The 56,235-nt window shown below is 65.3% G+C and carries 55 protein-coding genes and 2 tRNA genes (1 of these 57 only partly in view); 31 read left to right on the top strand and 26 right to left on the bottom strand.

All coding sequences use genetic code 11. The annotated features are described in order from the left end of the window. The 8 genes from CN97_RS14260 to CN97_RS14225 form a co-directional block, all read left to right on the top strand. Window positions 1-3,056, top strand: partial view of a YhdP family protein gene (locus CN97_RS14260; protein ID WP_035712795.1) — the 3' portion only. 247 nt of this gene lie to the left of the window's left edge; 3,056 of the gene's 3,303 nt are visible here — the last part of the coding sequence; its start codon lies off the left edge, out of view; it ends in the stop codon at window positions 3,054-3,056. Further along, a complete protein-coding gene (gene queA, locus CN97_RS14255) occupies window positions 3,053-4,096 on the top strand; it encodes a tRNA preQ1(34) S-adenosylmethionine ribosyltransferase-isomerase QueA (protein ID WP_035712793.1) in 1,044 nt (347 codons plus the stop codon). The genes CN97_RS14260 and queA overlap by 4 nt, the downstream gene beginning before the upstream one ends. Window positions 4,097-4,366: 270 nt before the next feature. Beyond that, window positions 4,367-5,689: an MFS transporter gene (locus CN97_RS14250; protein WP_084684184.1), complete on the top strand. Its 1,323-nt coding sequence runs from the start codon at window positions 4,367-4,369 to the stop codon at window positions 5,687-5,689. Window positions 5,690-5,749: 60 nt separating this feature from the next. Further along, complete coding sequence (locus CN97_RS14245) at window positions 5,750-6,331, top strand: DUF924 family protein (RefSeq protein WP_035712791.1); 582 nt, start codon at window positions 5,750-5,752, stop codon at window positions 6,329-6,331. Window positions 6,332-6,381: 50 nt separating this feature from the next. Continuing rightward, window positions 6,382-7,776, top strand: a complete 1,395-nt coding sequence (gene lpdA / locus CN97_RS14240; RefSeq protein WP_035712789.1) for a dihydrolipoyl dehydrogenase — start codon at window positions 6,382-6,384, stop codon at window positions 7,774-7,776. 81 nt (window positions 7,777-7,857) lie between these two features. After that, window positions 7,858-8,112, top strand: coding sequence for a hypothetical protein (locus tag CN97_RS14235; RefSeq protein WP_035712787.1), 255 nt, complete (start codon window positions 7,858-7,860; stop codon window positions 8,110-8,112). A 111-nt stretch (window positions 8,113-8,223) separates the two neighbouring features. Then, complete coding sequence (gene uvrA / locus CN97_RS14230) at window positions 8,224-11,076, top strand: excinuclease ABC subunit UvrA (protein WP_035712785.1); 2,853 nt, start codon at window positions 8,224-8,226, stop codon at window positions 11,074-11,076. After that, window positions 11,073-11,786, top strand: a complete 714-nt coding sequence (locus CN97_RS14225; RefSeq protein WP_035712783.1) for a 3-keto-5-aminohexanoate cleavage protein — start codon at window positions 11,073-11,075, stop codon at window positions 11,784-11,786. Before uvrA ends, CN97_RS14225 begins: the two co-directional genes overlap by 4 nt. Here the strand turns inward: CN97_RS14225 and CN97_RS14220 are convergent. From CN97_RS14220 to CN97_RS14200, 5 genes are all read right to left on the bottom strand, one after another. Next, window positions 11,783-12,076, bottom strand: a complete 294-nt coding sequence (locus CN97_RS14220) for a hypothetical protein (protein ID WP_035712780.1) — start codon at window positions 12,074-12,076, stop codon at window positions 11,783-11,785. The genes CN97_RS14225 and CN97_RS14220 overlap by 4 nt on opposite strands. Beyond that, window positions 12,076-12,351, bottom strand: a complete 276-nt coding sequence (locus CN97_RS14215; protein WP_131389448.1) for an RcnB family protein — start codon at window positions 12,349-12,351, stop codon at window positions 12,076-12,078. Before CN97_RS14215 ends, CN97_RS14220 begins: the two co-directional genes overlap by 1 nt. A gap of 647 nt (window positions 12,352-12,998) precedes the next feature. Then, entirely contained in the window at window positions 12,999-13,877 is an 879-nt protein-coding gene (gene mmsB, locus CN97_RS14210; protein WP_035712777.1) for a 3-hydroxyisobutyrate dehydrogenase, read from the bottom strand. After that, the gene (locus CN97_RS14205; protein ID WP_035712776.1) at window positions 13,874-14,917 is read right to left on the bottom strand and encodes an enoyl-CoA hydratase/isomerase family protein; all 1,044 of its coding nucleotides are present in this window, start codon (window positions 14,915-14,917) and stop codon (window positions 13,874-13,876) included. Before CN97_RS14205 ends, mmsB begins: the two co-directional genes overlap by 4 nt. Beyond that, the gene (locus CN97_RS14200; protein ID WP_035712775.1) at window positions 14,917-16,062 is read right to left on the bottom strand and encodes an acyl-CoA dehydrogenase family protein; all 1,146 of its coding nucleotides are present in this window, start codon (window positions 16,060-16,062) and stop codon (window positions 14,917-14,919) included. Before CN97_RS14200 ends, CN97_RS14205 begins: the two co-directional genes overlap by 1 nt. Before the next feature lie 386 nt (window positions 16,063-16,448). Here CN97_RS14200 and CN97_RS14195 point away from each other — a divergent pair, with 386 nt between their 5' ends. Continuing rightward, window positions 16,449-16,985 (top strand): VPLPA-CTERM sorting domain-containing protein, encoded by a 537-nt coding sequence (locus CN97_RS14195; protein ID WP_084684183.1) that lies wholly within the window; start codon window positions 16,449-16,451, stop codon window positions 16,983-16,985. A gap of 41 nt (window positions 16,986-17,026) precedes the next feature. Here CN97_RS14195 and CN97_RS14190 read toward each other — a convergent pair whose 3' ends face one another. Then, window positions 17,027-18,523, bottom strand: a complete 1,497-nt coding sequence (locus CN97_RS14190) for a CoA-acylating methylmalonate-semialdehyde dehydrogenase (protein WP_035712772.1) — start codon at window positions 18,521-18,523, stop codon at window positions 17,027-17,029. A 100-nt stretch (window positions 18,524-18,623) separates the two neighbouring features. Here CN97_RS14190 and CN97_RS14185 point away from each other — a divergent pair, with 100 nt between their 5' ends. The 14 genes from CN97_RS14185 to CN97_RS21135 all read left to right on the top strand — a co-directional run bounded on the left by CN97_RS14185 (window position 18,624) and on the right by CN97_RS21135 (window position 29,034). Beyond that, window positions 18,624-19,523 (top strand): LysR family transcriptional regulator, encoded by a 900-nt coding sequence (locus tag CN97_RS14185; RefSeq protein ID WP_035712770.1) that lies wholly within the window; start codon window positions 18,624-18,626, stop codon window positions 19,521-19,523. A 58-nt stretch (window positions 19,524-19,581) separates the two neighbouring features. Beyond that, the gene (locus CN97_RS14180; RefSeq protein ID WP_035712768.1) at window positions 19,582-20,016 is read left to right on the top strand and encodes a CBS domain-containing protein; all 435 of its coding nucleotides are present in this window, start codon (window positions 19,582-19,584) and stop codon (window positions 20,014-20,016) included. Window positions 20,017-20,115: 99 nt separating this feature from the next. After that, complete coding sequence (coaD, locus tag CN97_RS14175; protein ID WP_035712766.1) at window positions 20,116-20,607, top strand: pantetheine-phosphate adenylyltransferase; 492 nt, start codon at window positions 20,116-20,118, stop codon at window positions 20,605-20,607. 366 nt (window positions 20,608-20,973) lie between these two features. After that, complete coding sequence (locus CN97_RS20730; protein ID WP_131389450.1) at window positions 20,974-21,156, top strand: hypothetical protein; 183 nt, start codon at window positions 20,974-20,976, stop codon at window positions 21,154-21,156. A gap of 144 nt (window positions 21,157-21,300) precedes the next feature. Next, window positions 21,301-22,497 (top strand): tyrosine-type recombinase/integrase, encoded by a 1,197-nt coding sequence (locus CN97_RS14170; RefSeq protein ID WP_035712765.1) that lies wholly within the window; start codon window positions 21,301-21,303, stop codon window positions 22,495-22,497. Further along, the gene (locus tag CN97_RS20725) at window positions 22,494-23,393 is read left to right on the top strand and encodes a hypothetical protein (protein WP_131389452.1); all 900 of its coding nucleotides are present in this window, start codon (window positions 22,494-22,496) and stop codon (window positions 23,391-23,393) included. The genes CN97_RS14170 and CN97_RS20725 overlap by 4 nt, the downstream gene beginning before the upstream one ends. A 156-nt stretch (window positions 23,394-23,549) precedes the next feature. Further along, on the top strand, window positions 23,550-23,783 hold the full coding sequence (locus tag CN97_RS14160) for a helix-turn-helix transcriptional regulator (protein ID WP_051911268.1): 234 nt from the start codon (window positions 23,550-23,552) through the stop codon (window positions 23,781-23,783). Between the two features lie 40 nt (window positions 23,784-23,823). Then, the gene (locus tag CN97_RS14155) at window positions 23,824-24,165 is read left to right on the top strand and encodes a winged helix domain-containing protein (protein ID WP_211253703.1); all 342 of its coding nucleotides are present in this window, start codon (window positions 23,824-23,826) and stop codon (window positions 24,163-24,165) included. Continuing rightward, complete coding sequence (locus CN97_RS14150) at window positions 24,162-24,377, top strand: transcriptional coactivator p15/PC4 family protein (RefSeq protein ID WP_035712759.1); 216 nt, start codon at window positions 24,162-24,164, stop codon at window positions 24,375-24,377. Before CN97_RS14155 ends, CN97_RS14150 begins: the two co-directional genes overlap by 4 nt. Before the next feature lie 91 nt (window positions 24,378-24,468). Continuing rightward, window positions 24,469-25,350, top strand: coding sequence for a DUF7146 domain-containing protein (locus tag CN97_RS14145; RefSeq protein ID WP_035712758.1), 882 nt, complete (start codon window positions 24,469-24,471; stop codon window positions 25,348-25,350). Next, window positions 25,347-26,843 carry a YfjI family protein gene (locus CN97_RS14140; RefSeq protein ID WP_035712757.1) on the top strand — a complete coding sequence of 499 codons (1,497 nt, stop codon included), beginning with the start codon at window positions 25,347-25,349 and terminating at the stop codon, window positions 26,841-26,843. Before CN97_RS14145 ends, CN97_RS14140 begins: the two co-directional genes overlap by 4 nt. 403 nt (window positions 26,844-27,246) lie before the next feature. Beyond that, complete coding sequence (locus tag CN97_RS14130; protein ID WP_035712753.1) at window positions 27,247-28,176, top strand: helix-turn-helix domain-containing protein; 930 nt, start codon at window positions 27,247-27,249, stop codon at window positions 28,174-28,176. Window positions 28,177-28,255: 79 nt separating this feature from the next. Then, the gene (locus tag CN97_RS14125) at window positions 28,256-28,528 is read left to right on the top strand and encodes a hypothetical protein (protein WP_035712751.1); all 273 of its coding nucleotides are present in this window, start codon (window positions 28,256-28,258) and stop codon (window positions 28,526-28,528) included. Continuing rightward, a complete protein-coding gene (locus CN97_RS21135) occupies window positions 28,525-29,034 on the top strand; it encodes a helix-turn-helix domain-containing protein (protein WP_051911267.1) in 510 nt (169 codons plus the stop codon). The genes CN97_RS14125 and CN97_RS21135 overlap by 4 nt, the downstream gene beginning before the upstream one ends. A 413-nt stretch (window positions 29,035-29,447) precedes the next feature. Here the strand turns inward: CN97_RS21135 and CN97_RS14115 are convergent, their stop codons facing one another. Then, on the bottom strand, window positions 29,448-29,879 hold the full coding sequence (locus CN97_RS14115) for a hypothetical protein (RefSeq protein ID WP_035712749.1): 432 nt from the start codon (window positions 29,877-29,879) through the stop codon (window positions 29,448-29,450). After that, window positions 29,876-30,121: a helix-turn-helix domain-containing protein gene (locus CN97_RS14110; protein WP_035712748.1), complete on the bottom strand. Its 246-nt coding sequence runs from the start codon at window positions 30,119-30,121 to the stop codon at window positions 29,876-29,878. Before CN97_RS14110 ends, CN97_RS14115 begins: the two co-directional genes overlap by 4 nt. Window positions 30,122-30,222: 101 nt before the next feature. On the opposite strand from CN97_RS14110, the gene CN97_RS14105 reads away from it, so the two are divergent. Genes CN97_RS14105 through CN97_RS14085 form a run of 5 tightly spaced genes read left to right on the top strand, consistent with a single transcriptional unit; the run spans window position 30,223 to window position 31,802 of the window. Then, a complete protein-coding gene (locus tag CN97_RS14105; protein WP_035712745.1) occupies window positions 30,223-30,525 on the top strand; it encodes a hypothetical protein in 303 nt (100 codons plus the stop codon). A 53-nt stretch (window positions 30,526-30,578) separates the two neighbouring features. Next, window positions 30,579-30,800, top strand: coding sequence for a hypothetical protein (locus CN97_RS14100; RefSeq protein ID WP_035712743.1), 222 nt, complete (start codon window positions 30,579-30,581; stop codon window positions 30,798-30,800). Next, on the top strand, window positions 30,797-31,252 hold the full coding sequence (locus tag CN97_RS14095) for a hypothetical protein (RefSeq protein WP_035712740.1): 456 nt from the start codon (window positions 30,797-30,799) through the stop codon (window positions 31,250-31,252). Before CN97_RS14100 ends, CN97_RS14095 begins: the two co-directional genes overlap by 4 nt. Continuing rightward, entirely contained in the window at window positions 31,249-31,473 is a 225-nt protein-coding gene (locus CN97_RS14090; RefSeq protein WP_035712738.1) for a hypothetical protein, read from the top strand. The genes CN97_RS14095 and CN97_RS14090 overlap by 4 nt, the downstream gene beginning before the upstream one ends. A 23-nt stretch (window positions 31,474-31,496) precedes the next feature. Continuing rightward, a complete protein-coding gene (locus tag CN97_RS14085; protein ID WP_131389461.1) occupies window positions 31,497-31,802 on the top strand; it encodes a hypothetical protein in 306 nt (101 codons plus the stop codon). A 277-nt stretch (window positions 31,803-32,079) separates the two neighbouring features. Here the strand turns inward: CN97_RS14085 and CN97_RS14080 are convergent, their stop codons facing one another. From CN97_RS14080 to infA, 6 genes are all read right to left on the bottom strand, one after another. Further along, entirely contained in the window at window positions 32,080-32,553 is a 474-nt protein-coding gene (locus CN97_RS14080) for a thermonuclease family protein (RefSeq protein ID WP_035712734.1), read from the bottom strand. Between the two features lie 395 nt (window positions 32,554-32,948). Further along, a tRNA-Phe gene (locus tag CN97_RS14075) sits at window positions 32,949-33,024 on the bottom strand. A 76-nt stretch (window positions 33,025-33,100) separates the two neighbouring features. Beyond that, window positions 33,101-33,292 carry a DNA gyrase inhibitor YacG gene (locus CN97_RS14070; RefSeq protein WP_035712732.1) on the bottom strand — a complete coding sequence of 64 codons (192 nt, stop codon included), beginning with the start codon at window positions 33,290-33,292 and terminating at the stop codon, window positions 33,101-33,103. Window positions 33,293-33,302: 10 nt separating this feature from the next. After that, window positions 33,303-34,349 carry a ribonuclease E/G gene (locus CN97_RS14065; protein ID WP_035712730.1) on the bottom strand — a complete coding sequence of 349 codons (1,047 nt, stop codon included), beginning with the start codon at window positions 34,347-34,349 and terminating at the stop codon, window positions 33,303-33,305. Then, window positions 34,346-34,921, bottom strand: a complete 576-nt coding sequence (locus tag CN97_RS14060) for a Maf family protein (protein ID WP_035712729.1) — start codon at window positions 34,919-34,921, stop codon at window positions 34,346-34,348. Before CN97_RS14060 ends, CN97_RS14065 begins: the two co-directional genes overlap by 4 nt. Then, window positions 34,921-35,139 (bottom strand): translation initiation factor IF-1, encoded by a 219-nt coding sequence (gene infA, locus CN97_RS14055; RefSeq protein ID WP_035712727.1) that lies wholly within the window; start codon window positions 35,137-35,139, stop codon window positions 34,921-34,923. Before infA ends, CN97_RS14060 begins: the two co-directional genes overlap by 1 nt. Window positions 35,140-35,416: 277 nt before the next feature. Between infA and CN97_RS14050 the strand changes: the two genes are divergently transcribed. Together CN97_RS14050 and CN97_RS14045 are read left to right on the top strand one after the other, a co-directional pair. Next, window positions 35,417-37,906, top strand: a complete 2,490-nt coding sequence (locus tag CN97_RS14050) for a GcvT family protein (protein WP_035712725.1) — start codon at window positions 35,417-35,419, stop codon at window positions 37,904-37,906. Window positions 37,907-38,196: 290 nt separating this feature from the next. After that, on the top strand, window positions 38,197-39,405 hold the full coding sequence (locus CN97_RS14045; protein ID WP_242685225.1) for a TCR/Tet family MFS transporter: 1,209 nt from the start codon (window positions 38,197-38,199) through the stop codon (window positions 39,403-39,405). Between the two features lie 165 nt (window positions 39,406-39,570). Here the strand turns inward: CN97_RS14045 and typA are convergent, their stop codons facing one another. The 12 genes from typA to CN97_RS20325 all read right to left on the bottom strand — a co-directional run bounded on the left by typA (window position 39,571) and on the right by CN97_RS20325 (window position 54,808). Further along, window positions 39,571-41,388, bottom strand: a complete 1,818-nt coding sequence (gene typA / locus CN97_RS14040; protein WP_035712724.1) for a translational GTPase TypA — start codon at window positions 41,386-41,388, stop codon at window positions 39,571-39,573. A 124-nt stretch (window positions 41,389-41,512) separates the two neighbouring features. Further along, window positions 41,513-41,608, bottom strand: a tRNA-Sec gene (locus tag CN97_RS14035). A gap of 189 nt (window positions 41,609-41,797) precedes the next feature. After that, complete coding sequence (selB, locus tag CN97_RS14030) at window positions 41,798-43,720, bottom strand: selenocysteine-specific translation elongation factor (RefSeq protein WP_035712722.1); 1,923 nt, start codon at window positions 43,718-43,720, stop codon at window positions 41,798-41,800. Further along, a complete protein-coding gene (gene selA, locus CN97_RS14025) occupies window positions 43,717-45,090 on the bottom strand; it encodes an L-seryl-tRNA(Sec) selenium transferase (protein WP_084684189.1) in 1,374 nt (457 codons plus the stop codon). Before selA ends, selB begins: the two co-directional genes overlap by 4 nt. Window positions 45,091-45,099: 9 nt before the next feature. Continuing rightward, window positions 45,100-46,026 (bottom strand): formate dehydrogenase accessory protein FdhE, encoded by a 927-nt coding sequence (fdhE, locus tag CN97_RS14020; protein WP_035712718.1) that lies wholly within the window; start codon window positions 46,024-46,026, stop codon window positions 45,100-45,102. Between the two features lie 40 nt (window positions 46,027-46,066). Next, a complete protein-coding gene (locus CN97_RS14015; protein WP_035712943.1) occupies window positions 46,067-46,762 on the bottom strand; it encodes a formate dehydrogenase subunit gamma in 696 nt (231 codons plus the stop codon). 76 nt (window positions 46,763-46,838) lie between these two features. Next, complete coding sequence (gene fdxH / locus CN97_RS14010; RefSeq protein WP_035712717.1) at window positions 46,839-47,825, bottom strand: formate dehydrogenase subunit beta; 987 nt, start codon at window positions 47,823-47,825, stop codon at window positions 46,839-46,841. Beyond that, window positions 47,822-50,917, bottom strand: a complete 3,096-nt coding sequence (gene fdnG / locus CN97_RS14005) for a formate dehydrogenase-N subunit alpha (protein WP_088217558.1) — start codon at window positions 50,915-50,917, stop codon at window positions 47,822-47,824. The genes fdxH and fdnG overlap by 4 nt, the downstream gene beginning before the upstream one ends. 784 nt (window positions 50,918-51,701) lie before the next feature. Further along, on the bottom strand, window positions 51,702-52,685 hold the full coding sequence (locus CN97_RS13995) for an aldo/keto reductase (protein WP_035712711.1): 984 nt from the start codon (window positions 52,683-52,685) through the stop codon (window positions 51,702-51,704). Further along, window positions 52,682-53,401 carry a purine-nucleoside phosphorylase gene (deoD, locus tag CN97_RS13990; protein ID WP_035712709.1) on the bottom strand — a complete coding sequence of 240 codons (720 nt, stop codon included), beginning with the start codon at window positions 53,399-53,401 and terminating at the stop codon, window positions 52,682-52,684. Before deoD ends, CN97_RS13995 begins: the two co-directional genes overlap by 4 nt. Window positions 53,402-53,567: 166 nt before the next feature. Next, window positions 53,568-54,212: an adenosylcobinamide amidohydrolase gene (locus tag CN97_RS13985; protein WP_051911265.1), complete on the bottom strand. Its 645-nt coding sequence runs from the start codon at window positions 54,210-54,212 to the stop codon at window positions 53,568-53,570. 38 nt (window positions 54,213-54,250) lie between these two features. Continuing rightward, window positions 54,251-54,808: a hypothetical protein gene (locus tag CN97_RS20325; protein WP_084684182.1), complete on the bottom strand. Its 558-nt coding sequence runs from the start codon at window positions 54,806-54,808 to the stop codon at window positions 54,251-54,253. Between CN97_RS20325 and CN97_RS13980 the strand changes: the two genes are divergently transcribed. After that, a partial coding sequence (locus CN97_RS13980; protein ID WP_035712708.1) for an amidase occupies window positions 54,785-56,235 on the top strand: 1,451 nt, incomplete at its 3' end. The two genes, CN97_RS20325 and CN97_RS13980, sit on opposite strands and share 24 nt — an antisense overlap.

Here is a 56,235-nt window from a genome sequence, read left to right as displayed (position 1 = left end):
GGCGGCCGCGGTTCCGTCTGTCGGACATAACGCTCTTCGATCAGGCGGGGCAGCGGATAGGGACACTGGCCGATCTGCGCTTCCGTTTGCGGCGGGACGATCTTCTGGCGTTGCGCCTCCGGCCGGATGTGGTGGAGATGGGGCGCGCGACGATGTATCTCCGGCGGCTGCCGGATGGGAGGCTCGACCTCGACGTGGGGCAGACGGGCGCGGCCTTTGGCGCGGTCGGTTCGATGGCTGAGATCATGGCCGCGATCGACGACTTCTTTGAGGAGCCGCTGCTGTCAGGGGTCGTCTTCGCTTCCGCGCGGGAGCTGGGCATCCGGCTGGAGGATCAGCGCGTCGGTCAGGTCTGGGAGGTGAGCGACGGCCGCCTCACCCTCCGGCGGGATGGGGCGGGTGTTCGCGTCGCGCTGGATTTCGACCTTGGCGCGGCGGGGGAGCGGCCTGCCGCGGCCAATCTCCTGTTCGAGACACGGCGCGGCACGCCCGAGGCGAACTTCAATGCGCGGCTCACCGACGTTCCAGCCCGCGACATGGCATTGCAGTCGCCCGCGCTCGCCTGGCTCTCCGTGCTGGACGCCCCGCTTTCGGGAGAGGTTTCCGCGAGGATCGACAGCAGCGGGACATTGCTTCCCGTCCGCGGCAAGCTCTCCATCGGGCCGGGTGCGGTGCAACCCGAACCAGGGACGCCGCCCGTGCGCTTCCGTTCTGCCGTGCTGGCGCTGTCCTACGATTCAACTGCGGAGCGGGTGAGTTTCGAGGAGATCACCGTCCAAAGCCGTACCCTCCGCCTTTCGGCCACCGGGCAGGCCTTTCTGCGGGAGATGGAAGGCGGCTTCCCTGCCGCCGTTGAGGCCCAGATCGCCGTGTCGGATATGCGCGTTGACCCGGATGGCGTGTTCGAGGCCCCCGTCGGGTTCAGCGACGGTCAGGCCGATCTGCAACTTCGGCTGGATCCGCTGACACTAGCCATAGGGCAGGTCACATTGAGCGAGGGGTCTGAGCGCCTCCGTGCCTTCGGGCGGATAGCGGCGCGGCCCGACGGTTGGGAGGTCGCGCTCGACACGACGGTAAACGAGGTGGACCGGCAGCGGCTCATCGCGCTTTGGCCGGTTTCCCTCGCCGGCAAGACGCGGGACTGGCTGAACGAGAATGTCTTCACCGCGAACCTGTCGGACGTGAAGGCGGCCGTGCGTCTGCGTCCGGGAGAGGATCCGCGTCTGGGACTGACCTATGAATTCCGAGATGCGGAGGTACGCTTCATGCCGACGCTGCCGCCGATCCGGCACGGTTCTGGCTATGCCGCCATCGACCGCGGACGCTATGCCATGCAGGTCAACGAGGGGCAGGTGGATGCGCCGACGGGCGGGACGTTGGATGTCGCCGGTTCGACCTTCGTCGTGCCCGACATAGAGGAGAAACCCGCGCGCGCGGAGATCGACCTTCGGGCCCGCGGGAATATCACTGCGGCGCTCTCCGTGCTCGACGAGCCGCCGTTTCGCTTTCTCAGCAAGGCAGGAAAGCCCGTCGATCTGGCGGAGGGCCGTGCCGACGTGCGCGCCAGGATCGCGCTGCCACTCCTCAAGGACGTGAAGTTGCCACAGGTCGATTACCACGTCGCGGGCGCGCTGAGCGATGTGCGCTCCGACCGGATCGTGCCGGGGCGGGTGCTGGAGGCCGCAAACCTCGATCTCACGGCGGATCGCGACATGCTGCGGATATCCGGTGCCGGGCGGCTTTCCGGCGTGCCGTTTCAGGGGGCGTGGGATCAGCCGCTGGACAAGGCGAAAAGCGATCTTTCGCGTGTGACGGGCTGGGTGGAGCTTTCTCCCGCGGCGCTGGCGGCCTTTGCGCCGGGGCTGCCGGAAACGCTGGTGTCGGGGCGCGGGCGGGCGGATGTGAGGGTTGATCTGGCCAAGGGCGCCCCGCCGGCGATCCGGCTGGAGAGCGATCTGGCGGGTGTTGGGCTACGTCTGCCGGAGATCGGCTGGCAGCTTGCTCCGACGCAGAAGGGCAAGCTCTCTCTCGCCCTCACCGCCGGGAAGCCAGCAGAAATCCGACGCCTGTCCCTCGCCGCTCCGGGTCTGATGCTGGAGGGGGGTGGGGTGACGCTGAAGGCCGATGACACGCTGGCGGCTGCGCGCTTCTCTCGCGTCCGCGTGGGCAAATGGCTCGACGCGCCGGTGGTGCTGACCGGGCAGGGCCGCGGCAGGCCGCCTGCCGTCTCGCTGTCGGGCGGGTATGTGAACCTTGCCGCACTGCCGGAAGGCGGCGGCGCGCGGCCCGTGCGGAACGCCGCCTCGCAGGGGGGCAGCGTGCCGATCACCTTCACGCTTGACCGGGTCGATGTCGGTAAGGGCCTGTTCCTGACCAACGCCAGCGGTGCGCTGGAGACGGGTGGGGGCATCCACGGCACGTTCCGTGGCCTGGTGAACGGTGTCGCTGGCCTGACGGGGCAGGCAATCGCAACCGGCGGGCGCCCTGCGCTGCGGCTCAGCGCCACGGATGCAGGTGCGCTGATCGCCGCCATGGGTATCACGCCGCGAGCAGCCGGTGGGGCACTTTCCCTCTCGCTCACCCCGCGCGCACGGGCCGGGGAGTATGACGGGCGGCTCGCCGTAGAGGATATGCGGCTCAAGGAGGCGCCTGTTCTCGCGCAGCTTCTGTCGGCGGTGAGCGTGGTCGGGCTGGTGGAGCAACTTGCGGGCGGCGGCATCCTGTTCAGCGACATCCGCTCCGACTTCCGCTTGACGCCGGGCGCCGTGGAGGTGAAGAGCGGCTCGGCCACCGGTCCGTCGCTCGGCATCTCCGCCGCCGGGGTCTATCTTCTGGGGAGCAAGCGTATCGAGATGCAGGGTGTCGTTTCCCCGCTCTATCTGCTGAATGGCATCGGGGCCGGCCTGACCCGGCGTGGCGAGGGGCTGATCGGCATCAACTACACCGTCTCCGGCACGGCGGATGATCCGCAGATCGGGGTGAACCCGCTCTCGATCTTCACCCCCGGCATGTTCAGGGAAATGTTCCGCAGCGATCCGCCGCGGCTGGCACAATGACACTCAGGCTTTCCGACTTCGACTTCGACCTGCCCGACGATCTGATCGCGACGCGGCCCGTGCGCCCTCGAAGCGCGGCGCGCCTCCTCGTGGCGGAAAGCGACCGGATCAGCGACCGTAGGGTGAGCGATCTGGTAACGCTCCTCCGGCCCGGCGACCGGTTGGTGCTGAACGATACCAGAGTGATCCCAGCCCGGCTTTCCGGCCTTCGTATCCGGGGGGAGGTCGCCGCGCGGGTGGAGGTGACGCTGCTGGAGGCGACGGCCTCGAACGGTTGGCGCGTTCTGGCGCGGCCCCTCCGCAAGCTGAAACCCGGCGACATCATTGCCTTCTCCGACCGGCTTTCAGCAGAGGTGCAGGAGCGGAATGAGGCCGACGCGGTGATTGCGTTCAACCTGACGGGCGGCGACTTCGACACGGCATTGGCAGAGGCAGGCGCCATGCCATTGCCGCCCTACATCGCGGCGAAGCGGCCTGCGGATGAGCAGGACAAGGAAGACTACCAGACGGTATTCGCCCGCCGCTCCGGCGCCGTGGCCGCGCCTACCGCGTCGCTGCATTTCGATGAGCCACTTCTCGCCGCCCTGGCGGAGCGGGGAGTGGCGTTCTCCCATGTGACGCTGCATGTCGGTGCGGGCACCTTCCTGCCGGTGAAGGTGGAGGATGTGACGACCCACCGGATGCATGCGGAATGGGGCGAAGTCACCCTCCGCGCGGCTGAGGAGATCGCGTCCACACGCGCCGATGGCGGGCGAGTGATTCCCGTCGGAACCACTGCGCTCCGCCTCATCGAAAGCGCATCGCGCGGCGGTGAGATCGCCCCCTGGGAGGGGGAGACCGACATCTTCATCTATCCCGGCTTCCGTTTTCACGCGACGGATGGGTTGATGACCAATTTCCATCTGCCGAAATCCACGCTGCTGATGCTCGTCTCCGCGCTGATGGGGATGGACCGGATGCGCCGCGTCTATGCCCATGCGGTGGCGGAGCGGTATCGCTTCTTCAGCTACGGGGATGCCTCTCTCCTGCTGCCGGAATAGGATGTCCGTGCCCTGAGGCTTCGCAACCGCCGCGGCGGCTGGCGGGTTGACCTGGGTTGCACTGGGAGAGCACCATGCGGCGCGTTCGCGCGAAACGCGGACTGCTTTTGCATGGGGTTGGAGGAGGGCTGATTCGACTCCCGCTTCGTGGCAGACCGGCTCCCCATTCCGGTCTCAGCGTGACGCTTTGAGGCTATGACGATACGGTGCGATGTATTCCCCTTGTTCCGGTTCTCAGGTGAGATAGGGAAGTGAGATCGGAGGCGCATCATGCTCGAAGTTCTCGGCCGTTCCTGGCCCCTGCTGTTCGGGGTCTTTCTCATGCTTGTCGGGAACGGCATGCAGGGGACGCTGCTGGGCATTCGCGGCGGTATCGAGGGGTTCAGCACCTCGCAGATGTCGTGGATCATGTCCACGTATTTCCTTGGGTTTCTAGGGGGTTCGCTGCTTGCGCCGCGTCTGATCCAGCGGGTCGGCCATGTGCGCGTGTTCGCGGCGCTCGGGTCGCTGATCTCTGCGCTGCTCATCCTCTATCCGGTGCTGCCGGACTGGGTGGCATGGGCTGCGTTCCGGTTGCTGATCGGCTTTGGCTTCTCCGGCGTTTATGTGACGGCGGAGAGCTGGCTTAACAATTCCTCGACCAACGAGAACCGCGGCAAGGCGCTGTCGCTCTACATGATCATGCAGAGCGGCGGGATCATCGTCGGGCAGGCCCTGCTGAATGTCGCGGATCCGGCAGGCTTTCTGCTGTTCGTGATTCCCTCCGTGCTGGTCTCGCTTTCCTTCACCCCGGTCCTGCTGTCCGTCGCACCCGCGCCCGCCTTTGAATCGACGCGGCCGATGAGCATCCTGAAGCTCATGCGGACATCACCGCTCGGCTGTTTCGGCACCTTCGCCATGGGAGGCGTGTTTTCCGCGCTGTTCGGCATGGCCTCAGTCTGGGGTGGTCTGGAGGGCCTGACCGTTGCGCAGATCTCGGGCTTTGTCGCGGCGATCTATTTCGGCGGGCTTGTCGTGCAATATCCGATCGGCCAACTGTCGGACCGGATGGACAGGCGGCAGCTCATCCTCGTCATAGCACTTGCAGGTGCGCTCGTGATGATGATCGCGGCGGCGCTGGATCTTCCGTATGCGCTTCTGCTCGCTGTGGCCACCGTGATAGGGGGTGTGGCTAATCCGCTCTATTCGCTCTTCATCTCGCACACCAACGACTATCTGGATTCGAGCGAAATGGCGGCGGCGTCGGGCGGTCTGCTGTTTCTGAACGGCTGCGGAGCCTTCATCGGGCCGTTGATCACCGGCTGGGCCATGACGCGGCTGGGGCCGAACGGGTTCTTTCTCTATATCGGCGTGCTGCTCGTGGCGATCACCGTCTACACGGCATGGCGCATGATGCGCCGCGAGGCGCCGGTGGCGACAGGTGCGATGGCGGTCGTGCCGCCCTCCGCCGGGGTCGTCGCCATGGAGGCGGCGATGGAGGTCGCCTCGGAGGCCGCGCCCCCGCAGGAGGACGAGGCCTCCGGGGATCAGACTACGGAGACGTCCGAGACGGCTAAGGAAGCGGAACCCCAACGGGAATCCGCGGGTTCCTGAGGCGTTGCGTCCGGGCGGCTGACCTGTCAGCTTCGCCCGGCAGATGCCGAAGGAGACCCCATGACCCCGCACGACATTCTCGATTTCTGGACCCGCCAGCATGGTCCGGAGGATTGGTACAAGTCTGATCCCGCGCTTGACGAGGCTATCCGCAGCCGCTTCCTGTCGGCCTGGGAGCAACTCGAGGCTGGTGGTCTCACAGAGTGGATCGACGGGCCGGATGAAGCGCTGGCCTATATCATCCTCGCCGATCAGTTCCCGCGCAACATGTTCCGCGACGACCCTCGCAGCTTTGCCACCGATCCGGCCGCGCGGGCCGCGGCGAGGCGGGCCATAGAGGAAGGATGGGATCTCGCAATAGAGGAGCCGACGCGACAGTTCTTCTATCTGCCCTTCATGCATTCCGAGGACATGGGAGATCAGGAGTTCTGTATCGCGGCGGTGCGGGAACGCATGCCAGAAACGGGTGAGAACACGCTACTCCATGCCCGCGCCCATGCGGAGGTGATTGACACCTATGGCCGTTTTCCGCACCGCAACGAAGCTCTTGGGCGGCAGACGACCACGGCGGAGCAAGACTATTTTGACGAGGGGGCCTATGGCGGCGTCGTCCGCAAGCTGCAGGAACGGGATGCGGATTGAACGGTGCTGAAAGATAGTTTAACGTCAAACTAATTTCCGAACGAGGGTGAATGATGGCTTCCAGCTATGATGTGATCGTGATCGGCTCCGGCCCCGGCGGCTATGTCTGCGCGATACGCGCGGCGCAATTGGGGATGAATGTCGCCATTGTTGAGCGGGAACATCTGGGAGGCATCTGCCTCAACTGGGGCTGCATCCCGACGAAGGCGCTGCTCCGTTCGGCGGAGGTCTTTCACCTGATGCACCGGGCGAAGGATTTCGGCCTGAAAGCAGGTGACATCGGCTATGATCTGGATGCCGTGGTCCAGCGCTCTCGCGGGGTCGCAAAGCAGCTTTCCGGCGGCGTCTCGCACCTGATGAAGAAGAACAAGATCACCGTGGTCATGGGCACTGCCAAGCTCGCCAAAGGCGGCAAGGTGGTGGTGACGACAGAAAAGGGCACGGAGGAGTTGACCGGCAAGGCCGTCGTGCTTGCGACCGGCGCGCGTGCCCGGGAGCTGCCGGGGCTGGAGGCGGACGGCGATCTGGTCTGGACCTACAAACACGCGCTGCTGCCCAAGCGGATGCCGAAGAAGCTGCTTGTCATCGGCTCCGGCGCCATCGGCATCGAATTCGCCAGTTTCTACAACACCCTGGGCGCTGAGACGACGGTGGTTGAGGTGATGGACCGCATCCTGCCGGTTGAAGATGCGGAGATCTCCGCCTTCGCCCGGAAGCAGTTCGAGAAGCAGGGGATGAAGATCCTCGAAAAGACCACGGTGAAGAAGCTGGACCGCGCGAATGGCAAGGTCACCGCGCATCTGGAAGCCGGGGGCAAGACCACGACGGCGGAGTTCGACACCGTTATCTCGGCGGTGGGGATCGTCGGCAATGTGGAAAACCTCGGGCTGGAAGATATCGGCGTCAAGATCGACCGCACCCATGTGGTGACGGACGAATTCTGCCGCACCGGGGTGGAAGGCGTCTTCGCCATCGGCGACATCGCCGGCGCGCCCTGGCTGGCGCACAAGGCCAGCCATGAGGGTATCATGGTGGCGGAGCTGATCGCGGGCGGCCATCCGCATCCGATGAAGCCAGGCTCTGTCGCGGGCTGTACCTACTGCCATCCCCAGATCGCCAGCGTCGGCATGACGGAGGCGAAGGCGAAGGAGGCCGGCCATGAGGTGAAGGTCGGCAAGTTCCCCTTCATCGGCAACGGCAAGGCCATCGCGCTGGGAGAGACGGAGGGTATGGTCAAGACCGTGTTCGACGCCAAGACCGGGGAGCTTCTCGGGGCGCATATGGTGGGCGCGGAAGTGACGGAGATGATCCAGGGCTATGTGATCGGCCGGACGCTGGAGACGACGGAGGCGGAGCTGATCGAGACGATCTTCCCGCACCCGACCATCTCGGAGTCCATGCACGAAGCGGTGCTGGCCGCCTATGGGCGCGCGATCCATATCTGATCCCGCTTCCGGCGCGGCGGCATTGCGTCGCGCCGGGCGGCATGATCTCATCCGCTCATTCAGCAGGATGGATGGATCAAAATGTTTGGAAGAAAGCCGCTACCCGGAATTGCCGAGCTTTACGACGAACAGAAGAGCCGTAACGGCGACTATGCTCAGACCTTCGAATATTTCACGCTGGAGGCGGATAACCGCAATGCCCTGGACTTGGAACTCGCGGGGCATGCGAGGTCTGGATGGGAGGTCGAGGGATTTTCCGTCGCACGAAACGCGTCGCAGACAGCGGTCTTCTACGTGTTGATGCGACGGCCGGTGAAGCCCCCCAAGGACCGGTGATCCCGGCACCGTAAAATTTATCCGGGCAATGTTCACTTATTGTTCACTTTTACGGTTGGAGACTCGGCCGGCAGCACCTATCTTCTGCTCCGGTCCCCTCCCGGAGTTTCCATGGAACAGAAGTTCATCTCCGTCCGCGGCGCACGCGAGCACAATCTCAAGAATGTCGATGTGGATATTCCACGCGACAAGCTGGTGGTGCTGACGGGTCTCTCCGGATCGGGGAAGTCATCGCTGGCCTTTGATACGATCTATGCCGAGGGGCAGCGGCGCTATGTGGAGAGCCTGTCGGCCTATGCGCGGCAGTTCCTTGACATGATGCAGAAGCCGGATGTGGATCACATCTCCGGCCTCTCGCCCGCGATTTCCATTGAGCAGAAGACCACGTCGAAGAACCCGCGCTCCACCGTTGGCACGGTAACGGAGATCTACGACTATCTGCGGCTGCTCTTCGCACGTGTGGGTGTACCCTACAGCCCCGTGACCGGCCTGCCGATCGAGGCGCAGCAGGTGCAGGACATGGTGGACAGGACGCTGGCCCTGCCGGAAGGCACGCGAGCCTATCTGCTGGCGCCCATCGTGCGGGAGCGGAAGGGCGAATATCGCAAGGAAATGCTGGAACTGCGCAAGCAGGGCTTCCAGCGCGTCAAGGTTGACGGGCAGTTCTACGAGCTGGACGAAGCGCCGACGCTCGACAAGAAATTCCGTCATGACATCGATGTGGTAGTGGATCGGATCATCGTCCGTCCGGGGTCGGAGACGCGGTTGGCCGACAGCTTCCGCACCGCGCTCGATCTGGCGGAGGGCATCGCGATACTGGAGACTGCGCCGAGCGAAGGGGAGCCCGAGCGGATTACCTTCTCCGAGAAGTTCGCCTGCCCGGAATCCGGCTTCACCATACCGGAGATCGAACCGCGCCTGTTCTCGTTCAACGCGCCCATGGGGGCCTGTCCTGAATGTGACGGTCTGGGGGTGGAGTTGTTCTTCGATGAGCGGCTGGTGGTGCCGGACGTGACGCTGAAGGTCGCTGATGCCATCGCGCCCTGGGCCAAGTCTAAAAGCCCCTATTATCGCCAGACCATTGAGGCAATTGCGGATCACTACGGCTTTGACCCCAAGACGCGCTGGAAAGATCTGCCGGAGAAGGCGCGCGATGTCTTCGTCAATGGCTCAGCGGGTGAAGAGATCACCTTCCGCTATGACGAGGGGGGGCGCGTCTATCAGGTGAAACGCGCGTTCGAGGGTGTGATCCCCAACATGCAGCGCCGCTACCGCGAGACGGATTCCGCCTGGAGCCGCGAGGACCTGGAGCGTTATCAGAACAACCGGCCCTGCGCGGCCTGTCACGGCTACCGGCTGAAACCGGAGGCCTTGGCCGTCAAGATCGCGGGCCTGCATGTCGGGCAGGTCGTCGAGAAATCCATTCGGGAGGCCCATGACTGGGTGCTTTCCGTGCCCGAAACGCTGACCGAGCAGCGCAACGAAATCGCCCGCGCGATCCTCAAGGAGATCAGGGAGCGGCTGGGCTTTCTTGTCAATGTCGGGCTGGATTACCTGACGCTTTCGCGTTCCGCCGGGACGCTGTCGGGGGGCGAAAGCCAACGGATCAGGCTGGCGAGCCAGATCGGGTCGGGGCTGACGGGCGTGCTCTACGTGCTTGACGAGCCGTCCATCGGCCTGCACCAGCGCGACAATGACAGGCTGCTGGAGACGCTGAAGAACCTGCGGGATGCGGGCAATACCGTGCTGGTGGTGGAGCATGACGAGGACGCGATCCGCACCGCGGATTATGTGCTCGACGTCGGGCCTGGCGCGGGTGTGCATGGCGGAGAGATCGTGGCCCAGGGAACGCCCGAACAACTGGCGGCGGATCCTGCCTCGCTCACCGGCAAGTACCTCTCCGGCGAGCGCGAGATTTCGGTGCCGAAAGAGCGGCGCAAGGGCAACGGCAAGAAGGTGACTGTGGTCAACGCGACCGGCAACAACCTTCAGAACGTGACGGCTGATTTTCCGCTGGGCAAGTTCGTCTGTGTCACAGGGGTATCCGGCGGCGGCAAATCTACCCTCACCATCGAGACTTTGTTCAAGACAGCCTCCATGCGGCTCAACGGTGCGCATCAGACACCGGCGCCCTGCGATACGGTGAAGGGGCTCGACCATCTGGACAAGGTGATCGACATCGACCAGCGCCCCATCGGCCGCACGCCGCGTTCAAACCCCGCCACCTATACGGGCGCCTTCGGGCCGATCCGGGACTGGTTCGCCGGTCTGCCCGAGGCCCAGGCGCGTGGCTACAAGCCGGGGCGCTTCTCCTTCAACGTGAAGGGAGGGCGGTGCGAAGCCTGTCAGGGGGATGGCGTCATCAAGATCGAGATGCATTTCCTCCCGGATGTCTATGTCACCTGCGAGACCTGTAAGGGCGCGCGTTACAATCGGGAAACTCTTGAAATAAAGTTCAAGGGCAAAAGTATATCCGACGTTCTTGATATGACGGTTGAAGATGCGCAGAGCTTCTTCAGCGCGGTTCCCTCCATCCGGGAGAAGATGGATGCGCTTGTCCACGTCGGGCTTGGCTATGTGAAAGTGGGCCAGCAGGCGACAACGCTTTCCGGGGGTGAGGCGCAGCGGGTGAAGCTGTCCAAGGAGCTCGCGCGGCGCTCCACCGGCAGAACGCTCTATATCCTCGACGAGCCGACGACGGGTCTGCATTTTGAGGATGTACGCAAGCTGTTGGAGGTGCTGCACCAGCTTGTTGATCAGGGCAACACCGTGGTGGTGATCGAGCACAATCTCGATGTCGTCAAAACGGCCGACTGGATCATCGACATCGGCCCCGAGGGCGGTGACGGCGGAGGGCGCATCGTCGCCACCGGGACGCCGGAGGCTGTGGCGAAGGTGTCCGATTCCTATACCGGCCATTACCTTGGCCCGCTGCTGAAACCGCGCCGGATGGCCGCGGAATGAGCGTGCAGGCCTGCCTGAACGGCGCCCGTCGCCCTGGTTCGCACCCCACGCTGCCGGTCACACCGGCGGAGCTTGCTCGCGACGCAGCGCTCTGCCGCGCTGCGGGGGCGGAGACCGTACACCTGCATGTCCGGGATCACGACGGGGCGGAATCCCTGCGCCCCGAGCACGTGGCTGAAACCCTGACCGTCGTTCGGGAAGCCGTGCCCGGAATGCCGGTGGGCATATCCACCGGGGCATGGATCCCACCCTATGCCAATCGGCTCGCGGCGATGGGTCAGTGGTCGGTTCGCCCGGATTTCGTCTCCATCAACCTCTCTGAGGCCGACGCTCCGGAAGTGATCACTCTCATGCAGCGGCAGCGGATCGGAGTGGAGGCCGGGCTGAGCTCGCTCGAGGATGTGCGCCGTCTGCTTTCGCTCGAACCGGGCAATTGCCTGCGCTTTCTGGTGGAGATGGAAGGGGTCGATTTCGCAACGCAACGCGACGAGGCGCAGGAGATGATCCACCGCCTCGCAGATGCCGCGCCGCATGTTCCCATGCTGTTGCACGGGATGGATGCGACTGCTTGGCAGTTCGTGGATATGGCGGCAGGTCAGGGATTGGCGACGCGTATCGGGCTTGAGGATGTGCTCAGCCTGCCCGATGGCTCTCCCGCCGACAATCCGCGCCTGGTGTCCGAAGCGGTCCGCCGGTATCCTGTCGCCTAGCGGGGCGGTTGCAGGTTTGGACCGGCATCGACCCCGGGAACGATGATCGTTCGCCGGCGTAGCTGATCCTGCAACTGCTGTCGCTGGCGGATCTGATCCTGCTGCGCATTGTTGCGCTGCTGGTCCATCTGCTGCCTCTGGCTGTCCAGCTGCTGATTGCGGCGGCGGAGCGCATCGGCGCTGTCGGGCGTTTGTACGCACCGCATGCCGGGCGGACAAGTGGTTTGCGCCGACACTGGCCCCGACAGGATCGTCAGAGCCAGCGCAGCCAGGAGCCAGCGCATCTGCATCAGCCGCCCCTCAGCCGGTCATAGGACAGCATGATCTGGGCCACACGCTGGCTTCTGTCATCCACCATCACGACCCAGCCCTTCAGCACCCGGTAGTGATAGCCGCGCGGCGGTGCGGGCAGACGGCTGCGCGCGGCCTGCTGGAACGGGGGCGCGCTGCGAGCGCTATCCCCCAGTTCGGGCGCGCTTCCGGGTAGCTCGCTGCCATCCCAGGCATATCCATAGCGCGGGGTATAGGACGGTTGCGACGGCCATGGATTAAAGGGGATCGTCATCAGACCGGCAAGCAACCCCGTCCAGATCGGGCTGGACTCCGAATACCGGCGCGGCCGGCGGTCATAGCCGGGAGGCCAGCGGCCATTATGCCAGCCGGAAGATGGCCGATCGGGGCGAGGGCGATCTCCCCATCCGTGCGACGGCCGGTCCGGTGGCCAGCGACCGTTCCACCCGGGCGGCGGCCGGTCAGGCGGCGGGCGGTTGCCCCAGCCGGGTGGCGGTCTGTCGTGGGGGGGACGATTTCCCCAACCGGGCGGCGGTCTGTCAGGCCGGGGCCGGTCAGGCGGCGGCCTGTCGGGGGGAGGGCGGTTGCCATGCTCCGGAGGTATCACGGCAGGCGGGCGGCGATCCCCCCGGTCCCGTTCGCGCCGCGAGGGATCGGGCGTCCGCCCCTGCCGCTCGATCACGGAGTTTCCGGACTCTCGGGAACGGTCGCGGTCGCGGTCCCTGTCGCGGCCGCGCTCCCTGTCGGAACCGCCGCAAAGCGCGGGGTTATCCGCGCACTGCGCTTGAGCAAAAGCGGGCGGCAGTGGCATGACAAGCAGCGCCGAGAGGGAGAAGAGCGCCACGCTTCGCCACAGTGAACCCACAACCCGAGTCATGATCTCCTCCCAGAAATCCCGCGGCTGACCTGCCCGCCGCGCCCTTACGCCATGGATCTGTGTCGTTTTTCGAACCTTGGCAACATCGCGGAAAAATCTTTTCCGCTTCCATCCTCATTATCAACAAAAGTTGCATAGAGACGCGCCGCCAGCTCCCCCATGGGGGTGTCGGCATCGGCGTGTTCCGCCGCTTGCTGGCTGAGGCGGAGGTCCTTCAACATGAGGTCGGAGGAAAATCCCGGCTTGTAGTCGTTATCGGCAGGGGACTTCGGCCCCACGCCCGGCGCCGGGCAGTAGGCGTTCATCGACCAGCTGTAGCCCGAGGAGGTGGAAACCACGTCGAACATCTTCGCGCGGTCCAGGCCCAGTTTGTCTGCCAGCGCGAAAGCCTCGCAGGTGGCGATCATCGTCACCCCGAGGATCATGTTGTTGCAGATCTTGGCAGCCTGCCCCGCACCGGAAGCGCCGCAGAGCACAGCCTTCTGACCCATGACGTCGAAAAGCGGTTTCACCTTCTCGAAGGCTGCCTCCGATCCCCCGGCCATGAAGGTCAGCGTGCCTGCATCCGCCCCGCCGATACCGCCGGAGACCGGCGCGTCAACCGCCAGAAGCCCTGCCTTCTCTGCCTCTTCGGCGACGAAGCGGGCGCTTTCGACATCCACCGTAGAGCAATCCAGAAACACCGCACCCGCTTGCATGGCCGGCACGATCTCCGCTGCTACGGCGCGGAGGATCTTGCCGTTCGGCAGCATCGTGATGACCACGTCGGCGCCACTCGCCGCCTCTCGCGTGGAGGCGGCCATGGAGACGCCCGCAGGCGCGGGGGCGACCAGATCGAACCCGGTCACCTCATGACCCGCCGTGGCGAGGTTCCGCGCCATCGGGCCGCCCATGTTGCCAAGGCCGATGAAACCGATCTTCATTTGAGCTCCTCCTCCATATTCAGTTCGTCGGCGCCAAGCGGGGCCGTGATCTCGGCCGCGCGTGCCGCCATGTCGCCGGGGGCGATGTCCTGCCACTTCGGCTGACGGTCCTTGTCGATGATCTGGGCGCGCACGCCTTCGAGGAAATCACCCTCCTCCAGCAGTCGCCATGTGGCGCGATACTCATGCGTCAGCGCCGCGCGAACGCTCTCCTTCGCGGCCGGGCCGCGGACCAGCGCCAGCGTCACGGCCATCGACAGGGGAGAGTTCCTCTGCATGGTCTTGAGCGTCGCGGCGGCAAAGTCCCCCGGCTCATCCGCCAGCGCCTTCATGATCGCCGCCACCGAATCGTGACGGAAGAGCCGGTCGACCGCGGCCTCATGCTCTGCCAGCGGTGGGGCGGGCGGCTGCTCGGCGTGGCGGGCGATGAGATCGACGCCGCCGCCGGCGGCAAGCTCGGCCTTCAGCAGATCCCAGTGGGACTGCGGGACGTAATGGTCGGCGAAATTCGCATAGATCGCGTCTCCCGGCCCCATCCGGTGTCCCGTAAGGCCGAGATACTCACCCATCCGCCCCGCCGCATGGGCCAGGCGATACGTACCGCCCACGTCGGGTATCAGGCCGATACCGCATTCCGGCATGGCCATCTGCGTCGTCTCGCAGACGATCCGGTCGGAGCCGAGACAGCCTATGCCCACGCCGCCACCCATGACGAAACCGTGCAGGAAGCTGATGATCGGCTTGCGGTATTCGGCGATCTTGGCGTTCAGCCGGTATTCCTCCCGCCAGAACTCCCGGCCAAGCGCATAGTCCCCGTCTCGCCCGGCATGATAGATCTCGGCGATGTCGCCCCCGGCACAAAACGCGCGATCGCCTTCCGCATCCAGCAGGACGAGCTTGACCTCCGGGTCACCCGCCCAGTCGTCCAGCGCCTTCTCCATCGCCAGCGCCATCGGGTGAGTGAGCGCGTTCAGCGCCTTGGGCCGGGTCAGGGTGATATGGCCCGCTTGACCAATCTTGCGGGTAAGGATGTCGGACATCAGGCACGCTCCGTTAGCAGGCTGCGCGAGGTTATCAGGCGCATGATCTCGTTCGTTCCCTCAAGTATCTCGTGCACGCGCAGGTCGCGCACGATCTTCTCGATGCCGTAGTCGGCCAGATAACCGTAGCCCCCGTGAAGCTGGAGGCAATCGTTCGCGGTCCGGGACGCGGCCTCCGTCACGAAAGCCTTTGCCATTGCACAGAATTTCGTGGCGTCGGGTGCGCCGGTATCCAGCTTCCATGCCGCCTGCCGCAGGAATGTCCGGGCCGCCTGAAGGGCGATCTCGCAATCCGCGAGCCGGAACTGCAGCGCCTGAAAGCTGTCCAGCGTCTTGCCGAAGGCCTTGCGCTCCCCCATGTAGGTCAGCGTCCGGTCCAGCGCCGCCTGCGCTCCGCCGAGCGCACAGGCGGAGATGTTGAGGCGCCCGCCGTCCAGCCCGACCATCGCATAGGTGAAACCGCGGCCTTCCTCCCCCACGATGTTGTCGAGCGGCGTTAGGCAATCGTCGAACTGCACCTGCCGCGTCGGCTGTGCACGCCAGCCCATCTTGTCCTCCAGCTTGCCGAAGGACAGGCCGGGGGCATCGCTTTCGACGACGACGGTGGAGATGCCCTTCGGCCCATCGCCCCCCGTGCGGACCATCACGACGTAAGCGTCGGAATAGCCACCCCCGGAGATGAATGCCTTGGTACCGTTGAGCTTCCAGCCTTCATTCGTACGCTCGGCCCGCGTACGGAGCGCTGCCGCGTCGGAGCCGGAGCCGGGTTCGGTCAGACAGTAGGAGAGCACCTTCTCCATCGTCACGGCGGGCCGCAGGATGCGCTCCTTGACATCGTCGGAGGCGAATTTCGCCAGCATCCCACAGCACATGTTGTGGATGGAGAGAAAGGCGGCGACGGAGGGGCAGGCGGTGGAGAGCGCCTCAAACACCAGCGTCGCGTCCAGCCGCGACAGGCCGGAGCCGCCCCATTCCTCTCCGACATACAGCCCGCCGAAGCCCAGCTCCGCCAGTTTCGTCCACAGATCTCGCGGGATCGTGCCCTCCTGCTCCCAAGCGTGGGCAAAGGGCGCAATATGCTCGGCGGCGAATTCGCGGGCGATGTCGTAGATCGCCTGCTGCTCTTCCGTCAATGCGAAGTCCATGGTTCCTCCTCCGGTCTTCGGGTCCACAGAACCCCGCGCCGCGAGGGACTGCAAGTAGCTTCGCAAGGGGCTGATTCGCTCTCAACGCGAAAGAGCACCCATGTATTCTTCTTGAAATTTATTAAACCGATGAAGGAAGAAAAACAAAACCTCAGGTTGTTCCGCATTGTTCATCATATACATATTAATATTAGTATTAATAAATGGTTTCCGACAGAACGATCAAAAAGTTTTTGATTTTAAACAATTTACGTCATAGCCCTTGCCAAGGGCCAAGGCGAACGGCCCGACGACATACAACTTATAGAAGTTTAGTTTTGTAACAGGTGTGACCATGACTGTATTTCTCAAAGCCGCTACCGTCGCCGCTGCTCTGCTGATCCCGTTTGCCGACGGAGGCTGCAACTTTCGACTTTTCCGGCCCTGCCGGAACAGCTCCCTCCTACAGCTACAACGTGGATGGGATCGGCCTCACCGTGACTGCACAATCCTACCTTGTGCAAGCGCCGCTTGCTGTCACCCGCGCGAGCGGCGGACATGGCGTGAATGCCGGCCGTTTCGACAGCAACGAGCTGGATGGGTTCGGCGTCAATGAAGTGCTTATCTTCACCTTCGATCAGGAAGTGACGCTGGGTGATGTCGCCTTCTCCAACGTCGGTCTCTTTGACACCTTCTCCTTCTTCGCGGGCGCGAATACGCCGTGGGATTTCTCCGGGGCTGCGCTTGCCTCCAATTTCGACCTCTCTGGGTACACGGGGACGGTGTTCGGCATCGGCACGATCAATCCGCTGTCGTCCTTCCGCATCGCCTCGCTGGAGGCGACTGCAAAAGACGTGACGGCTCCGGTTCCGCTGCCTGCGGCGGGCTTTGTTCTGCTGGGTGGCGTTGCGGCTTTGGCCGGCCTGCGCCGCCGCAAGTCCTGACCTTGCAAAGGAGGGGGAGGGTATGCCTCCCCCTTCTTCGTTCAGGTGGTCGGGAAGTTCAGCACCGCGCCTTCCTTGATCCCGCTTGGCCAGCGTGCCGTCACCGTCTTGGTGCGCGTATAGAAGCGGAAGGCATCCGGACCATGCTGGTTCAGGTCGCCGAAGCCGGATTTCTTCCAGCCGCCGAAGGTGAAGTAGCCCAGCGGTACCGGGATCGGCACGTTGACCCCGACCATACCGACGTTCACGCGGCTGGCGAAGTCGCGTGCAGTATCGCCATCGCGGGTAAAGATCGCGGTGCCATTGCCATATTCGTTGTCCATGGTGAGCTTCAGCGCTTCCTCATAGGTTTCGCTGCGCACGGTGGACAGAACAGGGCCGAAGATCTCCTGCTTGTAGATCTCCATGTCGGGCGTCACGCGGTCGAACAGGGTCGGGCCGACGTAAAAGCCGTTCTCATAGCCCTGCAGCTTGAAGCCGCGACCGTCAACGACCAACTCCGCGCCCTGCTTCACACCGGAATCGATGAGGCCGAAGATCCGCTCCTGTGCGGCTTTCGTCACCACCGGGCCGTAGTCGATGTCGTTGCCGGCCGTGTAGGGGCCGACTTTCAGCTTCTCGATACGCGGAACCAGCTTTTCCACCAGCCGGTCCGCGGTTTCCTCACCCACCGGGATGGCGACGGAAATCGCCATGCAGCGTTCGCCCGCCGCGCCGAAACCGGCACCAACCAACGCATCCGCCGCCTGATCCAGATCGGCATCCGGCATGATGATCATGTGGTTCTTCGCACCGCCGAAGCACTGCACGCGCTTGCCGTTCGCGCAACCGCGGGAATAGATGTATTCCGCGATCGGGGTCGATCCCACAAAGCCGATGGCCTGGATTGTCGGATTGTCGAGGATGCCGTCAACCGCATCCTTGTCACCGTTGACGACCTGCAACACACCCGGCGGAAGCCCAGCTTCGGTCAGGAGCTCTGCCAGCATCAGCGGCACCGACGGGTCGCGCTCGGACGGTTTCAGGATCATCGCGTTGCCGCAGGCCAGTGCGGGCGCGATCTTCCACAGCGGGATCATCGCGGGGAAGTTGAACGGCGTGATTCCCGCCACGACGCCCAGCGGCTGGCGCATGGAGTAGAGGTCGATCCCCGTACCCGCGCTGTCCATATACTCGCCCTTCAGCAGATGCGGGGCGCCGATGGAGAATTCCACCACGTCCACACCGCGCTGAATGTCGCCCCGCGCATCCGGCAGGGTCTTGCCATGCTCGGACGAGAGGGCGGTGGCGAGCTTGTCCATGTCGCGGTTGATGAGGCGGACGAATTCCATCAGTACGCGCGCGCGGCGCTGCGGGTTGGTCGCGGCCCAGCCGGGCTGTGCCTTGGCGGCGGCGGCAATGGCTTCGTCAAGCTCGGCCTTGGAGGCCAGCGCAACCGTCGCCTGCACCTCACCCGTCGCGGGGTTGTAAACATCGGCAGTGCGGCCGGAGGTGCCGGGTACATGCTTGCCGTTGATCCAGTGACCGAGTTCTTTCACGGTATTCTCCCTCTCCCATCAGAAATCGACGCAACCTTAGTCTTGCAATTTTGCCAGCGGAAGGGGCAGTTTCTCAAAAGCGTTTTGCAAGGATACCTGCATGGAAGTCTCCGACTGGGATGATCTTCGTATCTTCCTTGCGGTTGCGCGGGGCGAGAGCCTCTCGGCGGCCGGGCGCATCCTGCGGCTTGATCCCGCGACGGTGGGCCGGCGTATCGCGCGGCTGGAGGAGGGGCTGGGCGCCATGCTCTTCGCCAAGTCGCCTCAAGGCTATGCGCTGACGGAGGCGGGGCAGGGCCTTCTTACCCATGCCATCCGGGCGGAGCAGGCGGTGAGCGGCGCGATGGAGGAGGCGCGCGGAACACCGGGCAAGCTCGTTGGCGCCATCCGCATCGGGGCACCCGATGGCTGCGCGAACTACCTTCTGCCGCAGGTGACCGCCGCGATCTGTGCCGAGCACCCGGATCTGGAGGTGCAGATCGTCGCCCTGCCGCGGGTCTTCAACCTGTCGAAGCGCGAGGCCGATCTTGCCGTGGGTGTCAGCCGCCCGGAAGCGGGGCGGCTCTCGGTACAGCGTATCGCGGACTACCACCTCCACCTCGCCGCGTCGCGCGACTATCTGGACAACGCGCCGCCGATCCGAACCCTCGCCGATCTGAAGGGCCATCGGATCATCGGCTATATACCGGACATGATCTTCGACAAGGAGATCGACTATCTGGCGGAGATCGGGGCGGAGACCGTCTCCTTCGGTTCCAATTCCGTGGCCGTGCAGTTCAACTGGGTCCGGCAGGGGGCGGGGATCGGGGTGGTGCATGACTTCGCCATTCCTTCGGCTGCCAATGTGGTGCGGGTTCTGCCGGAGGCTTTCGGCCTCACGCGCAGCTTCTGGCTCATCCGTCACGCCGATGACCGTCGGGTGGAGCGTCTCAATCGTTTTGCCGACTTGCTTGCGAGCGGACTTCGGAGAGAAGTTGCAAGACTGGAGGCGATCGCTTGACAGACGATCGGGACGTGTCAGGCTGTCGAGGGGAGCGCTGTTAGGGAGGAGGAATGTCATGCTTGTGCGACAGGTTCTTTCAGGGAAGGGTTCGGGCAACGTCGCGACGATCGACCCCGACATGACGGTGGCGGAGGCGGCGCGGCAGTTGTCGTCCCGCAAGATCGGCTGCCTGGTCGTATCGGCGGACGGCAGAACGCTGGACGGCATCCTGTCAGAGCGCGACATCGTGCGGGAGATCGGGCGTCAGGGCCCTGGTTGTCTGGAAGCGCCCGTCCGTTCCATGATGACGACCAAAGTCGTCACCTGCGCGCCGGGCGATGAGGGTGTCGTCATCCTTTCCCGCATGACGGAGGGCCGGTTCCGCCACATGCCGGTGCTGGAGGAGGGGGCAATGGTCGGCCTCATCTCCATCGGAGACATGGTAAAGGCGCGGCTTTCTGAGTTGTCGATGGAGAAAGAGGCGCTCGAAGGCATGATCATGGGCTACTAGGCGACCGCCCGGCCAGAAAACTTCGGCAAACTTTCGGCGTCCCTCTTGCGTCCGGGCTTGCGATATTGTTGCTTCGGCCCCGAAAGTGGAGGGGACAGCATGCGCATCGGCCTGTATCCGGGGACGTTTGACCCCGTCACCCATGGACATCTGGACATTATCAAGCGCGCGACCGCCCTGGTGGACAGGCTGGTGATCGGCGTTGCGATCAACCGGAACAAGGGGCCTCTCTTCACGCTCGAGGAGCGGGTGGAGATGATCGAATCCCAATGCGCCGAACTGTCGGAGCTGCATGGGGCTGAAATCGTCGTGCATCCTTTTGAAAACCTGCTGATCAACTGTGCAAGGGATGTCGGCGCCTCGATCATCGTACGCGGTCTGCGTGCCGTGTCCGATTTCGAATATGAATTCCAGATGGTCGGGATGAACCGGATTCTGGATCCGTCGGTCGAAACGGTCTTCCTGATGGCAGAAGCGCGTCACCAGTCGATCGCCTCCAAACTGGTGAAAGAGATCGCCAAGCTCGGCGGCGATGTTTCCCGCTTCGTCCCGCCAGCCGTGTCGGACGCGCTGAAGCAGCGCTTCGCCTGAGAGCGGATCACTGCGAGCGGGAAAGAGGTGTTGCACGGGAGCCGCAGGCATCGGCTCTGCGGTCTTCCAAGAGGGTATCTCGCCCCGATGACGGAGAACCACCCGCGGCCCGCGTTGGTCCTTCTCCACGACGCCGCGAGAGCGACGATAGCTACGCGCTCCGCTCCGGCTGGAGTATGAATACCCTGTCGTCGGGGGCCGGGCGGGATATGGCGCGGAACCCAGCATCCCCATCCCGAATGCCGCATGTCACCATGGCAACACGAGATAAGACAATGCCGCGCGATGGACCCTGCCGCGAGGCAGAAGCGCGATGTCCTTCACGTCTCGCTATTCGAGAAGCGGAAGCATTTGTCATGGTGGAAATTGGCGAAGATTCTTCTCGTCGATAATGATCCTCGAGAAGATCGGCAGGGCCTGCGCTCGGGCGGAGCGCGCTCGCGGCCAGAGGCGGGTAGCGATGCAAAGGTGACTTTCACCGGCTTGGATATGGCCGGTCACCGCAGCAAATCTGAAAATGAAATCAGTGGTGCCCAGAGCCGGCATTGAATGGCTCTATATCTGGTCATCAGGCCGTATCAGTTAAAATCTTCGCCACTGATTCTAAAGGGTGTTGCTGTTTCGTTCGGCCTCACGCACAATCATCCAGTATCACAGAATACTAAATCTAGGGGTGGACTGAAAGGTGGACTGGTGCGGGCCTCAAATCGACTGAGCGCGAAAGGGGCGGCGGCTCTTGCCCCCGGCAAGTATGCCGATGGGGCTGGGCTGTGGCTGTTCAAGGATGAGGCGTCGCGCGGCAAGTGGGTGTTGCGCGTGACAGTCCATGGCAAGCGCCGCGAGATGGGCCTTGGAGCGTTCCCCGCGGTGTCTCTGGCAGAGGCGCGGCGAAGTGCCGAGGCAGAACGTGCAAAGGCGCGGGCTGGGCTGGATCCAATCAAAGAGCGGGAGCGCATCCGACGCGAGGCTGCCCGCAATCTGCACCTGCTGAATGATATTTCCCTTGATGCCTTCGAGGCGAGGAAGGCAGAGTTGAAAGGTGACGGTGCGGCCGGGCGCTGGTTCAGCCCGCTCGAAATACACGTTCTGCCGAAGCTGGGCAGGGTGCCGGTGGCGGATATTGACCAGGTGGATATTCGCGACTGCCTCGCCCCGATCTGGCACACCAAGGCGGAGACCGCGCGGAAGGCGCTCAATCGCCTGCATATCTGCCTTCGCCATGCGGCCGCGCTCGGATTGGACGTTGATTTACAAGCCCCCGAGAAGGCCCGCGCGCTGTTGGGAAAACCGCGTCACAAGGCAGAGAATATCCCCGCACTTCCTTGGCAGGAGGTGCCTGTCTTCTACCAAAGCCTTGACGATGGAGCCGTTACGCACCTCGCCCTACGGCTGCTGATCCTGACGGGCGTTCGGTCGGGGCCGTTGCGCTTCCTTCACGAAAGCCAGATCAACGGAGATGTGTGGACGGTGCCAGCCGAGGCCATGAAGGGGCGGAAGGATGCCACGGCAGATTTCCGGGTGCCGCTGTCGCCGGAGGCCTTGTCCGTCATCGAGGAGGCCCGCCGCCATGCGCGTGACGGCTTCCTGTTCCCAAGTGTTCGCAAGGGCGTCATCTCGGACGCTACCATGTCTCGCATGATGGAGCGTCGCGAAATGGCTGAGCGTCCGCACGGCTTCCGGTCCAGTCTTCGCGACTGGCTGGCCGAAGCAACGGATGCTCCGCACGAGGTGGCGGAAACCATGCTGGGGCATGTCGTGGGTGGCTCCGTGGAGCGTGCCTATCGGCGCACTGACTTCCTTGAGCAGCGCCGGGCCTTGCTGGCGCGCTGGGCGCAACACGTTACGGGTCAATCCGGGCAGGTGCTAAAGATGGTGAGGGATAAGATTTGAGCTACGGATACAGTGAAGGATACGGCGGGCTTTCCTCTCTCGACTATTGGCGCTTGGCGGATGAGCTTTCTGTGATCGATGCAGCCATCCTCATTACGGGCAACGACCCTGCCGAGAAGAAAGATGACCGTGACGAGCATGGATACATTATCGGGGAATCGCAGCGTCGCAATTACGAGGGATATGAGGCGGTGTTCAAAGCACTGCGGCTTGCTGTTCTTTCAAATCGTTTACGTGCAACTGTTGCGCTTCGTGCGCGTGATGAGATTTCTATCGATGACAGCTACAACGTTATGGGGGAAATACTACCACGTCGGACCGTGGTTGATGCCAATGCGGATGAGGTGGTGATAAAGTTTGATACCCTTATTCGAGCATCAGGCTACCAGACGTCTATCTTTTCCAACCGATCACTTGCCACGCTGCACAATGCCACAACGCTCTACGTGCTCAAGGAACCCGCGTGGGACGAAACTACCATTCTGGTGGATGATTTAAAGGCTTGGCTTTCGTCTAAGGGCCTCGCCCCCGCGTTCTTCTTTCCGCAAGGCCGACCCGAGGGCTTCAGGGATTCCACCCATCCGCGATACTCGCCAAAGCTCGCGTGTGCGGTGGCGGCCTGGGAAGAGGTTAAGAAACCGAAACCGAATATGAGCGCGAAAGCGACCGTCGAAGAGTGGGTCAAAGCCAATGCGGTCCGATTTGGCATGGTAGGATCGGACGGTGTTCCCGCTTCAAAAGCGGTGTCAGAGGTGTCCGCTGTTGTGAACTGGGCAACTGGTGGTGGGGCTGTCCCAACCCATACAGGGACTGAGCCTTGTGATAATCAAGTAATTGTTAGCGTTGAGAATTTTGGCGTGGTGCGCAACGCATCAGACGAAGGGATTCCTTTCTAGCTTCCGCAAATTTTCAGGTGGTAGCCTGCTGGCTGAACCAACTTCGGTAGTTTGGCTCGCTACCTGTGGCGATGTTTTGCTAACCTGCCCAGCTATTCGTTCACGCTCTGTTTCGCCACCCTGTCAGCCAGTATCAACCCGAATACAGGCTGACCAATGGCTCGCATCGAAACTCAGGCCCTGCGCGATAGCACGGCCATCCCTGTTGACCCGCTTCTGACCGCACGGGAAGCCGCCCCGGTTCTCGGCGTGAGCGTTCCGACGTTCTGGCGGCGCGTGGCGGATGGCACGGTCCCGAAGCCGATCAAGCTAGGGGCTCTTTCGCGCTGGCCCCAATCGGAAATTCTCGCCGTAATCGAGAAGGCGAAAGCCGCTCGAACCGCCGCCTGAAAACCGCCACCCCGAGGCATGGGGCGGCGGCGATATTCTCTTGCGGCTGTGGGAACAGTCCAAGAATAGCGCCCAGCGCCCCGGCCTGCAATCTTCGAGGCCGAGCATGGCTCATTTCACGATCTATCCCGAAGGCTCGCCGCCTTTCTCGGCTTTCATCGAAGGCCGCGAATTGTGGGCGATGGAGAACCTTATGCGCGCCGGGGAAAAGGGTTGCACGCCTATTTCCAATCCGGGGCCGCGCTGGAGCGCCTATGTCCACAAGCTGCGCAAGATGGGCGTTCCCATTGAAACCCGGCACGAAGCGCACGGCGGACCATATCCCGGCAACCATGCCCGCTACATCCTGAAAGCCCGCGTGGTGAAGGGCGGTGCCGCATGATCGAACTGGGCACCATCCGCAAGAATGCGCGGGAGGAAATCCGCTTCACGGTGGAGACCTTCAAGGGTGTGGAGTTGGTGAATGCCCGCGTCTGGTATCTCCACGCGTCCGGGGAATATCGCCCCGGCAGGCAAGGCATCGCCTTTCGCCTGGAACTGCTGGGCGAGGTGCTGGAGGCGCTGGGCAAGGCCCGCAAGGCGGTGCTGCAATGACCCGCCTACAATGGATCTACCTGCGCCGCCTTCATGGGCTAACCGAAGCTCAGGCATCGGCAATTGCTGCCCTGTTCTGGGGGGCTGCGCAATGACAGAGGCCCAGCGCATCACGGCGGCGCTGCAAGGGCGCTGGCATGGCCGCTATGGCTTGGCCCGTTGCCCGGCGCATGGCGACCGCAACCCCAGCCTGTCGCTGTCTGACGGCCCGTCCGGACGGCTGCTGGCCCACTGCAAGACTGGGTGCAGCTTCGCGGCTGTGATGGACGCCCTGCGCGGCCTTGGCATCGTGGAGGGCAGCGGCACCGTTCCCCAGACCGATCCGGCCGAACTGGCCCGCTATCAGGCGGAGCAACGCCGGGAAGCCGAGAAGCGGGAACGTCAGGCGCTCACCGTCTGGCGGGAGGCGGAACCGATCGGTGGCACGCTCGCAGAAACCTACCTTCGCGGCCGGGGCATCACCTGCGCGCTGCCCGAAAGCCTGCGCTTCCATCCCGCGTGCTGGCATCCCACCGCCCAGCGCCTTCCGGCAATGGTGGCGATGGTGGAGGGTACCGACCGTTTCGCGGTGCATCGCACCTACCTGCGGGCCGATGGCAGCGGCAAGGCGGAGGCGAACCCGGCCAAGGCCATGCTGGGGGTAGTCACCGGAGGCGCTGTGCGAGTCGCTGAGGGCAACGGGCCGCTTGTAGTAGCGGAGGGCATTGAAACCGCTCTCAGCCTCTCCAGCGGGCTCCTGCGCGCCCCGGCGACGATATGGGCCGCGCTCTCCACCTCCGGCATGACGAGCCTGCACCTGCCGCCTGCGCCGGGCCGGCTGACCATCGCCACAGATGGTGACGCACCGGGCCGAGCTGCTGGCCATGCGCTTGCCGAACGCGCCACCGCCTTGGGCTGGACCGTCAGCCTGCTTCCCGCGCCGGAGGGGCGCGACTGGAACGACATTCTCACCATGAAAGGGGCCAGCGCATGAACGCCATGCCCGAACCGATTCCCTTTAAGGCCGAATGGCCTGACGCCGATTTGCGCCTGCTGCGCGCCGACCTGCCCGAACCGCCCGCACTTCCCCTTGATGATGTGTTCTCACCGGGCTGGGGCGCGTGGATGCGCGACGCGGCGGCATCGAAAGGCGCGCCCGCCGATTATGTCATGGCGGCGCTTCTGTCGGTCTGCGCTTCGCTGGTGGGCAACACCCGCTGGCCGTCGCCCTGGGCGGGATGGGCAGAGCCGCCCGTGGTTTGGTCCGTCATCATCGGCCTGCCGAGCGCCGGGAAGAGCCCCGCTATGGATGCCGTTCTGGTGCCATTGAAGCGGGTGGAGCGCGAACTGCGCGAGGCGGCACAATCGGCCCTGACAGATTGGCGGGGGAAGGCCGAGGTTTCCAAACTGGCGGAAAGCGCCTGGAAGGAAGCGGTCAAAGCCGCGATCAAATCCGGGGATGAGCCGCCCGCGCGGCCGTCCAGCGCCGATCCGGGAGCCGAGCCGCCAATGCCCCGCCTCGCTGTCTCTGATGCCACGGTGGAGAAACTGGCGGTCATCATGGCGGGTCAGCCGCGCGGTACCTTCATGGCCCGTGACGAATTGGCCGGTTGGCTGGGGAACATGAGCCGATATAGCGGCGGATCGGACCGGCCGTTCTGGCTGGAAGCCTACGGCGGGCGGTCCTTTTCGGTCGAACGCATGGGGCGCGACCCGGTCTATATCGACCGGCTGACGGTTGGCGTTCTTGGCGGCATCCAGCCCGACCGCCTGCGCAGCCTGCTGATGAAATCGGATGATGATGGCCTGCTGGCCCGCTTCCTGCCGGTCTGGCCAAACCCCGCCCCGGTCAAGCGCCCGGACGCGGCGCACGATGATAGCTTTCTCGATGCCGCCCTGCGCCGCCTTCTATCGCTGGCGATGCCGACCGATGAGGCAGGGCACATTCGGCCGTGGTTCGTGCCCTTCGATGACGCCGCCCGCGACCTGCTGGACAGGTTCCGTCAGTCTGTCAGGACGTGGGAGGCGGATGCAGAGGGGCTGCTGCTGTCCTTCATCGGGAAGCTGCCGGGGCTGGCTGTCCGCCTGTCGCTGGTGCTGGCAATGATGGAATGGGCGGCCGGGGAAGCTGGAGAGCCGCATATTATCACTGCCGACCATTTCGGACGGGCCGGGCATCTGGTGGCGGAATACCTGCTGCCGATGGCCCGCCGCGCCTATGCTGAGAATGCCGGGGGCAAGACGCATCGGGCGGCCCGCGCGCTGGCTGCCCTGATCCGCGAAGAAGGGTGGCACAGCTTCACTGCGCGCGATGTGCGCCGCAAACAGCGAATGCACCTTCAGGACATGGACGCCATAAACCCTGCGCTGCGGATGCTGGAGACCGCCGATCTGATCCGGCTGATCGAGGTGCCGCCGGGATCGAAGGGCGGCGCACCGAAAAGGCTCTATTCGGTCAACCCCGCCGTGCATGAGGTGGCGGCATGAGCATCTGGCTCGAAGCGGCGAAACAGGCGCGGTGCCAAACTGACAGAACTGACAAAACCCTCTCAATCCACGCAAACCCAACCACGCGCGCTGACGCCCCTGCCGAGGTTCCGTCAGTTCTGTCAGTTCGTCAGTTCAAGCGGGATAGTCATTCCAGTCCCGGCGCCTCGCCACGTGCACTCACCACTTCAGGGCAGGATGATGACGATATGTTCCGGCATGGCCGATCCATCGCCGGGAATCCGGTCACATGGACAGGTCGCATCATCCGGCTCGATGAGTGGCGCCAGCTTTCGGCATGGGACCGCCACGGGCCGGATGGCCGGTTGTTCTGCGGCATCTGCCGGGCGTGGGTAGCGGCCGACAGTTTCCCGCATTGCCACGGTGAGAACGGAGGTGCGGCATGACCGTTCACGCGTCCACATTGGACATGGAGAAACTGCGCAAGGTCCGGGCGCTGATGCAGGGCGGCAAGACCGAAGGTGAGCGGCGGGCCGCCCGGGGGAGAGCGGAGGCGCTGGCATCCCGCGCAGGTATGACGCTGCAACAGGCGCTGTCCAGACTGGACGCCCCATCTCCTGCTGCGTCACAGGCGGGCAATCCCTTCGCGGGGTTCGCGGATTGGATGGAGGAGCGGGAACCGGGCTACAAGGCCCGTGAGGCGGCCCGTCGTGCCGAGAAGGAAGCCCGTCGCCTCGCCCGCTGCCGGGAGTTGCTGGCCGTCTACGGATCGGAGGACGCGGTATTCGCGCCGACCGATCTGGAGGCCGCCTTGCGTGATGCCCTCGCCCCGCTGGCCGATGAGGAACGCAGGGGGCTCTACGGATACCGGGACTTCCGCTATTGCGACGGACCAACGCCGGAGATGTGGCAGGCCATGCGCGGCGCTGTCCGCGTCCCGGAGACGGTGCAGGAGGCATGGGCGGCCTACCAGGCGCATGAGGCCCGCACCGATGACCGGATCGCCTTCTGCCCCGACTACACGCCGTGGGAGTGGGAGGAAGCCTGGCGCTCCGCATTGGTGCATCTGCTGGACACGCTACGCACGCCCACCGCCGAAGGCATCGCCGCCCGGCTGGCATGGATGGACGATCTGGCCAATCAGGAGTTCACGCGCGGTATCGACGCGGACAAGGCGCTCATCACCGCATTGCGGGCGGACTTCGCCAGCTTCACGGCATCCGTCCAGACTGGACGGGTCAGAACCGGCGACCGCCGCGCTGCCGTGCTGGATCTGCTGGCCACAGAGCCCGGCCTGTCGGATCGGGAGATTGCGCGACGGGTGGGATGCAGCCCGCAGACCGTGGGGAACTGGCGCAGGAGGGCGGCATGACCATGTCATCTCCTCGCGACCCTTTCCCGTCAATGCCTTCGCCCGCCTGTAACCCCCATTTTAGACGCAGGGAGGCATGATGCCCGGACCTGACCCGTTCGGCCTGTCCTATGAGGAGAACGAGCACGGCCGTCCTGTCGTCATTGCCGAGATGTGGACAAGCCGCCTGCCGCCTTTCACGGGCTGCCCCAGAACCCGCCTTGCCCGCGCCCGTGCCGTGCTGGCCAACCTCAAGCGCGATGGCTGGACCTGCCCACGCTGCGGCCGTCCCGTGCCGCTCTATCGTCGCGCCGATGCCGTCTATTGCTCCACCGGCTGCCGCAAGCGTGCCATGCGGGAGCGCAAGGCATGACCGGAGCCGAGCTTGCCGCCATCCGCAGGGCTGCCGGACTGTCGCAGGGGGTTCTCGCCCAGCGCGTGGGCATTGGACGACATGCCGTCAGCTATTGGGAGTGCAAGGCTGAGGTGGACCGCAGCGCATGGGCGGTGCGGCGCATGGCTGAGGTGCTGACGCTGCCGGATCAATCTGACATCAAACGCGCGCCCGTGGGATGGGCTGAAAGGATGGCGGCACAGGATCGGGCACGGGAAGCCGCCTTCATGGCACAGGTGACGGCTTGGGAGGCACGGGATGCCCAGCGCCGGGAAGAACAGCGGGCAAAGCTCCAGGTGCGCTGCAAGGCCCGGACGCGGAAAGGCACGTCCTGCCGGTGCAAGTCGGAACCCGGCAAAAAGCGGTGCAAGTTTCACGGCGGCATGTCCACGGGGGCGAGGACGCCGGAGGGGCTGGAACGCATCCGTGAAGCACAGCGGCGGCGCTGGGCACGCTGGAGGGCGGAGAAGGACAGCCGGGACTGAGCATCGCTCTGCGCCGAAACCCGCAAGAAATTGCGGGAATTCAGAGGCCGCAGATATGCAAGGTTTCACCCATGTTCTGCCGGGATGGGGTTGATAAAAGTTGACCCGCTCGATTCGGGGCCTCGTCATGGGGTGATAGTGGCCACCTGCCGCAATCGGACAGCAATACGCGCCCGCGTGGGGATGGGCTGATACGGCAATCCTGCGCGCTGGGCGCTGACGGGTTTTCAGGAGCCATTGCGCAGGGGATGGGCTGATAGCATGTGCTGGGCGCTGGGCGACCAATACACGCCCGTGCGCCCGCATGTCATGGGCTGTCAGGGCCTGCCGGGTGCCACCCTGAGATTACCCTAACATCGGCAGCCCGCCCTATGGGGTGTTTGTGGCTGCCGGATTTCAGGAGTCGCCTTAGCTCACAGGCAGTCGGCGACGAAAGCCGCAACCTTGTCGATGGCGACGCCAAATTTGTGCTGGGTCCAAAAGACCTTCCGGCGCTCAGAGTCGAACGTGTATAGTTCCTTTGCCCCCTCAGGATAGGTAACTAGAACGCTCACATATCCCGCATCGGTTGCGTCGATTACGACCACATGCCCACCCTGCGCGCGGGCTGAGCTCATGCCAATAACGTCCCGGATCAGAATGTCCGGCTCCTTGTTGATGAGAACAAGCTGAATCTCCCCCTTGGAGATACCGTCTTTCTCCCATTTCGCTTCGGGACTGAATGGTCCGACGGGATAGAAGCCGTATCCTGCGGAGGCGCCACAGGAAAACAATGTCTCCGATTGGCTAGGGTGCGCGACCGAAACCAGTGCGGTTGCAAGGGCCGCCATGGCAAGCGCTCTCATGCCACCCTCCCGCCCAACGCCACGCCCGGTCCCGTCGCCACCTGTCCGCTTTCGAGGAACTGGATGCCCTGGGATTCAAGGGCCTTGCGGATTGCTTCCACGGTTTCATGCCGACCGGAAACCAGCCCCTTGGCGGCATCCATCCTTTGGATGGTCGGGTAGCTGACGCCTGATGCTTCGGCCAAGTCAGAAGCCGTCCAGCCGAGCAGGGCGCGGGCGGCGCGGATTTGTTCACCGTTCACTGTCCACCTATAGAAAAACTATCAGTAACGACAGAAAACCTATTGATAGGCTGCCTATCTTGATGTATAGATAATCTATCACAAGAGATAGAGCAATCGCCATGACCTACGACCGCTCTGCCATCATGAAAGCCGCCTGGACCATCGTGCGCCGCTTTGCCCGTTCGCGGGAGCCGCTGCGCCAGAAGCTCGCCCGCGCCCTGCGCTGCGTGTGGTGGGATGCCAGGCAGGCCGCCGCCGTCGCTGCCCGTGTCGCGGCGGAGATGGCTCGTATCGCCGCCGCCGTCCGCCCGGCTGAGGAAGTCCGCGCCGAAATCTTCCTGATCGAGTGCAAGGACCGGCTGGAGCCCTGCGACTGGCGCCGCCTCGATGCCCTGCGCGCGGAACTGCGCGCCGCTGCCTGACCCGCGCCCCGGCGCAACCAATCCCCGACTATCGCTCTAGAAAGGAGCCCGACATGCGTAACCCCATTCCGGGGAACGGCCTCGGCTTGCCCGCTGCCGCCCTTCACGAAATCCACGACTGCCTCGCGCTGGCGCTGGACGCGACCGAAAGCCGCCACCCGTTGCCCCAGCCGATCCGGGAGGCCCGGAGCTACATGCGGGCCGCGCTGCGCCACACGCGCAACCTGATGAATGGGGGCGGGATGGCGACGCACAGCGGGGAGACCCGGTCATGAAGCGGCGCACCCTCGTTCATGCTGCCGTTGCGGTCCCGCTGGCAGGCTTCATCCAACGTCATGCCTTCCCGGATGCAGAGGCTCGCCCGCTACCGCCCGGGCGGTGGCAGGGGGCCAGCGCCGCCGCCACCCCTCAAGAGGAAACGCCGGTCATGCAGTGGTTCCGGCGCTGGCAGGAGGCAACCGTGGCGCTCAACAGCCGGGATATGACCGACGAGGAATTCCAGTTGGCGAACGAGGACCGGATCGCCATTGAAGACAGCCTGATGGCTATCCCGGCAGAGAACGCCCGCGACTTCACAGCCAAGGTCTACGCCTATACCAATCGCGGCGAGGTGGGGCTGCCGAACCACAATGAAGCCCCGGAGCTTTGGGCTGAGGCCCGCGCGCTTTTGTTCAACGCTGGCACCATCGTTCACCGTGCATCTCATCCGCAGGAGGATCGGGCATGATTACCGGCAAAGACATTGCCCATATCGACAGGCCCGAACGGGCTGTGAGCTTCGCCTATACCGTCTCCAGCCTCGTCACGGCCGCGCGGCTCGCGCTGGAGGTGGACACAGGCAATGATGATGCGGAGATGCAGAAGTGGGCCGCCGTGCGCACGCTGGAACTGGCTGAGGTGTTCATGGGCGCTGTCATCGACGGCATGGAAATGTCGGGGATGAAATGAGCGACGGGAGCGAGGAGAGAGGCATGGGACACACCCAGCCGGACGAAAGCCCACTCCGGGCGATGTATCGACGCTGGCAGGAGGTGAAGGCAGGCCACCGGGCAACGGACGACGAGGATGAGGAGGACAGGCTCTTTGATGAGATGCTTGACCTTGAGCAGCGAGCCGCGGATTTCGAGCCGCAGACCATGGAAGACATGGCTTTCAAAATCGTCTTCGCGGACGACAACGGCGACATGGACATGAACATCCACCAGACTGCGCTTGTCGCGAGGGCCTATCGCATCGTGGGCATCGAGCCGCTGGACAGGTTCGGCAAGTCGCTCTGACAACATGAGGGCAGCGTGCCTTCATCGCCACAGACTGACGGCCCCGCCCAGCGCGGGGCTTTGGCCATTCTGGACGGGCGCTTAGGTTCCTCCCGACATATGAGGAACCAAATTGATTCGATCTGTTTTTGTGTGCGCGTTGGCACTGGTTTTCGCCATTGGACTTTCGGCCCCGGTTTCAGCGCACGGTGGCGGGTGCAGGAAGTCATCCCCACCGGGCAAGTGCTGTCACATGGACAACAAGCGCGGCGAGGTGCACTGCCACTGAGGTAGGAGCCTAGCGTCTCTGGGCTTTGCGCCAATCCCACGGCATCTGGAACTCACCCGCCCATATCCCGCGCTGGGCGGCACGGGCTTCCCGTTCGTCGTCGTCATAGGCCCGGGAATAGCGGCGATAGGCGACGGCCCATCCGTTCGCGACCATCCAGCGGTTCACGTCCGTTCCGCGCACCGCGCACACCGCAACGATGCGGCCGTATTGATCAACGTCCTTCTCGGCACAGGAGACAGGGGAACGGTCGATGAAACCCGCCAGGGCATTCGCGGCCTCTGTCCCGCATCGCCATTCCTTGCCTCCGCTCTCGCACCGCTGCCGCCCCTCCGGGCTGTCGATGCCATGCAGCCGGATGCGCTGACCGTGTATCTCGATTGTGTCGCCGTCGATGACGCTCGCGGTCCCTGCGATGGTGGCGGGGGCGGCGTTCGCAATGGGCGCGGCAAGTAGCGCGATGAGGGCAAGGGCGTATTTCATGCCGCCACATAGGATGCCGGGTATTGCTCCCGCAAGCGGCGACGGAGGGGGGTGGTTAAGGTGCGTGGCCAGTGCAGCCCATCACACCCGCGCTCAGGTTCTCGTGCGCACCTGCGATTCAGGAAAAGGCAGCACCGGGGGGGGGGTGATTGGCGTCCGGGTTCGGTACCCGCTCTGACGACCCGCGCCCCTCTCACGCGCAGATTTTTTCGTCCGGTTGAATTTGCGCACTGCGGACTTCGGCCCGGTCGGGACGAGGTTCGGGCACGGGCCGAAGTCTCACACGGTATCGAGACGTATCGGGCAAGCGCGCGCCGAAAGGTGGCCTGAAGGGTGGACTGAGAAAACGATAGTCCACTCAAGTCACTGATATTATTATGTTTTCGTGATTTTAGTGGTGCCCAGAGCCGGAATCGAACCAGCGACACGCGGATTTTCAATCCGCTGCTCTACCAACTGAGCTATCTGGGCACCGTCCGGTGGGCTCGCCCGCCGGTGGAGCGGTGTTTAAGTGAGGGCGGAGAGACTGTCCAGAGGCAAATGCCGGTCAATGGCGGATTTCTTTCGGCTCCGCCACGGACCCTGTTTCGATGTCATCCTCGTCCGGCGCGTCCTCTTCCGTGGCGGGAATCGCATAGGCGCCGGTCAGCCATTTCCCAAGGTCGATGTCGGCGCAGCGACGCGAACAGAAGGGGCGGTATTTCTCCACCGCAGGCTTTCCGCAGATCGGGCAGGGCATGGCAGCCTCCTCAGGCGAGGCCGGACACCAGGGGCAGGCGCTCGCGTTTGCGTTGCAGTTCGAAATTGCCCAGCGGCGTCCATCCGGCCAGGCTGGTCTCTCCACCCTCTGCCCGGAAGGCGGCGCGCAGAACCTGCTCGAGCGCCGTCCGGTCCTTTTTGGGCATGGGCGCGAAATCGACGAGGATTTGCCCGCCAAGCCCCTTGAGCCGGAGCAGGCGTGGCAGTTCACGGGCAGCGGCAATATTCGCCTTCAGGCCAGCGGCGGGGCTGGTGTCGCCCCCGGTATTCACATCGACGGCGACGAGCGCCCGTGTCGGTTCCACATGGAGATTGCCGCTTCCCGGAAGAACGGCAGTCGGCAAAAGAACCTCCGCGATCTGCTCCTCCACCCCGAAGCGGACAAAGGCACCGACCGCATCGTCCACCTCATCGGCGGGCGGGTCGGACCAGTCGCGCCAGGCGATGTCCCAGGCGCCGGCGCCCTCCACCAGCAGCTCCGGGCCGCCGGTGGTATCAGCGATCACCGCCTCGGCAAGGCCACGCATGGTGGCGATATCCTCGGCGATCTCTTCCTCTTCCGCGCGGGCGGCAGCGGTGCGGAGCACGAGACCGAAATCCTCCGGCGCACCCTCCATCGCTGTTTGCGCGATAGCGGTCAGCGCCTCGCGCACATCGGTATCATGGATGGCGCGGGAGACGTTGAGGCCCGGCGCGCCGGGGGTCACGATGGCGAGGCGGCTCTTGAACAGCAGGCGGGTACCGACCGGCACGGCCTTGCCGGGCTCCGCCCAGCCGGTGACCTGGACAATGAGGCTCTGACCGGGGGAAAGGCCGCCCGCCTGCCGGAGGAAGCCCTTCTGCCCATCGGGCAGGCGCAGGAAGACACCGCCCTGACCCTTCATCTGACGATCGACGATGCCCCGGCAGATCGCGCCCGGTTGGAGGCCCGCATCTTCCGCCGGATCGACAAGGAAATCCTCAAGCCTGCCGTCGATGAGCAGGGCGGCGGCGGGCCGGCCCTGCCAATGGTCGAGCAGGATCACACGTCCCTTCATGCCGCCTCCCGTAGCGATAAGCCCGCGGCGGTAAGAAGCTGCGCCGTTTCCGCCACGGGGAGGCCGACGACGCCGGTGAAGGATCCTTGCAGCCAGGGAATGAACGCCCCCGCGCGGCCCTGGATCGCATAGGCTCCGGCCTTGCCCTCCCATTCGCCGCTGGCAAGATAGCCGTTCAGTTCGGCGTCCGAGAGTCGTTTCATCTGCACGGTCGTTTCCACGACCCGCTCCCACAGACGTTCGCCACGGCGGACAGCGACAGCGGTGATGACGTTGTGCCGGCGCCCTGCAAGGGCAACCAGGAAGGCTGCCGCCTCCGCCGCATCGGCGGGCTTGCCGAGGATCCGCCGTCCTAGGGCCACCGTGGTATCGGCGCAGAGCACGACATCCTCCGGCGCTGCGGTCACGGCAGCGGCTTTCTCCCGCGCCATCCGGGCGCAGTAGGGCCGCGGCAGTTCGCGGGCACGGGGGGTTTCGTCGATGTCGGGGGGGAGGATCGCATCGGGACGAAGCCCGAGCTGCGCCAGAAGTTCCTTCCGGCGCGGGCTGGCCGATCCGAGGATCAGGCGCATTACTTGAAGCGGTAGTTGATCCGGCCCTTCGACAGGTCGTAGGGCGTCATCTCAACCTGAACGCGGTCGCCGGCAAGAACGCGGATCCGGTTCTTGCGCATCTTTCCTGCCGTATGAGCGATGATTTCATGGCCGTTCTCCAGCTCGACCCGAAACGTCGCATTCGGCAGGAGTTCCTTCACGACGCCGGGAAATTCGAGCAGTTCTTCCTTGGCCATGTTCACTCCAATAGGGATCGCCCGCAAAAATCGCGGGCAGGGGATAGATGCTCCCATTTGCGGGGAATTTCAAGCGGGGAGTTGCGGCAAGGCGAAAAGAAACCGGCTTCCCGTGGAAGCGGTTCATTTCGGGGCAGGATGCCGGGAGCGGGCCCGCCGGTCAACAGCCCCGTGTCGGCCCGGTGTCGCTTTCCCGCCGAGAAGCGTCGGACGGACGGCATCGGCCCGCGCGGCGGCATAGCATGGTGCCAGCATCTTCCTGCACAGGACGCGCATCATGAAGACCCATGTCAGAGCCCTTGTCGTCGGTGGTGGCGCCGTCGGCACAGCCATTGCCTATCACCTCGCCCGCGCGGGATGGGATACCATGCTGCTGGAGCGGGATGAGCTGACGTCCGGCTCCACCTGGCACGCGGCGGGGCTTCTGCCGCTATTCAACATGGGCTACGCGACCAGCCATATCCACGACTACTCTGTCCGCTTCTACAAGACGCTGGAGGAGGAGACGGGCCTGAACCCCGGCTTCGCCATCGTCGGCAACCTCCGCATGGCGCAGACGGAGGCGCGGATGGATGAGTACCGGCTCTATTCCGCGACGGCGGAGGCAGTCGGCATCGAACATGTGTTCCTGACCCCGCAGCAGATCGCGGAGCGTTGGCCGCTGGTCCGCGCCGAGGATCTGAAAGGTGCGCTGTTTCATCCGACGGATGGCTATATCAACCCCGCCGATGTGACACAGGCTATGGCGCGGGGCGCCCGGCTCCACGGCGCCACGATCGAGCGGCGCTGGCAGGTGGATGGCTACCGCTGGACGGGACGGGAATGGATCGTGACCGCGACGAAGATGGTGGAGCGGGGCGGCAACCTCGTCCCCTCGGAGGAGCGGGTGGAGATTACCGCAGAACATGTGGTAACCGCGACGGGCAACCATGCGCAGCGCACGGCGCGGCTTCTGGGCCTCAAAATTCCTGCGATCCCGGTCGAGCATCAGTATATCGTAACGGAGCCTGATCTTGCGCTGGTGGACTGGCGGAGGGCAGGAAACCCGGAACATCCCGTCCTGCGGGATGCGGATGCGAAATGGTATGTCCGGGAGGAGCGCGGGGGCTGGATCCTCGGCCCCTATGAGCGGGGCGCGCCCGCGCGGTTCGCCTATGATGTGCCCGAGAGTTTCCGGGCAGACCTGTTCCCGCTCGCCCTCGACCGGATCGAGGAGGAGTATGCCGCCATGCTCCACCGCATTCCGTCGTCCGAGGCGGCGGGGCTGAAGGACGATTTCAACGGCCCCATCTGCTATACGCCCGACGGCAACCCGCTGGTCGGGCCCGCCCCGGGACTGCGCAACATGTGGCTGGCGGAGGGCTTTTCCTTCGGTATCACGGCGGCGGGCGGAACGGGCCACTACCTCGCGCAGCTGATGACGGCGGGGGAGGCGGAGATCGACATGGCGAGCCTCGATCCCCGCCGGTACGGCGACTGGATGACCACCGAATATGCCGTCCGCAAGAACGAGGAATGCTATGAGCATGTCTTCATTCTCCACCACCCCGACGAGGAGCGGGAGGCGGCCCGTCCGTTGCGCACCGCCCCGGCCTATGATCGCCAGAAGGCGGCAGGTGCGCAGTTCGGCCAGGTCAACGGCTGGGAGCGGCCGAATTACTACGCGCCACCCGGTTTCGACGATCACGCCGCACGCAGCTTCCGGCGCGGCGGCTGGTGGCAATATGCCAGGGCAGAGGCGGAAGCGGTCCGGTCCGCGGCCGGGCTGATCGACGCCAGCGCCTTTGCCAAGCATCTTGTGCGCGGTCCGGGAGCGACGGCGTTTCTCGACTGGTTCACCACCAACCGGCTGCCGAAGGTAGGGCGGATCGGGCTGACCTATGCGCTCACCCCCACGGGCACCGTCCGGTCGGAATATACCATCGTGCGGCTTGCGGAGGATGCCTACTACCTCGTCTCTGCCGGGGCATGGGCGGCCTATGACGGCGACTGGCTGCGCAAATGCGCCGAGGACAGGGCGGCGGAGTTCGGCTGGATCGACATTCACGACATCACGACGCAATGGGGGGTCTTCGCGCTGGCCGGGCCTGCGTCGCGCGACATTCTCAAGGCGCTGATCCGCGACGCGGAGCCGGAAACCGCGCTGTCCAACAAGAGGTTCCCATGGCTTTCCATGCGGGAGGTGGAGCTGGGCATGTGCCCCGTCCGCGCCATCCGGGTGGCCTATACGGGAGAGCTGGGCTGGGAGCTTCACCATCCGATCGAGATGCAGACATACCTGTGGGACAGGCTGATGGAAGCGGGTCAACCGCATGGGCTGAAGCTGGTCGGCGCGCGGGCGCAGAACTGGCTCAGGCAGGAGAAATCCTACCGCGCCTTCGGAACCGAACTCGGCCGCGATGCGACCCCGCTGGAGGCGGGGGTGGAGCGGTTCGTAGACCTGTCCAAGCAGTTTCAAGGACGGGAGGCGATGGAGGCAGCCCCCCTTCGCGCCACCTGCGTCACCCTGCTGATCGACGGGCCGGCGGATGCGGATCCCTGGGGGCGCGAGGCGCTCTGGCGCGACGGACGTGTCGTCGGGCGGCTCACTTCCGGCGGGTGGTCGGTGGCCTTCGGGAAATCCATCGGCATGGGATATGTGGAGCCGGGTCTCGCCATGCCCGGCACGCGGCTGGACGTGCGGATGGGCGGCAAGCTCTGGCCCGCCGAAGTGACGCAGGACAGCCCCTACGACCCGGCGAACGCGCGCATCCGCGCCGACGGCTGAGTGTTCGAGCCCCGCCGGGCAGACGGGGATGGCTGCGGCAGAAGGAGAACCCCGGGACGGGGCGTGAAACCTGACGGGCGGGTATCGCGGCGGCCCCGCGGCTCCGGTGCCTTTCCTATCGGAATAGGCACTGGCTGGTCACATTCCGCGCAAACCCGCCGCAATCGCCCTGCTGACATTTGCTTGTCCCTGCGCCCGCGCATAGAAGCCTGAGGAATCGGTTTCGACCGAACAGGTGGGGCAATTCGGGGACAGGCATGCCGTCGCGCCTTCCGACCATGGTTATTTGCATGACCATCCTGATCGACGCGATCGGGATCGGCCTCATCCTTCCCGTCACGCCCGCGCTGCTGCGCGAGGTGACGCATGAGGGGCTCGCCAATGCCGCGATCTGGGGGGGCGTGCTCGCCGCGCTCTTTGCGGTGATGCAGTTCCTGTTCGGCCCGGTGCTCGGCTCCCTGTCGGATCGCTACGGGCGGAGGCCGGTGCTGCTCGTCTCGCTGCTGGTGGTGGCGCTCGACTACATGCTCATGGCGTTGGCTCATACGCTGACGCTGCTTGTCATCGGGCGGGCAATCGGCGGGTTGGCCTCCGCCACTCACGCAACGGCGGCGGCCTATATGGCCGACGTTTCCCCGCCAGAAGACAAGGCCCGGAACTTCGGCCTCATCAACGCGGCTTTCGGTCTCGGCTTCGTGCTCGGCCCGCTGGCCGGGGCAGGGCTGGCGGAATTCGGCACGCGGGCCCCGTTCTGGGCTGCAGCGGCACTGGCGGCGCTCAATGCAGTGATCGGGTATTTCGTCCTGCCGGAGACGGTGACCGACCGCATCCGCCGCCCCTTCGACATCCGGCGCGCCAACCCGTTCGGGGCCTTTCGCGCCATCGGGCGCCTGCCGGGCCTGCCGCGTTTCCTGATCGTCTATCTGCTCTACTGCATCGCGCTCTTTTCCTATCCGGCGGTCTGGCCCTTCTTCGGCGAGGCGCAGTTCGGCTGGAACAGCCGGATGGTGGGCATCTCCCTCGCCGTTTTCGGTGTCGGCATGGCAGTGGTGCAGGGCTTTCTGATTGCCCCGATGATCCGCCGTTTCGGAGACGGGCGGACCGTCGTCATCGGCATGTGCATTGACGTGGCCTCTTTCGTGGCGCTCGGCTTCATTACCAACGGCGCGCTGGCACTCGCGCTGACGCCGCTGACCGCGCTCGGCGGGGTTGTGGGGCCGGCGCTGACGGCGGTGATGTCCCGCCGGGCGAGCGACGATCAACAGGGGGAGCTTCAGGGCGTGCTGGCCAGTCTCAACGCGCTGAACATGGTGATCTCACCGCTGGTGATGACGCAGGTCTTTGCGCATTTCACCTCCGGGCGGACATCCATTCACCTGCCGGGAGCACCCTTCCTGCTCGCGGCGGTGTTGATGACGGTGTGTATCCTGCTGTTCGTCACGCGGAAGCGGCTGCTGCCCTTGGGCGATCGTGCCCGCCACGGCGGGAGCGCTTCCTAGCCCGGCGCGGTGAGGAGTCCCGGCGCGAGGCCATTCCTTGTCGTTCGGCAGCATCGGAACCCGATGTGGCCCATACCCCCCGCCAATCCCGCTCTTCACCGGAAACCCGCAGGCTCACGCAATGCCCGCGGCAGTAAAAAGCCCCGCCGAGGCGGGGCTTTCCTGTCACTCGTTCCGCGACTGGCGCTTGCGCTCATGCGGGTCGAGGTAGCGTTTCCGCAGGCGGATGATCTTCGGCGTGACCTCCACCAGCTCGTCATCGTCGATATAGGCGATGGACTGCTCGAGGCTCATGGTAACCGGCGTGGTCAGGCGCACAGCCTCATCCGTGCCGGAGGCGCGGACGTTGGTGAGCTTCTTGCCCTTCAGCGGGTTCACCTCAAGGTCATTGTCCCGGCTGTGCTCGCCGATGATCATGCCCTCGTAGACGGCTTCCTGCGCCCCGATGAAGAGCTTGCCGCGCTCCTCCAGGTTCCAGAGCGCATAGGCGACGGAAGTACCGTTCTCCATGGAGATCAGCACGCCCTGACGGCGGCCCTGGATCGCGCCCTTGTAGGGGGCCCAGCTGTGGAAGATGCGGTTGAGCACGCCCGTACCACGCGTATCGGTCAGGAATTCGCCCTGATAGCCGATCAGCCCGCGGGACGGCACATGGGCCACGATCCGCGTCTTGCCTGCTCCCGCAGGACGCATTTCCACCAGATCGCCCTTGCGGGTGCCGGTCAGCTTGTCGATCACCGCGCCGGTATAGTCGTCATCCACGTCGATGATGACTTCCTCGATCGGCTCCAGCCGTTCGCCTCCTTCTTCACGCAGGATGACGCGGGGGCGGGAGATGGAAAGCTCGAAGCCCTCGCGACGCATGTTCTCGATGAGCACGCCCATCTGCAACTCGCCCCGGCCAGAAACGACGAAGCTCTCGCCGCCCGGCGTATCCTCGACCTTGATCGCGACGTTCTGCTCCGCTTCCTTCATCAGCCGCTCGCGGATGACACGGGACTGCACCTTGCTGCCGTCGCGGCCTGCGAGCGGGCTGTCATTGATGCCGAAGGTGACGGAGATCGTCGGCGGGTCGATGGGCTGGGCGGGGAGGGCGGTCTCCACCTCCAGCGCGCAGAGCGTGTCTGCCACCGTGGCCTTGGACATGCCCGCGATCGTCACGATGTCCCCCGCTTCCGCGAGGTCGATCGGCTGTTGCGACAGGCCGCGGAAGGCGAGGATCTTGGAGACGCGGAACTGCTCGATCCGCTCGTTCGTGCGGGACAGCGCCTTGATCGTGTCGCCAGCCTTCAGCGTGCCGGATTCGACCCGGCCCGTGAGGATGCGCCCGATGAACGGGTCGGAGCCCAGCGTGGTGGCCAGCATGCGGAATGGCTCGTCCCGCCGCGCGACCTGCGCGGGGGCGGGCACATGCGCCACGATCAGGTCGAACAGCGCCGACAGATCCTTGCGCGGCCCGTTCAGCCCCATGTCAGCCCAGCCGGCGCGGCCGGAGGCATACATGGTGGGGAAGTCGAGCTGTTCGTCGGTCGCGTCCAGCGCGGCGAACAGGTCGAACACCTCGTTATGCGCCCGGTCGGGTTCGGCGTCGGGTTTGTCCACCTTGTTCAGCACGACGATGGGTTTCAGCCCCAGCGCCAGCGCCTTGGAGGTGACGAATTTCGTCTGCGGCATCGGCCCTTCGGCCGCGTCCACCAGCAGAACGACACCGTCCACCATGTTCAGGATGCGCTCCACCTCGCCGCCGAAGTCGGCGTGGCCAGGCGTGTCCACGATGTTGATGCGGATGCCTTTCCATTCGACGCTCGTCGCCTTGGCGAGAATGGTGATCCCCCGCTCGCGTTCGATGTCGTTCGAGTCCATCGCCCGTTCGGCGACGGCCTGGTTCTCTCGGAAGGCCCCGGATTGTTTGAGAAGCTCGTCCACCAGCGTCGTCTTGCCGTGGTCAACGTGCGCGATGATCGCGATGTTGCGAAGGTCCATGTACATTTCCCGGAAATATCGCGGCGGCATTAACGCTTCCCTGCGGAAAACGCCAGCGCAAAGGACAGGCGCGCGAAATAACGTTGCGCGGCGTGACGCTCAGGTCCGGGCAGATCCGGCTGCGTGGCGGAGGAGAATGGGAGTCGAACCCACCCGGGACAGGCTCGCTGCCCCAACCGGAGTTGAAGTCCGGCCGCCCCACCAGGGACGCTGCTCCTCCCAACGCAATGCAATCAGCGGCTCGCGGGCAATTGCTGGCGAAGTATTATGGTGTGAATTCCCATCTGGCAACATATCCGGCAACGCTGCTGTTGGCATTGAGGCGCTTTAAGGTTCCGCGCGGAGTCCGTTGCGCTTTCCTGACGCACCCTGCGACCCTGCCACGTGTCTGTGGCCGGTAGTTCTCTCGTCAGCTTACGCATCCCGGACTTTGCGGGTCCATCGGCAGCGGCCCGAAAAGATCAAGCCGGTGCGGGTTGATGCGCCGCAGATCTCCCCGCCGCAACGTGACGCCGTGCCGGTCGAAGAAATCGAGGATCTGGATCGCCACCTTCCGGCCGTTGTCCATCCGGTCGCGGAAGGCAGCTGCGGCGAAGCCGTCGGGAGAGGTGGCGGCCACATCGCGCGCGATGGCGACCATTTCGGCCACCGTCTCCCGCGTGAAGAAATGATCATGCGCCACCTGATCGACACGACCCGTCTTCTGCCCAAGTTTCAGGACACGCCGCACTTCCCGCTCATCCAGGCCGAACTGCGCGGCGAGGTCGCGGACCCGGGGCGGACGGAAGCGCGCCGGCCCTGTCAACTCCGGCAGGAAGCGTTCCAGCAGGTCCGCATCCGCGGGATCCAGCCGGATCTCGTGGCCGGGGAGACGCAGGAAGGCGCCGTCCTGTACGATGCGCCCTGCTTCCGCCTCCGTCCGCAGGAAGGCAAGGAACGGCTCCTTCGGCAGCCGGACAGGCAGGGCAAGGCGCAAGCGTTCGCGCCCCATGCCCTGCGCCTCCGGGTTCTCCGCGTGCCAGGCGCCGAGCGTCTCGATCAGCCCGGAAGCAAGCGCCTCCAGCCGTTCGCGACGCATCAGGACGCGCGTCTCGCCGCTGCCGATCGTCGGGGCCTCTACCGCCGCCGGCAGAAGGGCGCGATCCCGAAAGAATGGCTCAGCCGCGACGACGCCCGGCTCCGCCAGCAGCATGGCCGCCAGCGGATCGGCCGCTTCTGCCGCCCGGATGAGCGCCAGCCGCTCCGGTGTGCTCCGTCGGCGTTGCGGGGCCCGCAGGTCGAGAAGCCTGCCCCCACCGATCGTCCGCCGTGCCGACACGTCGCGCAGAATGAAGCTGTCCCCCACCGTCGCCGCCACAGGCCGGTCGAGCACGATCTGGCACAGCCCGGACCCGCCCGGCCGCAACGGGCCATCGAGCGGGATGATCCGCGCGTCAGCCTCCGCCGCGCCGGAGTGGAAGCGGGCCGGAAACCAGGTGCCGAGCGGCTTTGGCTCCTCCCCGAGCACGCGGAGCCGGGCGTCGATGCGTTGGGTCGGCGCGTGCAGGGCGGGGTCGACGAGCATGTCCCCCCGGTGGATCGCGTCGCGGGAGATGCCGTCGCCCGAGATGTTCACCGCACAACGCTGGCCCGCGCGCCCGGCCGTCGCCGCCCGGCTCTGAGCATGAATTCCCCGCACGCGACCGGAAAGGCCGCTGGGGCTGATGGTGACCGTATCTCCCGGCGCCACGCGGCCCGACACGACGGTGCCTGTCACCACCGTTCCCGCGCCGGTGAGGGTGAAGCTGCGGTCCACCGTCATGCGGAACAGCCCGGACTCCGCGCGCATCTGCGTCTCCGCCTCCGCCAGGATGAGCGCATGGCGCAACGTCTCCATCCCCTTGCCGGTCAGGGCGGAAACGGCGAGAATCGGCGCGCCAGCCAGCCCGGTGGGGGCGAGCAGGTTGGTGATCTCCTCCCGCCGGGCCTTCAGCAGCGGCTCCACCACCATGTCGCATTTGCTGATCGCCACAATGCCGCGCCGGATGCCCAGCAGGTCGAGGATCGCGAGATGCTCCCGCGTCTGCGGCATGATCCCGTCATCCGCCGCGATGACGAGCAGGGCCATGTCGATGCCCCCGGCGCCCGCCACCATCGTATGAACGAACCGCTCATGTCCCGGCACATCGACGAAACCCGTGACGCCGGCGCCCAGATCGGCATAGGCGAAGCCGAGGTCGATGGTGATGCCGCGGGCCTTCTCCTCCTTCAGCCGGTCGGTATCGACGCCGGTCAGCGCCCGGACAAGCGCGGTCTTGCCATGGTCGATATGACCCGCCGTGCCGACGATCATCGGAGAGCCGCCATGGCGCCGGTCAATGCCCCGTCTTCCTCAAGACAGCGCAGATCGAGGATCAGCGCCCCATCCGCGATCCGGCCCAGCAAAGGCCGGTCCAGCGCGCGAAGCGCTGCCGCCAGCCGCTCCGGCGCTTTCCCGTCCGGCCCCGTGAGCCGCAACCCCGCGGAGGGCAGCGTCTCGACGGGCAGGGCGCCGGAGCCGATCTGGCTCTCACACCCCGTTACCGCGGCCTGAAACCCCTCAGGCAGAAGGGCGGCGACATCCGGGCACAGCCGCTCCGCCTGCGCCCGGATCTCCGCCTCCCCCCGCCGCAGAAGGCGCAGGGTCGGCAACCGCTCCACCGCGCGGCCCGTGTCGGCATAGAGCCGGAGCGTGGCCGCCAGCGCGGCGATGCGTATCTTGTCGAGCCGGAGCGCGCGTTTCAGCGGGTTGCGATTGATGCGCGCGATCAGGTCGGCCCGCCCGACGATGAACCCCGCCTGCGGCCCGCCCAGCAGCTTGTCGCCCGAGAAGGTGACGATATCCGCGCCTTCCGCCACTGCCTCTCGCACCGTCGGCTCCGGCGGCAGGCCGAGCAGGGCCATGTCGATCAGCGTGCCGGAGCCAAGGTCGTTGACCAGCGGCACCCCCGCCCGGATGGCCAGCGGGGCAAGCTCCGCCGCAGTGACGGAGGCGGTAAACCCCTCGATCCGATAGTTCGAGGGATGCACCTTCAGCACCATGCCCGTCGCCTCGGTGACGGCGCTTTCGTAGTCGCGCAGATGCGTGCGATTGGTGGTGCCCACCTCGCGCAAGCGGACGCCCGCGCTTTCCATGATGTCCGGCATGCGGAAGGCGCCGCCGATCTCGATCAGCTCGCCGCGCGACACCACCGCCTCCCGCCCCGCGCCCAGCGTATTGAGCGTGATGAGCACCGCGGCGGCGTTGTTGTTAACGACAGTCGCATCTTCCGCGCCGGTGAGATCGCAGAGCATCTGCCGCAGATGTGCATCCCGCTCCCCCCGCTTGCCGGTGGCGAGGTCGAGCTCCAGCGCGGCGGGCGCGCGCATCGCCTCCGCCGCGGCCTGAACCGCCTCCTCCGAGAGCAGGGCACGGCCGAGATTGGTGTGCAGGACGGTTCCCGTCAGGTTCAGGACGGGGCGGAGCGCCGACCGCCCCGCCGCGTGGAGCCGGTCGGCAAGCGTGTCCAACAATGCCTCCGGCGCAGGCACCTCGGCGCCGCGGAGTGCCGCGTCCCGCGCTTCGCCCAGCAAGGCGCGCAATGCCTCCGTCACGGGTTGGTGCCCGTGTTCCCCTTGCAAGGCGCGGCCGGTATCGGTGGACAGCAGGCGATCGACGGAGGGCAGGGCCCGCAGCCCGCGCATCTCCATGGCTCAGAACCCCGACAGCAGCGGGTTGAACGCACCCCGACGCCATTCGCTGTCCTGCAGGGCGATGTCGAGACCGAGGCTCGCCACGTCATCCGCCACCGGGTCAAGCGTCGGGTTCAGCGTCTGATACAGGATCTTCACCCAGCGATGGCATTCGTCGCACACCTCCGCCCGGACGGACGCCTTCTCCGCCTTGCCGCCCTCATCCAGAGTGCGGTAGCCGATACCCTTGGTGGAGCCGCAGCATAGGCATTTCACCCGCACCTCGTTCCACGCCGTCGCACAGCTTGCGCAATGGGCATAGCGCGTGTTCTCCGCCCCCGGCGTGCCGACCACGGTGGAGATATTGGGCCGTCCGCCGCAGGCCGGGCAGACGCCGGTGCGGATCGGCACCAGTTCCGTACCATCCAGCGTCGCGGCGAGCCGTGACAGATGCACTTGCACACCAATGGCCACCAGCAGAAGGGGGGCGGCCGCTTCCTCCGGTATCGTCTCCGCCATCACATTCGCGATGAGCCAGCGCCGCGCGTCCGCATCGGCCTCGATCACCGCCTCCAGCGCCACGCGGGCCTGATCGGGCATCTCCACCTCGCGGAGCGCGGTAAGCGTCGCTTCCAGCGTCTCCGCCAGTTCCGGGCTGTCGATGAGAGAGAGCCGGTCGATGGGGGGCATCGCTGCCTGCCGGGCGCGGGCGAATTCCTCGGCGCGCAGCGGCTCCGGGGCGGGCAGGCGCTCGGCAATCTGCGCCTGGACACCGGTCAGAGCGGCGAGAAAGTCGAGGAAAGGCCCCAGATCGCTCGTCTGGGCAAGGAAGGCAAAGCGATCCGCGCGCTTGCGGAACTCCGCCACGGGATCCAGCGGGCGGACGAAAGGCGCAACAGCGATCCCCCCGATGACGGAGGGGTCTGGTTTCAGGCTGGGGTCGGACATTCTACCTCCCGGGCCGGACCGGCCACGGCTTCACATGGGTTTATTCTGCGGGATCGCTCTGCCTGCGTCGAGCCAATTCCTTCAGCCATTTGCGATGGTGCTTCCAGCTCCACCCGCCCGTCACCGTGCCCCGCGTCATGGCCGAGAGGGTGCCGCGCGTCCAGAAAGCCGCATAGACGTGCAGGATGAAGACGCAGATTATGAGAACCGCCGCCACCGCGTGAATGAGCGTCGCGACCCGCCGCACCGGGATGGAGACGAGATGGGCGGTGTATTGCTCCCACATCATCAGCCCGGTGACGATCAGCACCAGGATCAGGCCTGACATCGCCCAGAAGATGAACTTCTGCCCGGCATTGTACTTGCCAAGCTCCGGCAGCTTCTCCTCCTCATCCTTCAGCACATCCTTGAAATGGCTGACCCAGACGGCATCCTCCCGCCGCGGCAGGTTCAGCCGGAAAAGCCGGACGAACAGGATGAAGAAGCTGACGAACAGGACGATGCCGATGATCGGATGTATCCAGCGCGTCGTCTGCCCGCCGCCGAACAGGCCGGTCAGGAAGAACAGCGCAGGGTCGAACAGCGCCAGCCCCGACAGCAGCAGAAGGATCAGCGACAGGGCGGTGATCCAGTGGTTCACGCGGGTGACGGGCCCGTAGCGCCGGACCTCCACCGGGGGGCCGACCTCCTCAATCCGGTCGCCCGATTGCGAATAGACGCGCCTTGCCCTTCTCATCGCCAAACCTCCCCCGCCGGCATCGCGCGGTCCGAAGCGCCGGTGATCGCGCAGCGGCACCTGAAGCGCGGCACGCTCATTCCCGCTTCTCCGGTTCGGCAGATGTCGCACCGGTTCTCACCAGCCGCTCCGCCTCCGCCTCATCCTCCGGATGGACCTTGTTCGCCTTGCCGAACAGGCCGTGCAGGGCCGCACCCGCCGCAGCCAGCCCCATGACGGCAAGGCCGGCGGTCTTGGCCGGGCCTTTCCAGCCGCTGACCACCGGAGATATCTGCGGATCCTCCGGCAGGTTGGAGTAGATGGAGGGTTGGTCGGCATGGTGAAGCACATACATCACATGCGTTCCCCCCACGCCCTGCGGATCGTAGAGGCCCGCATTGTCGTAACCGCGGGATTTCAGATCCTCGATCCGTTCCTCCGCATGGGCGACCATATCCTCCTTCGTTCCGAAGACGATGGCCTGCGTCGGGCAGGCCTTGGCGCAGGCCGGGCCCTGTCCCACCGCCACGCGGTCCGAACACAGCGTGCATTTGTAGGAGCGGTGGTCGGTCTTGGAGATCCGCGGGATGTTGAACGGGCACCCTGTGACGCAGTAGCCGCAGCCGATGCAGTTGTCGTGGATGAAGTCCACGATCCCGTTGGAATACTGGACGATCGCGCCGGGGGCCGGGCAGGCCTTCAGGCAGCCCGGATCCTCGCAATGCATGCAGCCGTCCTTGCGGATCAGCCATTCCAGCTCATTCGTCGCGGGGTTCTCCCACTCCGTGAAGCGCATGAGCGTGAACATCTCGGGTGTCAGGTCATGCGGGTTCTCGTAGTGGCCCGTGTTCTCCTCGATCTCCGGGTGGGTGTCGTTCCACTCCGCGCAGGCGGACTGGCAGGCCTTGCAGCCGATGCATTTCGACACGTCGATGAGCTTGGCCACCGGCGTAAGCTGGCGTGTCGGCGGCGGCAGGTCGGAGGCTGGCGTGGCCGAGCGGCGGATCACGTCGCCCGCACCGAGGTTTGCTTCCATCGGCTGGACCGGCGGGTTGGAGACGGCGGTTCTCGGACTGTCGGTCATGCCACGGGTCTCCCATCCACCGGAGCGGTCGAGGGTTCGATATTGACGAGGAACGCCTTGAACTCCGGCGTCTCGACATTCGCATCCCCCACGAAGGGCGTCAGCGAGTTCGGGCCGAAGCCCTTGCGCGCCGCGCCGGTGAAGCCCCAATGCAGCGGTATGCCGACCACATGCACGGTCTTGCCGTCGCAGATCAGGGGCTTGATCCGCTTGGTTACCAGCGCCTTCGCCTTCACCTCACCCCGTTTGGACCAGACCCTCACCCAGCCTCCCGCGCGGATGCCGCGTTCGTCGGCAAGCTGCTGGGAGATTTCCACGAAGAACTGGGGCTGCAACGCCGCATTGATCGGGTTGTGCTTGGTCCAGTAATGGAAGTGCTCCGTCAGCCGGTAGGAGGTCGCGACGAAGGGGAACTCGTCCGACGTGCCGAAGCTTGCCACGTCATTCTCGAACACCCGCGCCACGGGATTGCCCCGCATCCGCGCGTTGAACACGTTCGGGATCGGGGATTCGAACGGCTCCATATGCGTGGGAAACGGCCCGTCCCGCATCATCCCGCGGGAGAACAGCCGCGCCGAACCTTCGGGGTTCATGATGAAAGGCCCCACGACCGAGGGATCGGACGTGACGCCGATATCGGGCACGTCGTAGCCCGACCATTTCGCCCCGTCCCATGCGATGAGCTTGCGCGTGGGATCCCAGGGCTTGCCCTGCAGATCGGCGGAGGCGCGGTTGTAAAGCGTCCGCCGGTTCAGCGGCCAGGCGAAGGACCAGTTCAGATAGGTGCCCGTCGCATCCGGATCGGAGTTGTCGCGCCGGGCCATGTTGTTGCCCTGCTCGTTCCAGCAGCCGGAATAGATCCAGCAGGCCGACGAGGTGGACCCGTCATCGCGGAGCTGGCTGAAGTTCAGCACCTGCTGCCCCGCCCGGACGAGAACCTTGGTCGGATCGGTCGGATCGGCGAGATCCGACAACGCCCGCCCGTTCAGCTCGCGCGCCAGTTCCTCCGCCGTCGGTTCCCCCGGATCGGCATAGCGCCAGTCGAGGTTCAGGATCGGCTCCGGCAGGACGCCGCCCTCCGCCCGGTAGAGGTCCCGGATGCGGGTGTAGATCTGCGCCATGATCCAGGTGTCGTGCTTGGCCTGTCCGGGGGGTTGCTGCGCCGGCCAGTGCCATTGCAGCCAGCGCCCGGAATTGGTGAGCGAGCCTTCGTCCTCCGCGAAGCAGGAGGTCGGGAGCTGGATCACCTCCGTCTGGATCTCTGCTGTATTCACGTCATTGAAATCGCCGTGGTTTTCCCAGAACCGTGCCGTCTCCGTCTCCAGCGGGTCCATGGTCACGAGCAGCTTGAGCTTTGAGAGAGCCGATGTCGTCTTGCCGCGGTTGGGGAAGGCGAGGATCGGGTTGAACCCCTGGCAGAAGTAGATGTTCACGCGCCCTTCGTTCATCAGCTCGAACATCCGAAGGATATCGTAGGAGGGCACGTCGAGCTTCGTCAGCCAGTGGTAGCCCCAGTCGTTCTGTGCCGTCGCCGCATCGCCATACATGGCTTTCATGAGGCTCACGAAGAACTTCCGGTAGTTCTGCCAGTAGCTCGTCTGTCCCGGGCGGAGCGGTTTGAAGCCACGCGTGGACATGTAGGTGGCGAAATCGACTTCCTTCTCCGTCGGCATGTTCAGATAGCCCGGCAGCAGATGGGACATCAGCCCCACATCCGTCAGACCCTGAATGTTGGAATGTCCACGAAGCGCGTTCATGCCCCCGCCGCGTACCCCGATATTGCCGAGGACCAACTGCAGCATCGCCATGCCGCGGATGTTCTGCGACCCCTTGGCATGTTGCGTCCAGCCAAGCGCATACATCGACGTCATGGTCTTGGTCGGAGAAGAGCACTCGCCGATCATTTCCGCGATGTGAAGGAACCGCTCCTTCGGCGTGCCGCAGATCCGCTCCACCATCTCCGGGGTGTAGGGTTCCACATGCGCCTTGAGCAGCTGCCAGACGGAGCGCGGATGCTGAAGCGTCGGATCGGTCAGCGCGAAGCCGTCATCCCCGATCTGATAGTCCCAGCTTGCCCGGTCGTAATCCCGCTTCTCTTCGTCATAGCCGGTGAACAGGCCGTCGGACCAGCCGAACTCCTCCTTCACCAGATAGGCGGAGTTGGTGAAGTTGCGGACATATTCCCACTGCACCTTGTCGTTCTCGATGCACCAGCGGATCAGCCCCATCAGGAAGGCGATGTCGCTGCCCGGCCGGATCGGTGCGTAATAGTCCGACACGGAGGCCGTGCGGGTATAGCGCGGATCGACGACGATCAGCTTGGCGCCACGATGCGCCTTGGCTTCGGTCACCCATTTGAAGCCGCAGGGATGCGCTTCAGCGGCGTTGCCGCCCATGACGATCACGAGGTCGGTATTGCGGATGTCCGTCCAGGAGTTGGTCATCGCGCCACGGCCGAATGTTGGGCCCAAACTGGACACCGTGGGGCCGTGTCAGACGCGTGCCTGGTTGTCGAATCCTGCAATGCCCAGACCCTTGACGACTTTCAGCGTCGTCCAGGCGGTTTCGTTCGTGGTGGCGGAAGCGGCGAGGAAGCCGGTCGTCGTCCAACGGTTGACCGGGGTGCCCACATCGTTTGTGAGGACCATATTCGCGTCGCGGTCATCCTTCATCGCGCGGGCGATGCGGTCGAGCGCCTCGTTCCAGCTGATCGGCTCGAACCGGTCGGAGCCGGGGCGGCGGATCTTCGGCTCGGTCAGGCGGGTCGGCGCCTTGACGATGTCCTTGAGTGCCGCGCCCTTCGGGCAGAGCGTGCCGCGGTTGGTCGGGTGGTCGGCGTCGCCCTCGATATGGATGACTTCGGATGCCTCGCCCTTGCGGACATCACCCTTCGCATAGATCAGGATGCCGCAGGCGACCGAGCAATAGGTGCAGGTATTGCGCACCTCCGTCAGCGTGGCGAGCTTGAAGGGTCGCACATGCGCCCTCACTGCCGCCTCCGCTTCTCCGAAGCCCAATGCTCCGAGAGAGGTTGCCGCTACACCCGCGCCCGCCAGCTTCAAAAAGCCCCGGCGCGAGAGGTCGAGGTTCATGAGGTCCTCCTCCTCTGCCTGTCCTTAAGATGGGTAAGGCAAGGATGGAGTGGCCCATGTGGGCTGTCAAGGAAAAGGCAGAAAGAGCGAGGGTTTGTGATGCGACACAAAAGCGCGGCTCGCGCCCTGCGTAATGCGCGCGGAGCCTGGGGTCATGCGGAGGCGTCTCCTGCGCATCGGCAGCGCGGCCCCGCGCGCGGAGCGGGAGCACCGGTGGAAGGCGCGGCTAGAGCGCCAGCTAAGCTGCGGCCTCCCGCCGGAGCGGGAGCACTTCCCTGTCCAGGGACGATCAACGAGCGTTTGGCCGCGTGCATGGGGAAGGGAGCAGCAGGCGGAGACAACGGCGGCGACCTCAAGCCCGGTTTCCGTCGAGCGGTTCCAACGGCATCGATTTCAGGCGGATTTACGCTGCCTAATGCTGTCCGGGAAAGCATCGTTGCGCCCGCGCCAACGGCCCTGACGCACCAAGCCGTAATTCGTGAAGATGCTCCCCGCACGGATCATCCCAAGCGGGCCCTTATGACGAGCAACGGGATGCGGACCTCACCCGGGCACAAGGCTTGCCGTCGCGGCCTCAGCCTGCTTGGCGATCAGGCAAGGGATCTTTTCCGCGGGCACGGCTTGGCATCGCGCCCCCGATTTCCTTGATCGGAGAGGTTCTATGGAGGCACGCGCCCGATGACTGTTCAGGCCCGACGATGCCGAACCACCATTCGCCAGCCCGATCCCGGTAGCCGCTAACCTGCGAACTCCCGGTCAGCGCACCTCCGTCAGCCGGGGCCTTTCAGCCGTAGACCGGTACGCCCTTGTGCTGTGCTTCGGAGTATCGCGGGCCATGCGCGAAACCCGGCGGCATCAGCCGGGCGATCTCACGCCGATCCTCCTCCGTGAACGTGATCGCGGCTGCCGCAGCAAGCTCCCGCAGATGCGCGGGTGAGCGTGTGCCGGGAATGGAAAGGATATGCGGCGCACGGTCCAGCGTCCAGGCGACAGCGGCGGCCGGGACCGTCCAGCCGCGCGCATGGCAGTAGCTGCGGAAGCCCTCCACCCAGAGGAGGTTGGCGCTCCAGTTCGGCTCCTGGAAGCGGGGGTTGCTGCGCCGGAAATCCGTCTCCGCAAAGCGGGCAGGGTCGGGCGGCGTCTCGGCGAAGATGCCCCGCCCGAGCGGGGAGAACGCCACGAAGGCCACGCCGAGCTCCTCCGTCGCCTGCAGCATTCCCAGCTCTGGCAGCCGCGTCCAGAGCGAGTACTCGTTCTGGATCGCCGCTACCGGATGGGCGGCATGGGCGCGGCGAAGCGTGGCGGGAGCGATCTCCGAAAAGCCGATCCCGCCGATCTTGCCTTCGTCAACGAAGCGGGAGAGGGTGCCCGCAACCTCCTCCACCGGTACCTCGGCATCATGGCGATGCGCGTAGTACACGGTGATCCGCTCAACACCCAGGCGTTTGAGTGATTTATCAAGAGCATCTCGGAAGTAACTGGTAGAATTATTGAAATGCCGTGTAGGCTTTGGAACGATTCCGCCTTTCGTGGCGATATGGAACGTTGCCTTCCGGTCCGCCATATAGGTGCCGATCACCTCCTCCGACACGCCCATGCCGTAAAGCTCTGCGGTGTCGAGAAAGTCGATGCCGAGGTCACGGGCTTCGTCCAGGCAGCGGAAGCTCTCCTCCCGATCGGTGGCACCGTAAAACCCGGCAAAGCTCATGCAGCCAAGCCCGATGGCGGAGACCTCTGGCCCGTTCCGGCCCAGCTTGCGGCGGATCATCGCGCATCCTCCCCGGTGAAAGCCGCTGTCAGCGCCACTTCCACCATGTCGCCGAAGCTCTTCTCCCGGTCGGCGGCGGGCAGCGCCTCCTTGCGGAGCAGGTGATCGGATATGGTCAGTACGGCAAGCGCCCGCACCCCGTAGCGCGCGGCAAGCGTGTAGAGTTCCGCCGTCTCCATCTCGACGCAGAGGATGCCGTGACGGGTCATCTGCTCGTTGAGGTCGGGGCGCTCGTCGTAGAATACATCCGCCGAATAGATGCCGCCCGCATGGGTGGGCAGACCGCGCGCGCTTGCCGCCTGCCATGCCGCGTGCAGAAGACCCCAGTCCGGCGTGGGCGCATAGTTCAGCTCCCGGAAGATGCCGCGCGACGGGGTGGACAGGCTGGAGGCGGAGAGGGCCAGCACCAGATCCCGCAGCTTTACCCGTTCCTGCATCGCGCCGGCGGAACCGATGCGGATCAGCGTTTTCGCGCCATAGTCCCGGATCAGCTCGTTCGCATAGATGGAGAGTGACGGCATCCCCATGCCCGATCCCTGAATGGTGACCGGATGCCCCTGCCATGTGCCGGTGTAGCCCAGCATGCCGCGGACGTCATTGACGAGCCGGGGGCTCTCCAGAAAGCTTTCGGCGGCCCAGCGGGCCCGGTAGGGGTCGCCGGGAAGCAGAACGGTTTCGGCGATGTCTCCGGGCGCGGCGCCGATGTGAATGGTCATGTGGATTTCCGTTCGGGGGAGGCTGTCGCCCCTGTCTAGCATGGCAAAGGGGCCTCTCCGCAACCCGGTTGCTGCAACCGGCCGACACGGGCGAGTGGGTGACAGGCCTATCGTCACCTTGCCGCCGGGGGTCGCGGGGGGCGTCCCCCGCGCTGCCGAAGGCAGTCTAGGACAGCGCCATCCAGTCCGCGATGGCCGCCGCCGTGGCCTCCATCACCACGCGACCCAGAACCTCGCCCACGGGCGTATGCAGCCCCGCATGTCGTGTCTCTCCCGGATCGGCGGCGAGCGCGATGCAATCCGTTCCGGTCCCGGTTGCGGTTCCGGTGAGAAGGGTCAGGCCCGCTTCCAGCACCGCGGCGGTCCTCGCTTGCGTTGCGATGGAGAGCGCCTCCACCATCGCGCCCTCGGTCAACCCCTCAGACACCGCGACGGCGATGTTGATCGTGCCATAACCGGATGTCTCTGAGTCTGGCGCGGGCCGCCTGCGCCCCACGCGCTCGGCGTTCGAGAGACCGGCGGTGACCACCGCCTGGGCACGGATACCCTCCACGTCCGCTGCAGCCTCGCGCCAGGTGCCGATGTCGCGGGAGGTGAGCAACCCCACCGCCTCCGCGTCTCCCCGCCGGGCGAGTTCCGCAGCGAACCAGCGCCCGGTATCCAGATCGGCTGTCAGATCCGCGTCCCGCACCTCCCGCCAAAGGATATGGCGCGCCTCCACGAAGCCCGGCCGGTTCAGCGACCAGCTCAACACCCTGCGCATCCGGCCAAGGTCGCAGCGCAGCCATGGCCGGGCGAGGGATACGGTCATCAGACCTGGACCTGTGGCGGGACTGGGATGGGAAGCGGTCATGGCATGGGGAAGACAGACGGAAACCGGCAGGAGGATGCTGGCGCCGGGGATAACGGGGGCGGCGCCGCTGTCAAGCGGGCGTAGAGGACTTGCACCGCCGCGGCCGCTCCGTCACCTTCGCGGCAGAGCGGCAGAGCGGCAGAGCGGCAGAGCGGCAGAGCGGCAGAGCGGCAGAGCGGCAGAGCGGCAGAGCGGCAGAGCGGCAGAGCGGCAGAGCGGCAGAGCGGCAGAGCGGCAGAGCGGCAGAGCGGCAGAGCGGCAGAGCGGCAGAGCGGCAGAGCGGCAGAGCGGCAGAGCGGCAGAGCGGCAGAGCGGCAGAGCGGCAGAGCGGCAGAGCGGCAGAGCGGCAGAGCGGCAGAGCGGCAGAGCGGCAGAGCGGCAGAGCGGCAGAGCGGCAGAGCGGCAGAGCGGCAGAGCGGCAGAGCGGCAGAGCGGCAGAGCGGCAGAGCGGCAGAGCGGCAGAGCGGCAGAGCGGCAGAGCGGCAGAGCGGCAGAGCGGCAGAGCGGCAGAGCGGCAGAGGAGGGGCGGGATGTTTGCGGAATATGAGGATCATGACGCGGTGAGCCTTGCCGGACTTGTCGCGCGGAAAGACGTTTCGGCGGAGGAGTTGCTGGACGCCGCGCTCGCACGGGTTGAGGCGCTGAACCCGCTCCTGAACGCGGTGACGCTCGTGCAGGAGGAAACGGCGCGGCGGTCGATCCGCGCCGGCCTGCCCTCCGGGCCTTTCGCAGGCGTGCCCTTCCTGCTGAAGGATCTGGGCGCGGAGGCGGCGGATTTCCCGACCCATCTCGGCTCCCGGCTGCATCGAGACACGCACTACGAGTACGATTCGGAAATCTACCTGCGGCTCAGGCGAACCGGCCTCGTCACCTTCGGGCGCACGACCGTGCCGGAAGGGGCGATAGGTGCGGCGACGGAGGCGGCGGTCTATGACGGGCCGACGCGGAACCCGTGGAGCCTCGACCATACGCCGGGGGGATCCTCGGGCGGTGCGGCGGCGGCTGTCGCGGCGGGGATCGTACCTGCCGCCCATGGCTCCGACGGCGGGGGGTCGGTGCGCATCCCCGCCTCCTCCTGCGGTCTGTTCGGCTTCAAGGCGACGCGGGCGCGGCTGCCCGATGGTCCCGCCTCCGGCGAGGCCTGGGGCGGGATGGCCATCGACGGTTTTCTGACGCGGACGGTGCGGGATACGGCGCTGCTGCTTGACGCCTGCGAAGGGCCGGATCTCGGTGCCCCTTATTTCCCGCCGCCGCTGGGCGCGGGCTACCGCGACGCCATCGCCCGCCCGCCGGATCGGCTCCGTATCGCGCTCTGCGATACCACGCTGACGGGCGCGCCCATCCACCCGGAGGCCCGTGCCGCCGTGCAGGACGCCGCGCAGCTGCTCACCGATCTGGGGCATCACGTGGAGCCGGCGCTGCCGCGCGCCGATACGCCCGCGATGATGGAAGCATGGACGCGGATCGTCGCCTGCGGCACCGCGCTCTCCATCCGCCAGACCGTCGCCGCCCGTCGCCGCCCGCTGGAACCCGACGAGGTGGAAGGCGTGAGCCGCGGCGCCATGACCTTCGCCGCCACCCTCACCGGGGAGGACTATCTCGAGGCGCTGGAAACCGTCCACGCCTATGGGCGGCAGATGGCGCGGTTCTTCCTCGACTGGGACATCCTGCTTACCCCGACGCTGGCGGAGCCGCCCGCGCGGATCGGACGCTTCTCCCATGCGACGGAGGATTACGTGGCCTACCGCACCGGGCCGGACGGCATCTTCGCCTATTCGCCTTTCACCGTCTCTTTCAACGCCTCCGGCCAGCCCGCGGCTTCCGTGCCGCTCTACTGGACGCCGGAAGGGCTTCCGATCGGGGTGCAACTCGCGGCGGCCTTCGGGGAGGACGAGCGGCTGATCTGCCTCTGCGCGGAACTGGAAACCGCCCGCCCGTGGTTCAACCGCCGCCCGCCCGTCACATTCGCCGGGATCGCATC

This window comes from Haematobacter massiliensis (assembly GCF_000740795.1).
Taxonomy (GTDB): Bacteria; Pseudomonadota; Alphaproteobacteria; order Rhodobacterales; family Rhodobacteraceae; genus Haematobacter; species Haematobacter massiliensis.
The sequence above is the reverse complement of the archived record's forward strand: the minus strand, read 5'-3'. Positions and strand labels throughout refer to the sequence as shown.

Coding starts and splice junctions, on each gene's coding strand:
- queA (WP_035712793.1), top strand. CDS start 3,053: ATGACACTCAGGCTTTCCGACTTCGACTTCGACCTGCCCGACGATCTG.
- CN97_RS14250 (WP_084684184.1), top strand. CDS start 4,367: ATGCTCGAAGTTCTCGGCCGTTCCTGGCCCCTGCTGTTCGGGGTCTTT.
- CN97_RS14245 (WP_035712791.1), top strand. CDS start 5,750: ATGACCCCGCACGACATTCTCGATTTCTGGACCCGCCAGCATGGTCCG.
- lpdA (WP_035712789.1), top strand. CDS start 6,382: ATGATGGCTTCCAGCTATGATGTGATCGTGATCGGCTCCGGCCCCGGC.
- CN97_RS14235 (WP_035712787.1), top strand. CDS start 7,858: ATGTTTGGAAGAAAGCCGCTACCCGGAATTGCCGAGCTTTACGACGAA.
- uvrA (WP_035712785.1), top strand. CDS start 8,224: ATGGAACAGAAGTTCATCTCCGTCCGCGGCGCACGCGAGCACAATCTC.
- CN97_RS14225 (WP_035712783.1), top strand. CDS start 11,073: ATGAGCGTGCAGGCCTGCCTGAACGGCGCCCGTCGCCCTGGTTCGCAC.
- CN97_RS14220 (WP_035712780.1), bottom strand. CDS start 12,076: ATGCAGATGCGCTGGCTCCTGGCTGCGCTGGCTCTGACGATCCTGTCG.
- CN97_RS14215 (WP_131389448.1), bottom strand. CDS start 12,351: ATGACGATCCCCTTTAATCCATGGCCGTCGCAACCGTCCTATACCCCG.
- mmsB (WP_035712777.1), bottom strand. CDS start 13,877: ATGAAGATCGGTTTCATCGGCCTTGGCAACATGGGCGGCCCGATGGCG.
- CN97_RS14205 (WP_035712776.1), bottom strand. CDS start 14,917: ATGTCCGACATCCTTACCCGCAAGATTGGTCAAGCGGGCCATATCACC.
- CN97_RS14200 (WP_035712775.1), bottom strand. CDS start 16,062: ATGGACTTCGCATTGACGGAAGAGCAGCAGGCGATCTACGACATCGCC.
- CN97_RS14185 (WP_035712770.1), top strand. CDS start 18,624: ATGGAAGTCTCCGACTGGGATGATCTTCGTATCTTCCTTGCGGTTGCG.
- CN97_RS14180 (WP_035712768.1), top strand. CDS start 19,582: ATGCTTGTGCGACAGGTTCTTTCAGGGAAGGGTTCGGGCAACGTCGCG.
- coaD (WP_035712766.1), top strand. CDS start 20,116: ATGCGCATCGGCCTGTATCCGGGGACGTTTGACCCCGTCACCCATGGA.
- CN97_RS14160 (WP_051911268.1), top strand. CDS start 23,550: ATGGCTCGCATCGAAACTCAGGCCCTGCGCGATAGCACGGCCATCCCT.
- CN97_RS14150 (WP_035712759.1), top strand. CDS start 24,162: ATGATCGAACTGGGCACCATCCGCAAGAATGCGCGGGAGGAAATCCGC.
- CN97_RS14145 (WP_035712758.1), top strand. CDS start 24,469: ATGACAGAGGCCCAGCGCATCACGGCGGCGCTGCAAGGGCGCTGGCAT.
- CN97_RS14140 (WP_035712757.1), top strand. CDS start 25,347: ATGAACGCCATGCCCGAACCGATTCCCTTTAAGGCCGAATGGCCTGAC.
- CN97_RS14130 (WP_035712753.1), top strand. CDS start 27,247: ATGACCGTTCACGCGTCCACATTGGACATGGAGAAACTGCGCAAGGTC.
- CN97_RS14125 (WP_035712751.1), top strand. CDS start 28,256: ATGCCCGGACCTGACCCGTTCGGCCTGTCCTATGAGGAGAACGAGCAC.
- CN97_RS21135 (WP_051911267.1), top strand. CDS start 28,525: ATGACCGGAGCCGAGCTTGCCGCCATCCGCAGGGCTGCCGGACTGTCG.
- CN97_RS14115 (WP_035712749.1), bottom strand. CDS start 29,879: ATGAGAGCGCTTGCCATGGCGGCCCTTGCAACCGCACTGGTTTCGGTC.
- CN97_RS14105 (WP_035712745.1), top strand. CDS start 30,223: ATGACCTACGACCGCTCTGCCATCATGAAAGCCGCCTGGACCATCGTG.
- CN97_RS14100 (WP_035712743.1), top strand. CDS start 30,579: ATGCGTAACCCCATTCCGGGGAACGGCCTCGGCTTGCCCGCTGCCGCC.
- CN97_RS14095 (WP_035712740.1), top strand. CDS start 30,797: ATGAAGCGGCGCACCCTCGTTCATGCTGCCGTTGCGGTCCCGCTGGCA.
- CN97_RS14090 (WP_035712738.1), top strand. CDS start 31,249: ATGATTACCGGCAAAGACATTGCCCATATCGACAGGCCCGAACGGGCT.
- CN97_RS14085 (WP_131389461.1), top strand. CDS start 31,497: ATGGGACACACCCAGCCGGACGAAAGCCCACTCCGGGCGATGTATCGA.
- CN97_RS14080 (WP_035712734.1), bottom strand. CDS start 32,553: ATGAAATACGCCCTTGCCCTCATCGCGCTACTTGCCGCGCCCATTGCG.
- CN97_RS14070 (WP_035712732.1), bottom strand. CDS start 33,292: ATGCCCTGCCCGATCTGCGGAAAGCCTGCGGTGGAGAAATACCGCCCC.
- CN97_RS14065 (WP_035712730.1), bottom strand. CDS start 34,349: ATGAAGGGACGTGTGATCCTGCTCGACCATTGGCAGGGCCGGCCCGCC.
- CN97_RS14060 (WP_035712729.1), bottom strand. CDS start 34,921: ATGCGCCTGATCCTCGGATCGGCCAGCCCGCGCCGGAAGGAACTTCTG.
- infA (WP_035712727.1), bottom strand. CDS start 35,139: ATGGCCAAGGAAGAACTGCTCGAATTTCCCGGCGTCGTGAAGGAACTC.
- CN97_RS14050 (WP_035712725.1), top strand. CDS start 35,417: ATGAAGACCCATGTCAGAGCCCTTGTCGTCGGTGGTGGCGCCGTCGGC.
- CN97_RS14045 (WP_242685225.1), top strand. CDS start 38,197: ATGACCATCCTGATCGACGCGATCGGGATCGGCCTCATCCTTCCCGTC.
- typA (WP_035712724.1), bottom strand. CDS start 41,388: ATGGACCTTCGCAACATCGCGATCATCGCGCACGTTGACCACGGCAAG.
- selB (WP_035712722.1), bottom strand. CDS start 43,720: ATGATCGTCGGCACGGCGGGTCATATCGACCATGGCAAGACCGCGCTT.
- selA (WP_084684189.1), bottom strand. CDS start 45,090: ATGCGCGGGCTGCGGGCCCTGCCCTCCGTCGATCGCCTGCTGTCCACC.
- fdhE (WP_035712718.1), bottom strand. CDS start 46,026: ATGTCCGACCCCAGCCTGAAACCAGACCCCTCCGTCATCGGGGGGATC.
- CN97_RS14015 (WP_035712943.1), bottom strand. CDS start 46,762: ATGAGAAGGGCAAGGCGCGTCTATTCGCAATCGGGCGACCGGATTGAG.
- fdxH (WP_035712717.1), bottom strand. CDS start 47,825: ATGACCGACAGTCCGAGAACCGCCGTCTCCAACCCGCCGGTCCAGCCG.
- CN97_RS13995 (WP_035712711.1), bottom strand. CDS start 52,685: ATGATCCGCCGCAAGCTGGGCCGGAACGGGCCAGAGGTCTCCGCCATC.
- deoD (WP_035712709.1), bottom strand. CDS start 53,401: ATGACCATTCACATCGGCGCCGCGCCCGGAGACATCGCCGAAACCGTT.
- CN97_RS13985 (WP_051911265.1), bottom strand. CDS start 54,212: ATGACCGTATCCCTCGCCCGGCCATGGCTGCGCTGCGACCTTGGCCGG.
- CN97_RS20325 (WP_084684182.1), bottom strand. CDS start 54,808: ATGATCCTCATATTCCGCAAACATCCCGCCCCTCCTCTGCCGCTCTGC.